The organism is Streptomyces sp. NPDC052064 (genome assembly GCF_055585925.1).
In genome coordinates this window covers 286,278-343,025 of record NZ_JBVJJE010000008.1, presented here as the reverse complement: position 1 = coordinate 343,025, position 56,748 = coordinate 286,278, and the positions used below count along the sequence as shown (strand labels likewise).

Genomic DNA, 56,748 nt, shown 5'->3' with positions numbered 1-56,748 from the left:
GTCCGACCCGTTCTCCCCGAACCCCTCCGGCCGCTCAGTGGTCTGGCCCGCAATCTGCGCTGGTCGTGGCATGTGGAGACCCGTGACCTGTTCGAGTCCGTCGACCCCGAGCGCTGGGCCGCCTCGGGCGGCGACCCGGTCCGGCTGCTGGGCAGCGTGCCGCCCGCGCGGCTCGCGGACCTGGCCGGAGACCGCCGCTTCCTGCGCCGCCTCGCCGCGGTCGCGGGCGATCTGAACGACTACATGACCGGCGAGCGCTGGTACCAGGCCCAGCCCGACGAACTCCCCGCCGCGATCGCCTACTTCTCACCCGAGTTCGGCATCACGGCCGCCCTGCCGCAGTACTCCGGCGGCCTCGGCATCCTGGCAGGCGACCACCTGAAGGCGGCCAGCGACCTCGGCGTCCCGCTGATCGGCGTCGGTCTGCTCTACCGGCACGGCTACTTCCGCCAGACCCTGTCCCGGGACGGCTGGCAGCAGGAGCACTACCCCGTCCTCGACCCCAACGAGCTGCCCGTGGCCCTCCTGGAGGAGGCCGACGGCTCCCCCGCCCAGGTCGCCCTCGCCCTGCCCGGTGGCAAGCAGCTGCACGCCCGGATCTGGCTGGCGCAGGTCGGCCGGGTCCCGCTGCTGATGCTGGACTCGGACGTCGAGGAGAACGACCTCGGCGAGCGCGGCGTGACCGACCGCCTCTACGGCGGCGGCAGCGAGCACCGGCTGCTCCAGGAGATGCTGCTCGGCATAGGAGGGGTCCGGGCGGTGCGCACGTACTGCCGGCTGACCAGGCACCCCGAGCCGGAGGTGTTCCACACGAACGAGGGACACGCCGGGTTCCTCGGCCTGGAGCGGATCGCCGAGCTCTGCGCCGAGGGCCTGGACTTCGACTCGGCGCTGGAGGCGGTCCGCGCCGGGACCGTCTTCACCACGCACACCCCCGTCCCGGCCGGCATCGACCGCTTCGACCGCGAGCTGGTCGCCCGCCACTTCGGCCCCGACGCCGAGCTGCCCCGCATCGACGTCGAGCGCGTCCTCAGGCTCGGCATGGAGACCTACCCCGGCGGGGAGCCCAACCTGTTCAACATGGCCGTGATGGGCCTGCGCCTCGCCCAGCGCGCCAACGGCGTCTCCCTGCTGCACGGCAACGTCAGCCGCGAGATGTTCTCCGGCCTGTGGCCCGGATTCGACCCCGACGAGGTGCCGATCACGTCCGTGACCAACGGGGTGCACGCGCCGACCTGGGTCGCCCCGGAGGTGTTCCGGCTCGGCGCCCGGCAGATCGGCGTCCACCGCGCCGAGGACGCGCTGACCGTCGGCGGCCCGGACCGCTGGGACGCGGTGGCGGACATCTCCGACCAGGACATCTGGGAGCTGCGGCGGGGGCTGCGCGAGCAGCTCGTGACGGAGGTGCGGGAGCGGCTGCGGGCATCCTGGCGGCAGCGCGGGGCCGGCACGGCCGAGCTGGGGTGGATCGACGGCGTGCTCGACCCGGACGTCCTCACCATCGGCTTCGCCCGGCGCGTCCCGTCGTACAAGCGCCTGACGCTGATGCTGCGCGACCGCGACCGGCTGATGGAGCTGCTGCTGCATCCCGAGCGGCCGATCCAGATCGTCGTGGCGGGCAAGGCGCATCCCGCGGACGACGGCGGGAAGCGGCTGGTGCAGGAGCTGGTGCGGTTCGCGGACGATCCGCGGGTACGGCACCGGATCGTGTTCCTGCCGGACTACGGCATGGGCATGGCGCAGAAGCTGTACCCGGGGTGCGACATCTGGCTGAACAACCCTCTGCGCCCGCTGGAGGCCTGCGGCACGTCCGGGATGAAGGCGGCGCTCAACGGCTGTCTGAATCTGTCCGTCCTGGACGGCTGGTGGGACGAGTGGTTCCAGTCCGACTTCGGCTGGGCCATCCCCACGGCCGACGGTGTGGGGACCGATCCGGACCACCGCGACGACATAGAGGCCGCGGCGCTGTACGACCTGCTGGAGCAGCGGGTGACGCCGCGCTTCTACGAGCGCGGCGGGCAGAGCGGGCTGCCCGACCGCTGGATCGAGATGGTCCGCCAGACCTTGAGCCTGCTCGGGCCCAAGGTGCTGGCCGGGCGCATGGTCCGCGAGTACGTCGAGCGGCTCTACACGCCGGCGGCGCTCGCCCACCGGTCCATGGATCCGGACGCGGCGCGGGAGCTCGCCGAGTGGAAGGGCCGGGTGCGGGCGGCGTGGCCGGGGGTCACCGTCGACCATGTGGAGACGTCTGCGTCGGCGGCGCTGGCGGAGCTCGGTACGACGCTGGGGTTGCGGGTGCGGGTGGGGCTCGGTGCGCTCGGGCCTGATGACGTCGAGGTTCAGGTGGTTGCGGGGCGGGTGGACGAGGAGGATCGCATTGCCGACGCGTCGGCTGTGCCGCTGAAGCCGGTGGGGTCTCCCGACCAGGACGGGCGCTGGGTGTATGAGGGGCCCTTGTCTCTGGATCGCACCGGGCCTTTTGGGTATACGGTGCGGATCCTTCCCGCGCATCGGCTTTTGGCCTCTGGTGCGGAGCTGGGTCTGGTGGCCGGGCCCTCTGAGGAACTGGTGGAGGCTGCGGGGTTGTTGATGCGGTGAGCTGCCGTCTGGGGGTGCGCGGGGGCTGGTCGCGCCCACGCGGCGGAGCCGCAGATCGACACAGCCCCGCGTCCCTCAGGCGAACTCACCACCCTGCGTTGCCAGGTTCCGTAGGACGGTGCCGCACCTGCGTGCGTACGCGTGCTGGAACCCCCTGGTCGCCGGCCCGCCCGCCTTCGCGTACCACTTGGCTGCGCGGCTGAACGCGTTCACCGTCAGCCAGACCGTGCCGTCCCCCGTACGGTCGACCACGAAGGACTCCTCGCCGCACTCGGGGTGGCCGGCCAACGTGCCGTAGGCCCAGCCGGCGCGGCGGGGTTCCTCGACCGTCCACACCACACGGCAGGGGGCCTTGATCCCGGCGAGGGTGACGGTGACGTCGATGCCGGGGGCGGCCCGGTCCGCGCCGGCGTCTATGCCGACGCCCAGGGTCCGGTGCATCTCCCAGGTGAGCACCGCCTCCGAGGCCCGGCGGAAGACCTCCTCGCCCTCCCCGAGGCGGGTGCGCACGTTCATGGGGTGGAAGCCCGGCGGGCAGAAGCCCTCGTCGCGCGTGGCGCCGACGTCGGCGTAGGTGAAGTCTTTCGGATCCGGATGAGACACGGTCACCAAGAGTAGGGCGGTACCCGGATGTGCCTTCGCTCCGGGTACCGCCCTCTGCCGTGCTGAAGGTCAGCCCACGTTGACGGCGGACCAGGCGGCCGCGACCGCCTTGTACTCGGTGCTGGACGCGCCGTACAGCGCCGAGGCCGCGTTCAGGGTCGCCGTGCGGGCGCCCGCGTACTTGGTCGTCGACGTCATGTAGGTCGTCAGCGCCTTGTACCAGACCTGGAGCGCCTTGGTGCGGCCGATGCCGGTGACCGTGGAGCCGTTGGACGTCGGCGAGTTGTAGGTCACGCCGTTGATGGTCTTCGAGCCGCTGCCCTCGGACAGCAGGTAGAAGAAGTGGTTGGCGGGACCGGAGGAGTAGTGGACGTCCATGCTGCCGAGGCTGGAGGACCACGCGTCCGCGGAGTCGCCGTCCTTGCTGGGCTTGTCCATGTAGCGCAGCGGGGTGCCGTCGCCGTTGATGTCGATCTTCTCGCCGACGAGGTAGTCACCGACGTCGGAGGAGTTGTTGGCGTAGAACTCCGCGCCCGCGGCGAAGATGTCGCTGGTCGCCTCGTTCAGGCCGCCGGACTCGCCGCTGTAGTTGAGGCGCGCCGTGGCCGACGTCAGGCCGTGGCTCATCTCGTGGGCGGCCACGTCGAGCGAGGTCAGCGGGTGGGTGTTGCCCGAGCCGTCGCCGTAGGTCATGCAGAAGCAGCTGTCCGACCAGAAGGCGTTGTTGAAGTTGTTGCCGTAGTGGACGCGCGAGTAGGCGGCCTTGCCGTCGTTGCGGATGCCGTTGCGGCCGAAGGTGTTCTTGTAGAAGTCCCAGGTGATCTGGGCGCCGTAGTGGGCGTCGGCGGCGGCGGTCTCCAGGTTGGAGGGGTTGCCGTTGCCCCAGATGTCGTCGGAGCCGGAGAAGAGCGTGCCGGTGCCGGAGGTGCCGCGGTTGAGGTTGTACGTCTTGTTGCCGCCGCGCGTGCCGTCCGACAGGGTGTACGACGACCCGGACTTCGTGGTGCCGAGGGTGACCTTGCCGCTGTAGGTGGTGTTGCCCGTGCCGGTCTCGATGCCCTGGTACTCGTAGAGCTTCTTGCCGGTGGCGGCGTCGGTGATGACGTGCAGCTCGTTCGGGGTGCCGTCCTCCTGGAGGCCGCCGACGACCGTCTCGTAGGCGAGGGTGGGCTTGCCGTCGGCCGCCCAGATCACCTTCCGGGGCGTGGAGTTCGCCTCGGTCTTCTCCGAGCCGGCCGCCTTGGCGAGCGTCACGGCCTGCTTCTCGGCCTTGGCGGCGGTGACCGCGGGCTTGAGCGAGTCGACCTTCAGGGCGGCCTTCGTCGCTCTGGTGACGCCCTTGGTCTCGCCGGATTTCGACTCGTGCACGACGAGGTCGCCGCCGAGGACCGGCAGGCCCGCGTAGGTGCGCTCGTAGCGGGTGTGGACCGTGCCGTCGGCGTCCTTCACGACGTCCCTGACGACCAGCTTCTCCTGTGCGCCGAGGCCTATCTCGTCGGCGGTCCCGGTGGCGTCCGCCTGCTGCTCCTTGATGAGGGCCGTGCGGGCGGGCGCGGTCAGCAGGACGGGTGCGGCGGCGAGGGCCGGCTTGCCGGCGGCGGAGGAGTCGGCGGCGACGCTGCTGCCGGAGGTCAGACCGGTGGTCAGCAGGGCCCCGGCCGCGACGGCGGTGGCGATGGCGAGCGTGGTGCGCTTGTGACGCGCGTAGAGAGGGGTGGACACACAAGCTCCTAGATGTGGGGGAAGTGCTGGGGTGCTGTGCGGCGGGTGGGGGAAGAGTGGCATCTGAGGCGCGTACATGTCAGAGGCACGCGTGATGTTGGCCGGAAATCGACGACGAGGTGTACGCCCGGACACACGAAGCGGGCGCCGCCCCGGGGGAGTCGAACCCACCGGGGCGGCGCCCTGCCCTGGGCAGACCGCGAACGGGCCTACGGGAAGGTGAGCTTCCAGCTGTTGATGTGTCCGGTGTCGCGGGCCGCGTTGTCCTGGACCCGCAGCTGCCAGACGCCGTTGGCGGGCTCGGAGGAAGCGTTCACCGTGTACGTGGTGTCGATGTCGTCCGCGCTGCCGCCGGTGCCGTAGCCCTTCAGCGTGTACGCCGTGCCGTCGGGGGCGACGAGCTGCACCTGGAGGTCGCCGATGTAGGTGTGGACGATGTCCACGGCGACCTGGAGGTTGGAGGGCGCGTTGCCCGTCCGGCCGGAGACGGTGACCGACGACGTGACCGCGGCGCCCCGGTCCGGGATCGCCACGTCGGCGGTGTTCTCGAAGGACGTACCGCCCCCGCCTCCGCCACCGGAGCGGGCGCCGACGTTCACGCCCGCCCACGCGTCCTGGACCGCCTTGTACTCGGCGCTGTCGGTGCCGTAGAGCTCACCGGTCGCCGCGAGGGTGCCGGTACGGGCGCCCGCGTAGTTGGTGGTCGAGGTGAACTTGGTGGTCAGCGCGCGGAACCAGATCTTCTCCGCCTTGTCCCGGCCGATGCCGGTGACCGGAAGCCCGTCCGAGGTGGGCGAGTCGTAGGTGACACCGTTGATGGTCTTGGTGCCGCTGCCCTCGCTCAGCAGGTAGAAGAAGTGGTTCGCGGGGCCCGAGGAGTAGTGCACGTCGATCGAGCCGATGCCGGAGTACCAGGCGTCCTTGGACGAACCGTCCTGGCTGGGCTTGTCCATGTAGCGCAGCGGGGTGCCGTCGCCGTTGATGTCGATCTCCTCGCCGATGAGGTAGTCACCGACGTCGGAGGAGTTCTTCGCGTAGAACTCGACGGTCGAGCCGAAGATGTCGGAGGTCGCCTCGTTCAGGCCGCCGGACTCGCCGCTGTAGTTGAGACCCGCGGTGTTGGAGGTGAGCCCGTGGGTCATCTCGTGCGCGGCCACGTCGATCGACGTCAGCGGGTTCGCGTTGCCCGAGCCGTCGCCGTACGTCATGCAGAAGCAGCTGTCCGACCAGAACGCGTTGACGTAGTTGTTGCCGTAGTGGACGCGCGAGTAGGCGCCCACGCCGTCGCCGCGGATGCCGCTGCGGCCGTGCACGTTCTTGTAGTAGTCCCACGTCAGGGCGGCGCCGTAGTGGGCATCGGCGGCGGCCGACTCCAGGTTGGAGGGGGTGCCGTTGCCCCAGATGTCGTCGGAGCCGGAGAAGAGCGTGCCGGTGCCGGAGGTGCCGCGGTTCAGGTTGTACGTCTTGTGGTTGCCGCGGGCGCCGTCGGTGAGGCTGTACGTCGAACCGGACTGCGTGGTGGTGAGGTCGACCGTGCCGGAGTACACCGTGTTGCCGGTGCCGGTCTCGATGGCCTCCCACTCGTAGAGCTTCTCGCCGGTGGTGGCGTCGGTGACGACGTGCAGCTCCTGCGGGGTGCCGTCGTGCTGGAAACCGCCGACGACCGTCTCGTACGCCACGACCGGTTTGCCGTTCGCGGCCCAGATCACCTTCCGGGGCTCCCGGTTGACGGCCGGGCTCTTGGCGTTCTCGGCCTTCCCCGCGGCCAGGGCCTGCTGCCGGGCCTTCGCGGTGGATACCGAGGCCTTCGTCGTGGCCGGCTTGATCGCGGGGCGGCTTGCCTTCACGACGGCCGCGGTGGCGTCCGCCTTCGTGCTCTCCACGACCAGGTCGCCGCCGAGGACCGGCAGGCCGTCGTAGGTGCGCTCGTAGCGCGTGTGCACGGTGCCGTCGCGGTCCTTGAGGACGTCGCGTACGACCAGCTTCTCCTTGGCGCCGAGGCCGAGGTCCTTCGCCGTCTCGGCCCTGCCGGCGTCGGCCTCGCGGATCAGCGCGGCGCGCTGGGCGGGGGTGAGCTCGACCGACTCCGAGCCGGGGTTCGCCTTGCTCGCGGCCGACGGTGCCTTCTCCGGGGCAGCGGTGGCGGTGCCGCTCTGCACGGCGGCGGCGATCAGCGCGGCGACGCCGGCGAGGGCCACGGCCGCGGTGCGGCGGGGGGTGTGGGGAGTGCGTCTGTGAGAGGTGCTTCTTCGCGAGGAACTGCTTCTCAACACTGACTCCTTCTGCGGGACCGGGGGTCGCCCGGCCTGGGGAGGTGGAGGTGTTGCTGTGGGGTTGCTGTGGAGCAGTCGTGGGAAGCGTGGCAGGGGAGTGCGCTTTCTGTCAGGAGCGCGTCAACAGTATGGCCGGAAACGGTTCGTTGACCGGAAGTTCATGTTCGCTATACGGACGCTTCGCGGTCGTCCGGCAGGTCCCCGTGCCAGGAGTGCCACAGCGCCGCGTAGGCCCCGCCGGCCGCCACCAGCTCGTCGTGCGTGCCGAGTTCGGTCAGCCTGCCGTCCTCCATCACCGCCACCCGGTCGGCGTCGTGCGCGGTGTGCAGCCGGTGCGCGACGGCGATGACGGTGCGCCCTTCGAGCACGGCGGCCAGGGCGCGCTCGGTGTGCCGGGCCGCACCGCCTGGCCGACGACGACCTTCACCGTGCGGAAGTTGGCGTCCTTGACGTGCTCCCTGGCCTAAAGTCCAGGGATTCCGGCCTGGGTCGGCTGACCCTTCCGGGGGCTTCCTGCTTCACCGCGCTGTGCGGGCACGTATGCCCGTCTCACCGGCGCTCCACAGGCGTTCAGCGTCTCCGCCCGTCCGGCGGCGACGATACGGCGTCCTTCGAAGAGGACGTTGCGAACTGCGTTGTGGTCACGGTCATGCACCGTTCCGCATGCCCTGCGCGTCCAATGCCGAACGTGCAGGGGCTTGGGACCGTCCCTGAATCCGCAGGCCGAGCAGATCTGAGAAGACGGGAAGGCGCGGTCCACCTTGGCGAAGGTGCGGCCGTGCTTGACCGCCTCGTATCCCAGCATGCCGACGAACGAGGACCAGCCCGCGTCGTGCACGGACTTGGCGAGCCGGGTGCGGCCGAGGCCGGACACCGCGAGGTCTTCCACGTACACCGCTTGGTTGTCGCGAATGATCTGGGTGGAAGCCTTGTGGTGGAAGTCCCGGCGCCGGTTGGCCACCTTGGCGTGTTGGCGTGCGACCTTGATGCGGGCCTTGGCCCGGTTCTTCGACCCTTTCTGCTTGCGGGACAGCTCCTGCTGAAGGCTGTTGATCTGCGTCCCGTCTGAAAGGACCGCGAAGGCGGACAGGCCGAGGTCGATACCAGCATCGGTCCCCACCTGGGGGAGGATGTCCGGCTCGGTGTCCACGGCGAAGCTGAGGAAGTAACGGCCGGAGCTGTCCTTGGTGACGGTCAGGGACGTGGGTGCGGCTGGAAGCCGACGGGACCACTTGACCCTGAGGTTGCCGACCCTGGCCACGGACACCGTGCCGTCGTCCTGGAGGGAAAAGGCGTTGGTGGTCAGGCGGATCGACTGCCGGGTGTCCTTCTTCGACTTGTAGCGGGGCGGCCCTGCTTTCCGGCCCTGCCGCTTGCCCGTGAGCGAGTCGAAGAAGTTCTTGTAGGCGGTGTCCAGGTCCCGCAGGGACTGTTGCAGGACGACTGCTGACACGTCGGCGAGCCAGGCGCGTTCCTCGGTGCGCTTGGCCTGGGTGATGCGAAGCCGGGACAACTCCGCCGACTTCACATACGGCAGCCCGGCCGCATGCGCTTCCCTGCGGTCGCGTAGGCAGTCGTTCCACACCACACGGGCGCACCCGAACGCCCTGGCCAGCGCACGGCGCTGGGTGGCATCCGGATAGGCCCGGTAGTTGTAGCGGAGCCGCATGCCGATCACCGTATGGACGCTTCATGGCCGCTTGCGGCGAAAGATCACATTTAACTGGAATTGCACGCGATGTGAGCAAGTGTGTTCGAGTCGACGGTCGCGCCGGCGCGGAGCCTCAAGAATGAGATGCCGAGACGCCGCGAAGGGATCACTCGCTGCGAGGACTTCGAAGCGGTCCGCTCCAGGCTGCTGGTCAGAGCAGTCCTGAGATGCGTTTCATCCCCGGCGTGAGCTCCGGGCTTTCAGGCAAGGCCACAGGTAACGGCCGCCGCTCCGGGAGTTGGTGTGCCGGGGTCCTCGTACGCGTCGATCATCCGCCCGCCTCCGCCGCCCTCCGCCACCGTCCTACGCCAGGCTGTCCCGCCAGGCCCGGTGCAGATCCGCGAACCTGCCCGTGCCCGCGATGAGTTCGGCCGGTTCGCCGTCCTCGACGATCTTCCCGTGTTCCATGACCAGGACACGGTCCGCGATCTCGACGGTCGACAGCCGGTGCGCGATGACCACGGCCGTACGGCCCTTCAGCACCGTCGCCATCGCCCGCTGCACCGCGCGCTCGCCCGGGATGTCCAGTGAGCTGGTCGCCTCGTCGAGGATCAGCACCGCCGGGTCGGCCAGCAACGCCCGTGCGAACGCGACCAGTTGCCGCTGACCGGCCGAAATACGGCCACCCCGCTTGCGTACGTCGGTGTCGTAGCCGTCTGGCAGGGAGCTGATGAAGTCGTGCGCGCCGATCTCCTTCGCCGCCCGCTCCATCTCCTCGCGCGAGGCGTCCGGGCGGCCGATCGCGATGTTCTCCGCGACCGTGCCGGAGAACAGGAACGCCTCCTGCGTCACCATGACCACCCCGCGCCGCAGTTCGGGCACGGCGAGATCGCGCAGGTCGACGCCGTCCAGCAGCACCCGGCCGTCGGAAGGGTCGTAGAACCGGGCCAGCAGCTTGGCCAGCGTCGACTTGCCGGCGCCCGTGGAGCCGACGACCGCGACCGTCTGTCCGGCCGGGATCGTGAGGTCGAAGCGGGGCAGCACCTCGCCGCCGGTGCGGTAGCCGAAGCGGACGCCGTCGAAGACGACCTCGCGGCCCGGGTGTTCGCTCGCCGGCGGGGGGAGCTGTCGCGGACTCGACGGCTCGGGCACGGACGGGGTCTGGGCGAGCAGCCCGGCGATCTTCTCCAGCGAGGCCGCCGCCGACTGGTAGGAGTTGAGGAACATCCCGAGCCGGTCGATGGGGTCGTACAGCCGCCGCAGGTACAGCACGGCTGCCGCCAGCACACCGAGGGCGAGCGTGCCGTCCGCGACCCGGTAGGCGCCCCACAGCACGATCGCGGAGACCGCCGTGTTGGCGACCAGCCGTGAACCGGTGACGTACCGGGCCATCTCCAGCGTCGCGTCACCGTTGGTCCGCTCGTGCCGCTGGTTGAGCACGCCGAAGTCCGCGTCGTTGACGGCCTCGCGGCGGAAGGCGTGTACCGGGCGGATGCCGTTCATGGTCTCGACGAACTTGACGATGACTCCGGCGATGGCGGTCGACCGTGCCCGGTACACCCGCCCGGCGCGCCGCTGGTACAGCCGCACCAGGGCGTAGAGCGGCACCAGGGACGCCACCGCCACGCCACCGAGGCCCAGATCGAGCCAGAGCAGCATCGCCGAGATGTAGACGAAGGACAGGATGACCGTCACGAGTTCCTGAAGGCCCTCGTCCAGCAGCTCGCGCAGCGACTCCACGTCCGTGGTGGAGCGGGAGATGAGCCGGCCCGAGGTGTAGCGCTCGTGGAAGTCGACGCTCAGCGTCTGTGCGTGGCGGAAGATCCGGCCGCGCAGGTCGAGCAGCACGTCCTGGCTGACGTGGGCCGCGGCGGCGACGAACGCGAACTGGAGCCCGCCCGCGGCCAGCGCGCACGCCAGATAGCCGACGGCCACCGCGGTCAGCGGCCCGTGGTCCTGCGCCCGGAACGCCGGCACGGCACGGTCGATGGCGTACGCCACGAGCAGCGGGCCCGCCTGCACGACCGCCTGCTGGAGCAGCAGCAGGAGCGTGGTGACCGTGACGCGGGCCTTCATGGGCGCGAGCAGGGAGCGCAGCAGGGCGGCGGTGGCGCCCGGGGGAGTGGGCAGGACGTCGCGGTCGAAGGGGTCGCCGATGGCGGGGGTCCGAGCGGCGGCTTTCTCGTCGTCGGGTTCGTCGTCGTCGGGTGTCCCGTCGGCCGGTGCGGTGGTGGCCGCCGTCATCGTGCGTCCTCCTGTTCGCCTGAGTGTTCGGCGGGCGGTTCGCCCGACTGTTCCCCTGACATCAAGTGCGCGTACTCGGCGTTCGTATGCAGCAGTTCGTGGTGAGTGCCGACCGCGGCGATCCGGCCGCCGGACAGCAGCGCGACCCGGTCGGCGAGCAGCACGGTGGACGGGCGGTGCGCCACGATCAGGGCGGTGGTGTCCGCGAGGACCTGCCGCAGGGCGGCCTCCACGGCGGCCTCGGTGTGCACGTCCAGGGCCGACAGCGGGTCGTCCAGGACGAGGAACTCCGGCTGTCCGACGACAGCTCTGGCCAGCGCCAGGCGCTGCCGCTGCCCGCCGGAGAGGCTGAGGCCCTGCTCGCCCACCTGGGTGTCCGTCCCCTGCGGCAGGGCGTACACGAAGCCGGCCTGTGCGACCGACAGGGCGCGCTCCAACTCCGCCGGGCCGGCCGTGTCGTCGGCCCCCATGAGAACGTTGTCGCCGACCGCGGCCGAGAACAGCGTGGGCTCCTCGAAGGCGACCGCGACCTTGGCGCGCAGCGCCTCTCTGGACAGGGCCGTGATGTCGGCGCCGTCGAGGGTGATGCGGCCCGAGGCCACCTCGTAGAAGCGGGGGATGAGCGCGGTGAGGGTCGTCTTGCCGCTGCCTGTCGCTCCGACCAGGGCCATGGATTCACCGGGGCGGATGTGGAGGTCGACCCCGTCCAGCACGGGAGGGGAGTGTGGTGGGGCGTCCGGGTAGCGGAAGGTGACGTCGTGGAACCGGAGACCGGACCCGGCTGCGGGCAGCGACGCCGAGTCACCCGGTGCCTCCCGCTCCTCGACGCTCTCGTCCATCACCTCGAAGTACCGCTCCGTCGCCGTCGCCGCCTCCTGGCTCATCGCCAGCAGGAAACCGATCGACTCCACCGGCCACCGCAACGCCAGGGCCGTGGACAGGAACGCCACCAACGTCCCCGCCGACAATCCACCGTCGGCCACCTGCACGACACCCACCACCAGTGCCGCCCCGATCGCGACCTCCGGCAACGTCACGATGACGCCCCAGATCGTCGCCAGCAGCCGTGCCTTGCGCAGCTCCGTGCCGCGCAGGGTCTCCGACGACTCCCGGAACGCACGGGCCTGGCTCCGGTGCCGGCCGAAGCCCTTGATGATGCGGACGCCGAGCACGCTCTCCTCGACGACCGTGGTCAGGTCGCCGACCTGGTCCTGGGCGAGCCGGGCCACCTTGGCGTACCGCTTCTCGAAGATCACGCAGGTGACCATGACGGGCACGGCGGGCCCGAGGATCACCAGCCCCAAGGTCCAGTCCTGGAGCAGCATGATGACCACGCCGACGAGGATGGTCACCCCGTTGACCAGCAGGAACGTCAGCGGGAAGGCGAGGAACATGCGCAGCAGACTCAGGTCCGTCGTCCCCCTGGACAGCAACTGCCCCGAGGCCCACCGGTCGTGGAAGGCCACCGGCAGCCGCTGGAGGTGCCGGTACAGATCCGCCCGCATGGACGCCTCGACGTGGGACAGCGGCCGGGCCACCAGCCACCGCCGCAGCCCGAACAGCAGGGCCTCCGCGAAGCCGAGCAGCAGCAGGTACAGCGCGCCGAGCCAGACCCCGCCCGGGTCCCGGTCGGCGACGGGTCCGTCCACCATCCACTTCAGCACGAGCGGGATGACCAGCCCCACGCAGGAGGCGAGTATCGCGACGAACGCGGCGGTGAACAGCCGCACCCGCACGGGCCGCACGTACGGCCACAGGCGCAGCAGAGTACGCACGGCGGAACGGTCCTGGGCGGGGGCGGGTGTCGTGGCCATCAGCAGCGAGCCTACGGATCGCCACTGACACCGCCCACCGAGTTTTCGCCGTACCGGCGTCGGCCGTTGGTCCTACGACCTGCGCGTTCAAGGGGTCGTAGGGCGGCATCAGCCGATCGGATGATGCCCGTTCGAGCGCGACGGCCGATGCGCCGGTGCCCGCCCTGCCGCGACTCTCGTCGCATGCCGACCGCACCTGTCATCGAAGTCACCGAGTTGCGCAAGAGTTACGCCGGACGCCCCGCCGTCGACGGTGTCTCCTTCGCCGTGGAGGAGGGGGAGATCTTCGGGATCCTCGGGCCGAACGGCGCCGGCAAGACCACCACCGTGGAGTGTGTCGAGGGGCTGCGCGTGCCCGACGCCGGCCGGGTCCGCGTCACCGGCCTCGACCCCGTCACCGAACACGAGGCCACCCGCCGCGTGCTCGGCGCGCAGCTCCAGGAGAGCGAGCTGCAGGCCAAGCTCACCGTCCGCGAGGCGCTGGAGCTGTACAGCGCCTTCTACCCGAGCCCGCTCGACTGGCGGCCCCTCGCCGAACGCCTCGGCCTCACGGCCAAGTTGACGACCCGCTTCGCCAAGCTCTCCGGCGGCCAGAAGCAGCGGCTGTTCATCGCGCTCGCCCTGGTGGGCAACCCCCGGGCGGTCGTCCTGGACGAGCTGACCACCGGCCTGGACCCGCGCGCCCGCCGGGACACCTGGGAGCTGATCGAGGACATCCGCGCGAACGGCGTGACCGTCCTCCTCGTCACCCACTTCATGGAGGAGGCGCAGCGGCTGTGCGACCGGATCGCCGTGATCGACAAGGGCCGGGTGGCCGCCCTGGACACCCCGGCCGGTCTGATCCGGCGCTCGGCGGGCGCCACCGTCATCAGCTTCACGCCGTCCGCCCCGCTGGAGGCGGCCGACCTGAACGCGCTGCCCGGGCTCGCGTCGGTCGGGCACAAGGACGGCCACGTCACCCTGTCCGGCACCGACGAGACCGTCAACGCCGTCATCACCCTCCTCGCCCGCACCCACGTCACGGCCCACCAGCTCCGGGTCACCGACGCCACCCTGGACGACGCGTTCCTCGACCTCACGAAGGAGGCGGCGGCATGATCACGGCCCTCGTCAACACCGCCCTACTGAAGAGTGAGGTCCGCCTCTTCCGCCGGGAGCCCGGCAGCCTCTTCTGGATCCTGGTGTTCCCGACCCTGCTGCTGGTGATCCTCGGATCGATCCCGTCCTTCCGCGAGGCCGACCCGTCCTTCGGCGGGCTGCGCCCCGTCGACGGTTACGTCCCGGTCGGCGTGCTGCTCGGCCTGATCATGGCCGGGATGCAGGCGATGCCGTACACCCTCACCAGCTACCGCGAGCACGGCATCCTGCGCCGGATGTCCACGACGCCGGTCCGGCCCGCCGCCCTGCTGTCCGCGCAGATGCTGCTGTACGGAGGGGCCGCCCTGGTGTCGGCGTTGCTCGTCCTCGCGGTCGGCCGGCTCGCCTTCGACGTACGGCTGCCGCGGCAGGGCTTCGGATACGCCCTCGCCCTGCTCCTGGCTGTGCTGGCCGCCCTCGCGTTGGGTGCGGTGACCTCCGCGCTGTCCCGGTCCACGAAGATCGCCGGCGGCATCGGGTCGGCCGTGGCCTTCCCGGCGATGTTCTGCGCGGGCGTGTGGATGCCGGTGCAGACCATGCCGGACGCACTGGCCACGTCCGTCGGCTTCACGCCGTCCGGTGCGGCGGCCGAGGCCCTGAACCAGGCCGCGGCGGGGGACTGGCCGGGCTGGGACCACCTCGGGGTGCTCGCGGCCTGGACCGTGCTGCTGACGGCCGGTGCCTCGCGCTGGTTCCGCTGGGAGTAGGCGAAAAGCCGTGCAGACTGGGGAGATGACCGCGGCGGACGAGCAGATCGAGCACCGTCAGAACCAGTTCCAGACCTGGGGCGTCTACGGACTGCTCGCCGTCTCCGCCCTCCTCTCGGTCGCCGCGCACGAGCTGATGACGAGCCCCGCCGAGTGGTATGCGGGCGGGGCGCTGGTCGTCGCCGCGGTACTGCTCCAGCTGTGGCACGGGCCCCGCCGCGGCCGCCGGACCCCGTCCCGCCGCGGGACCGTCTACTACGTCCTGCGCTGGGCGATCTCCTTCGCCCTCACATGGCTGACCCCGTTCTTCGGGTTCTACGCGTCCGCCGGCTACTTCGACAGCGAAGAACTGATCGCCGGAAGGCGCCGGCAGTGGCTCGGTCTCCTCGCCACCGTCGTCGTGGTGGCGGGCTCGCAGTGCGGCGGGATGCCGATCAGCAGCCCCATCCAGTGGCTGCTGTTCGGCGTGCTGCTGGTCACGAACTTCGGCCTGGTGATGGTGGTCGGCCGCATCACCCAGCAGGAGGAACAGCGCTCCCGCGAGCGGGCCGTCACCATCACCGAACTCGAACGCACCAACGCCGCCCTGCAACAGGCCCTCGACGAGAACGCCGCCCTGCACGCCCAACTCCTCGTCCAGGCACGGGAGGCGGGCGTCGCCGACGAACGCCGGCGGCTCGCCGCCGAGATCCACGACACCATCGCCCAGGGCCTGACCGGCATCATCGCCCAGCTCCAGGTCGTCGCGAACGCCCCCGACCTGGCCGTGGCCCGCACGCATCTCGAACGCGCCTCGGACCTGGCCCGGCACAGCCTCGGCGAGGCCCGCCGCTCCGTGCACAACCTCGCGCCCGTGGCGCTGGCCGACGCGGGCCTGCCGGAGGCTCTGAAGAAGACGGTCGCCGAGTGGGGGGAACGGACGGGCGTGCGCGCCGAGTTCACGGTCGCCGGTACCGCCGAGCAACTCCACGACGAAGTCGCGGCCACCCTTCTGCGGATCGCCCAGGAGGCCCTCTCCAACACCTCCCGGCACGCGGCCGCCGACCGCGTCGGCGTGACCCTCACCTTCCTCGGCGACGAGGTCATCCTCGACATCCGCGACGACGGCCGGGGCTTCGACCCCCTCGCCGTCCCCGAACGCACCGGCTCCGGCGGCTTCGGCCTCGACGGCATGCGCGCCCGCGCCGAACGCGTCGCCGGTGCCCTCACCATCGAGTCCGAGCCGGGCCACGGTACGGCGGTCTCCGCTCGCGTACCGTTGGTCCGCCATGACTGACGACGCCGCGATCACCCTGCTCATCGTCGACGACCACCCCGTCGTACGGGACGGCCTGCGCGGCATGTTCGAGTCCGCCCCGGGGTTCACGGTCCTGGCAGAGGCGTCGAACGGCGTCGAGGCGCTCGCGCTCGCCACCGGCCTGGACCCGGACGTGATCCTGATGGACCTGCGCATGCCCGGCGGCGGGGGAGTGGACGCCATCCGTGAACTGACGCGCACCGGCGCCCGCGCCAAGGTCCTCGTCCTCACCACCTACGACACCGACTCCGACACCCTCCCCGCGATCGAGGCGGGCGCCACCGGCTACCTGCTGAAGGACGCGCCCCGCGAGGAGCTGTTCACCGCCGTACGGGCGGCGGCGCAGGGCCGTACGGTCCTCTCCCCGGCCGTGGCCTCCCGACTGGTCTCCGCGGTCCGGACTCCCAGGTCCCCCGGCAACGAGCCGCTCTCCGCGCGCGAACGCGAGGTGCTGGCCCTGGTCGCCAGGGGCACGCCCAACCGCGAGATCGCCCGTGAACTGTTCATCAGCGAGGCGACCGTGAAGACCCACCTCACCCACCTCTACGCCAAGCTCGGCGTCAAGGACCGCGCGGCGGCGGTGGCGGTGGCGTACGACCGGGGGATCCTCGGCTAGTCCGGGTAGGGCAGCAGAGTGCCGTCGGTCTTCTCCCAGGCGGCCTTGAGCTCGGCCAGCAACTCCGGCCGGTCGGGGGCGAGATCGGCCTGTTCGCGTGCGTCGGCGGCGAGGTCGTACAGATGGTCCTCGCCGTGGGCGTCCCGGTAGTACTTCCAGTTGCCGCGCCTGAGCGCCCGGTTGTCCCGCACCCGCCAGAAGAGGTCGCGCTCGGGCAGCCGTTCGCCCCGCAGCAGGTATCCGGTGAGGCTCGTGCCGTCCAGCGGGTACGCCGGGTCGGGGCGGGCGCCGCCCAGCTCCAGCAGCGTCGCGGTCCAGTCGGGGGAGAAGTTCGGTTCGTGGCTGACCTGACGGCCGTCGATCCGGGCGGGCCAGCGCAGGATCGTCGGCACGCGGATGCCGCCCTCCAGCAGCACGAACTTCTCGCCGCTGAGCGGCCAGTTGTAGGAGAACCGCTCACCGCCGTTGTCGCTGGCGAACAGCACGACGGTGTTCTCCTCCTGCCCGGAGCGGCGCAGGGCGGCGAGCACCTCGCCGACCGCCGCGTCCAGGCTCTCCACCATCCGCGTGTACGTCGCGACCGAGCCGCCGTCGTAGTGGTTCAGGGCCTTGCTCACCTCGGCCTGGGACGTGGCCGCCCTGATCTTCGCCGCGATCCCGGCACCGGTCTCCGCGTCGTCCTCCGCGAGCCAGGGCCAGTGCGGGGTGGTGAAGTTGAGGTTGAGCAGCCAGGGCCGCTCGTGCTCCCGGCGCACGTACTCGACGGCCCGCTCGGTGAGGACCGTCGTGTAGTAGCGCAGGTCCTTGTACTCGGCGTCCCCCTCGTACAGGTCGTGGTCGCCGAGCTGGCCGAGCTTGGAGAAGTACTCCAGCACGCCCCCGAAGTTCCCGAAGAACTCGTCCCAGCCCGACTTGGTGGGACTGTGGTCGGGCAGCCAGCCGCAGTGCCACTTGCCGATGAGCGCGGTGGCGTATCCCGCCCGCGTCAGCAGGGAGGCCAGGGTCGGGTGGTTCGGGTCCAGGCCCTGCGACCTGTCGGCGATCGGCTCGGCCAGCCCGCCCTTCGTACGGCCCGGATAACGCCCGGTGTAGAGGCTGAACCGGGTCGGGGAGCAGGTCGAGGAGCCGGAGTAGGCGTTGGTGAAGCGCACGCCCTGGCGGGCCAGCCGGTCCAGGTTCGGCGTGCTGATGTGCGGGGCGCCGTAGGAGGACAGGTCGGCCCAGCCGAGGTCGTCGCCGAGAATGACGAGGAAGTTGGGGCGACGGCCGGACGTGGCACCGGGGCGGGCCTCGAACGGGCGCTCCGCGAGGGCGGCTTCGGCGGCGGTGGGCGTACCGGCGACGGCGGTGACGGCACCACCGCCGACGAGAGCACCGAGGGCACGGCGGGATATGTCGGGCATGCGGGGTCCTGGGAATCAGAGGCAGCAGGGAGGGACGCGGTCGCGGTTCAGCGACAGACCGCGCTCGACTGACGGCACAGGTCGACATGGCGCCGCTCGACGAGCGCGACACGTGCGCACCGGAGATCAGCGGTCGGCCTCATGACCATGGACGGTGCCAGCGGGGCGGCGGCGAGGTCAAGAAGATCCCCGCCGAGTTCACGGAGCCGAAACGAGCCCCCGGGACGAACCGCCGCCCTGCCCGGCGAAACGATGCCTCAGCCCGCCACCCGCAGCAGCAGCACCGCCCGCGCCGGCATCGTGATCTCCGTCCCCGCCCGGTGCTCCACCCCCGGCGCCTCCCTCTGCTCCTCCAGGCTCGTGTCGACGACGACCTCGTACCGCTCCGCCCAGGGCGGCCCCGGCAGCACGAAGCTCACCGGCTCCTCGCCCGCGTGCAGGACCGCGAGGAAGCTGTCGTCGAGGATCTGGTCACCGTGCTCGTCCCGGCCCGGGATGTCCCGGCCGGAGAGGTACATGCCCAGCGTCGCGGCGGGCGCGTACCAGTCCTGCTCCGTCATCTCGGTGCCCCGGGACGTGAACCAGGCCAGGTCGCGCAGGCCGTCCGCGGTCTGGGCCCGGCCCGAGAAGAAGGCCCGGCGCCGGAGCACCGGGTGCCGGTGGCGCAGCTCGATCAGCCGGGAGGTCAGCTCGAACAGCGCCTTCCAGCCCGGGTCCTCCAGCAGGCCCCAGTCCACCCAGCTGATCTCGTTGTCCTGGCAGTACGCGTTGTTGTTGCCGCCCTGCGTACGGCCCAGTTCGTCACCCGCGAGCAGCATCGGCACACCGGTGGACAGCAGCAGCGTGGTCAGCAGGTTCCTGAGCTGGCGCCGCCTGAGCGCCCGTACGCCCTCGTCGTCCGTCTCGCCCTCGGCGCCGTGGTTCCAGGCCCGGTTGTCGTCCGTGCCGTCGCGGTTGCCCTCGCCGTTGGCCTCGTTGTGCTTGCGCTCGTAACTCACCAGGTCGCGCAGGGTGAAGCCGTCGTGCGCGGTGATGAAGTTGACGGACGCGTACGGCCTGCGCCCGCCCCAGGCGTACAGGTCGCTGGAGCCCGACAGGCGGTAGCCCATCTCCCGTACGTCCGGCAGCGCGTGCCGCCAGAAGTCCCGTACGGCGTTGCGGTACCGGTCGTTCCACTCCGTCCACAGCGGCGGGAACGCCCCCACCTGGTAGCCGCCCGACCCGACGTCCCACGGCTCGGCGATCAGCTTCACCCGGCGCAGCACCGGGTCCTGGGCGATGACCGCCAGGAACGGGGAGAGCATGTCGACGTCGTGCATGGAGCGGGCCAGCGCGGCGGCGAGGTCGAAGCGGAAGCCGTCCACGCCCATCTCGGTCACCCAGTAGCGCAGTGAGTCCGTTATCAGGCGCAGGACGTGCGGCTGGACGACGTGCAGGGTGTTGCCGCAGCCGGTGTAGTCGGCGTAGCGGCGGGCGTCGTCCTGGAGGCGGTAGTAGCCGCGGTTGTCGATGCCCTTCAGGGACAGCGTCGGGCCGAGTTCGCCCGCCTCCGCCGTGTGGTTGTAGACCACGTCGAGGATGACCTCGATCCCGGCCGCGTGCAGGGCGCGCACCATGCGCTTGAACTCGCCGACCTGCTGGCCTGTCGTCCCGGAGGCCGCGTAGGCCGCGTGCGGGGCGAAGTAACCGATGGAGTTGTAGCCCCAGTAGTTCCTGAGGCCTCTGCGCAGCAGATGGTCCTCGTGCGCGAACTGGTGTACCGGCAGCAGCTCCACCGCCGTCACGCCAAGCTTCACCAGGTGCTCGATCGCCGCCGGGTGCGCGAGGCCGGCGTAGGTGCCGCGCAGCTCCTCGGGGATGCCCGGGTGCAGCCGGGTGAAGCCCTTGACGTGCAGCTCGTAGATCACCGAGTCCGCCCACGGCGTCTTCGGGCGGCGGTCGTACGTCCATTCGTCCTCGGTTCCGCCATCGTGGACGACGACCCCCTTGGGGACGTACGGCGCCGAGTCCCGGTCGTCGCGCACGGTGTCGGCGACGTGCTGCTGCGGCCAGTCGCGCACGTGCCCGTACACCTCCGGCGGCAGGCTGCTGTAGTCGTTTCCCCGGGCGGCGTCGACCGCGCGCGCGTACGGGTCGAGCAGCAGCTTCGCCGGGTTCCAGCGAGCGCCGGTCCACGGGTCCCAGCGGCCGTGCACCCGATAGCCGTAGCGCTGGCCGGGCAGCACGCCCGGGACGAAGCCGTGCCAGATCTCGTGGGTCAGCTCGGCGAGCCGGACCCGCGACTCCTTGCCGGCCTCGTCGAAGAGGCACAGCTCGACCCCTTCGGCCCCGCGCGCCCACAGGGCGAAGTTGGTCCCCGCCACCCCGTCCGGGCCGACCCGGAACCGGGCGCCCAGCGGCGTCGGCGCGCCCGGCCGGGCGGGCACCGTGGGTGGTGGCACGGCCCGCCGTGCGCCGTTCGCGGCTGCGGCCTGGCGCCCGTTCTCGGTGGCCTGATGACCGGCCACCGCCTCCTGCTCGGCTGCGCTGGACACCTGTCAGCCTCCCGCGGCTCGTGGAACGACGGGGGACAGAGGGGTGCGGTCCTGTGCTCCGGCCCGGGTCGCGGCTCCCCTGCGCGTCGTCCTCCCCACTGTTCTGCCCAGAGCGTGGGTCGCACTCACGTTTCCCCGGGGGCGGGCATGGTCGTTTCCCGGGGACGCGGCCGGTCGTTGGGCACCTCGTGAGGCACGTACAAGGGCGCGCGCGGCGCGCGAGGGCCGCGCTGGCCGCCGTAGTGACATGGGCAGGGCTCCTGACCGGGGCCACCGGCTGTACCTCGGACGACGCGGGCGGGCTCGCCGGTGCGTTCGGCGCGCCCCCGGCGCCCGAGGACGTCATCCGGGTCTCGCCCGACGACGGCAGCAAGGGCGTGCGCCCCGGGAAGAAGCTGCGGGTGCATGTGCCCGACGGCAGGCTGGAGTCGGTGAAGGTCGTCCGGTCGCAGGACGCGCAGGAGTCCCCGGTGCCCGGCCGGCTCTCCGCCGACGGACTGACCTGGGAACCCGACGAGAAGCGGCTCGCGCTGGCCGCCAAGTACACGATCGACGCGGTGGCCGTGGACGGCGACGGACGCCGCTCCGCCCGGCACACCTCTTTCACGACGTACGTCCCGGAGGAACGCTTCATCGGCTACGTCAGCCCCGAGAACCGGGCCACGGTCGGCACCGGCATGATCGTCTCGCTGGAGTTCAGCCGCGAGATCGCCAACCGCGCCGCCGTCGAACGCGCGGTGCGGGTCACCGCCCGCCCGGCCGTGGAGATCCGCCCGCACTGGTTCGGCGGGACCCGCCTCGACTTCCGCCCCGAGCACTACTGGAAACCCGGCACCCGGGTCACCGTCGACCTGCGCCTGCGGGACGTCGAGGGGGCGCCCGGGGTCTACGGCCTCCAGCACAAGACGTTCTCCTTCACCGTCGGCCGCAGCCAGGTCTCCCTGGTCGACGCCGCCCGGCACACCATGGAGGTGCGGCGCGACGGCGAGGTGCTCGCCACCGTGCCGGTCACGGCAGGCGCCCCCAGGACCGCCACGTACAACGGCAAGATGGTGGTGACCGAGATGCTCGAGGTCACCCGGATGAACGGCGCCACGGTCGGCTTCAAGAAGCGCGACGGCAAGGGCGAGTACGACATCCCGGACGTCCCGCACGCCATGCGCCTGACCGAATCCGGCACCTTCCTGCACGGCAACTACTGGGCGCACCACACCGTCTTCGGACATACCAACGTCAGCCACGGCTGCGTCGGACTGCGCGATGTGAAGGGCGGCGGTTCCCACACCCCGGCCGGCTGGTTCTTCGACCGCAGCCTCATCGGGGACGTCGTCGAGGTCGTCCACAGCAATGACAAACAGGTCGCTCCCGACAACGGTCTCGGAGGCTGGAATATGGGCTGGAACGCCTGGAAGGCGGGCGGTGCGGTGAAGTAGCACGACAGGGGGGCGGGTTGCATCGACTTTCCGTCGAAGTTGGGACTGAACAGTGACAATCGCAGGCCGCCGGGGTCCGGCGCCTTGTGGTTAATATTCGCCGGTGCGCGGGGGACGCGCAGGGGTGCGGGCCTGACCAGGCCCGGGGAGGGGAGAACAACTTGAACGGGCGACCGATATCGGGGGCGTCGGTTGGCGGCAGGCACGGACTGCTCGCGCTGATACTGGGCGTGCTGCTGCTCGCCGTCACGGCGTGCGGCGGCGGGGGGACCGGCTCCGGTTCCGGTGCGGGCGCCGGCAAGGACGGGGACGCCGCGCAGAGCAAGCAGTCCGAGGCCGTCGTCGGCATCACCCCCAAGGACGGCGCCAAGTCCGTCGACACCAGCGGGGCGCTGAAGGTGACCGCCGCCAAGGGCAAGCTGACCGAGGTCGAGGTCAAGGACGCCAAGGGCAAGAAGGTCGACGGCGAGATATCCGGGGACGGCGCCACCTGGACACCGTCCACCCACCTGGCCGCCGCCACCAAGTACACGGTCCACGCGGTCGCCAAGGACTCCGAGGGCCGCACGGCCGCGGAGGACGCGGGCTTCACGACCCTGACGCCGAAGAACACCTTCATCGGCACCTTCACCCCCGAGGACGGCGCCAAGGTCGGCGTGGGCATGCCGTTCTCCATCCGCTTCAGCCGGGGCATCACCAGTCCCGACGACGTCGAGAAGGCCATCCGCATCAAGACGGAACCGGCCGTGGACGTCGAGGGCCACTGGTTCGGCAACGACCGTCTCGACTTCCGCCCCGAGAAGTACTGGAAGCCCGGCACCAAGGTGACCGTCGACCTCGACCTCGACGGCGTCGAAGGCCGTCCCGGCGTCTACGGCGAGCAGAACAAGACCGTCTCCTTCACCATCGGCCGCAACCAGGTCTCCGTCGTCGACGCCAAGAAGCTCACGATGAAGGTCATGCGCGACGGGAAGGTGATCAAGACGATCCCCGTCACCACCGGCAAGCCCGGCATGGCGACCTGGAACGGCCAGATGGTCATCAGCGAGATGCTCACGGTGACCCGGATGAACGGCGAGACGGTCGGCTACGGCGGCGAGTACGACATCAAGGACGTCCCGCACGCCGTGCGCCTCACCACCTCCGGCACCTTCCTGCACGGCAACTACTGGGCGAGCGGCGCCTTCGGCAACTACAACGCCAGCCACGGCTGCATCGGCCTGCGCGACGTGCGCGGCGGCTGGGACAAGAAGGTGCCGGCCGCGTGGTTCTTCAACCACTCGATGGTCGGCGACGTCGTGATCGTCAAGAAGTCCGAGGACCGCATCGTCGACCCGGACAACGGGCTCAACGGCTGGAACATGTCGTGGGAGAAGTGGAAGAAGTAGCTCTGACCTGACGGCCACGGGCCCCGGTGTGACGGACAGCACCGGGGCCCATGGCCGTTGGTCCCCGTGCTGTGCCTGCCTGGGGGCCGCCCCCCAGAGCCCCGGCCGGATGTGACCCACCGCACCGGCCCGACAGCCGTTAGCCCCCGTTAACCTGCTGCGTATGACCGTCTCTCTCGAAGTCGCTGAAGGCGTCGGCACGCTTCGTCTCGACCGCCCGCCCATGAACGCGCTGGACATCGCCACGCAGGACCGGCTGAAGGAACTCGCCGAGGAGGCCACGCGCCGTGAGGACGTGCGGGCCGTGGTGGTCTACGGCGGTGAGAAGGTGTTCGCGGCCGGTGCGGACATCAAGGAGATGCAGGCGATGGACCACACCGCGATGGTCCTGCGCGCCCGCGCCCTGCAGGACTCGTTCACGGCGGTGGCCCGGATCCCAAAGCCGGTCGTCGCGGCCGTGACCGGCTACGCGCTCGGCGGCGGCTGTGAACTCGCGCTGTGCGCGGACTACCGCATCGCCGGCGAGAACGCCAAGCTCGGCCAGCCGGAGATCCTGCTCGGGCTGATCCCCGGCGCGGGCGGCACCCAGCGCCTGGCCCGCCTGATCGGCCCCTCCAAGGCCAAGGACATGATCTTCACCGGCCGGATGGTGAAGGCCGACGAGGCGAAGGAGATCGGCCTGGTGGACCGGGTCGTGCCCGCCGACGAGGTGTACACGCAGGCGCACGCCTGGGCGGCGAAGCTGGCGCAGGGCCCGGCCCTCGCGCTGCGTGCCGCGAAGGAGTCGATCGACACGGGCCTGGAGGCGGACATCGACACGGGCCTGGCGATCGAACGGAACTGGTTCGCGGGCCTGTTCGCCACCGAGGACCGCGAGCGCGGCATGCGGAGCTTCGTGGAGGAGGGGCCGGGCAAGGCCAAGTTCCTCTGAATCCCCCTTCCGGGGCTTGCAATTGACGCGGTGTCTGATTGGGGTCCCTCGATGGGGCGGTTTATGGCAGCCTTAAGGCAGCCTTGAGCGTGTCCGGTCGAGGGAGCCCGTCGATTGCCGCGAAACGGGCCATCACCGCAGGTCATGCGGGCTACGGGTGGCTTCGGAGCGCCTTTGGCATATGCCTTCGGCTCGCCGGTCCAGGCCCCGTTCCCGGGGGCGTATTCCCCGGGAAGGACCTCCAAGGGCGTTCCGGGCGGCCATGATGGGGGCATGGCGGGGCTGGAGGGTATGGAACAGCCGCGGGGACACGCGCATGCGGCCGCGGCACGCTGGTCGCCGACCGTCGAGGACGAACGTGCGCTGAAGGCAATGGAGTTGTACGGCAACCCGGCGGAGGCAGAGGTTCCACTGCCGTCCCGGCCCGAGTCCGCGGCCACCGCCAGACGGCTGACCCAGGTCGTCGTCCTGCGTCACTGGGGACTCACCCCCAAGACCACCGAGGACGCGGTCCTGCTCGTCTCCGAGCTGGTGGGCAACGCCGTACGCCACACCGGCGCCCGTGTCTTCGGGCTGCGCCTGCACCGGCGTCGCGGCTGGATCCGCGTCGAGGTCCGTGACCCGTCCCGGGGTCTGCCCTGTCTGATGCCGGTCCAGGCGATGGACATCAGCGGCCGGGGCCTGTTCCTCGTCGACAAGCTGGCCGACCGCTGGGGGGTCGATCTGCTGCCCCGCGGGAAGACCACGTGGTTCGAGATGCGGGTCACCGACCGCTGAGGACCATCGCCGGCGGCCGGGCTCGACGAAGGGCGTGACCTGCGACAGCTCGCCTGGCCGCCGAACGGGCGAATCGCCGGTTTCCCCGCGAAGCGGACCTTAAATGGTGGAATGCACCGCCACCCTGTCAAAAGCGCCCTCGTCGTGGGCGCCGCCCTCGCCTGCCTCGCCGCCTGCGGCACCCAGGGCGGGGAACGTGCCTCCGAAGCACGCGGCACCAAGGCCGCCGTGCCCGCGCCGCGCGAGAAGAAGCCGGTTCAGGGGCTGCCCGGGATGCCGCCCGTCCTCGACCCGGAGGACGTGTACGCGGCCGACCGCCCGAACAAACTGTCGCCCGTGGTCAAGGACTTCCCGTCCCGGGTCTACGTCCCCAACACCGAGTCCGACACCGTCTCCGTCATCGACCCGAAGACGTACGAGATCATCGAGACGATCCCCGTGGGCCGGCAGCCCCAGCACGTCGTCCCCTCCTGGGACCTGAAGACGCTCTGGGTCAACAACAACCGCGGCCACACGCTCACCCCGATCGACCCGAAGACCGGCAAGGCGGGCAAGGAGGTCGAGGTCCACGACCCCTACAACCTCTACTTCACACCGCACGGCAAGTACGCCGTCGTCATGGCCTCCCTCGACCGCGAACTGGTCTTCCGCGACCCGCACACCATGGAGATCGAGAAGACGGTCCCGGTCTCCTGCTACGGTGTCAACCACGCCGACTTCTCCCTCGACGGCCGCTACTTCATCGTCTCCTGCGAGTTCAGCGGCGAACTGCTCAAGGTGGACACCGAGAAGATGAAGGTCGTCGGACAGCAGAGGCTGCCGTTCGAGGGCGCCATGCCGCAGGACGTGAAGGTCTCGCCCGACGGCAAGAAGTTCTACATCGCCGACATGATGGCCCACGGCATGTGGGTCCTGGACGGCGACAAGTTCACCGAGCCCACCCTGCTGCCCACCGGCAAGGGCTGCCACGGCCTGTACGTCAGCCGCGACTCCCGCGAGATGTGCGTGACCAACCGCGGCGAGGGCACGATCTCCGTCTTCGACTTCACACAGGACAAGCTGACCAAGAAGTGGCGGCTGCCCGACGGCGGCAGCCCCGACATGGGCGGTGTATCCGCCGACGGCAAGGTGCTGTGGCTGTCCGGCCGCTACGATGCCGAGGTCTACGCCATCGACACCCGCACCGGCACCCAGCTCGCCCGCATCCCCGTCGGCAGCGGCCCGCACGGCCTCGCGGTCTACCCGCAGCCCGGCCGCTACTCGCTCGGCCACACGGGCATCTTCCGGTGATCGCCGTCCACCCAGGGGCAGTTGACACGCCCTGGATCGGGCTGCCGTCGCCCTCTCCCTCGCGGCCGTCCTCACGACCACGGCCGGCACGCCCGGCCAGGCACCCGCGGCTTCTGCGGCTTCCGCGACGACGGCCGCCAAGGCCGCCGCCCCCGGACCGGCAGCCTGTCCCGTCCAGTTCGACGACAAGATCAAGGCCGCCGCCGACCGCCGGGTCCAGGTCGACCGCATCACCCCCGACCCGTCCTGGCGCACCAGCTGCGGCACCCTCTACCGCGCCGACGGCCGCGGCCCGTCCGTGATCTTCGAGGAGGGCTTCCACCCCCGGGACGTGGCCGACGGCCAGTACGACCTGGAGAAGTACGTCCTGGTCAACCAGCCGTCCCCGTATGTGTCGACCACGTACGACCTCGACCTGTTCAAGAAGTGGAAGTCCGCTTTCAACTACTACGTCGACGCCCCCGGCGGAGTCGACGTCAACAAGACCATCGGCGACACCCACAAGTGGGCCGACCAGCAGGAGGTCGCCTTCCCCGGCGGCATCGCCCGCGAGTACATCGTCGGGGTCTGCCCGGTCGACAAGCAGACCAAGACCGAGATCATGAGCGAGTGCGAGAGCAACCCGCACTACGAGCCCTGGCACTGAGCAGCACCTCCGAGCCCACGGGCCGGTAACCGGCCGCCTGGAACGCCCGCAGACTGCGGGCGTTCCCTGGCGACACCTGGGCCCACACCGGCGCACCTCCGGCCAGCTGCCGCGCCGCCGTCACCAGCCGCCGCCCCAGCCCCCGGTGCCGCGCCCCCTCGGTCACCTCGACGGCGACCTCCCACCGCCCGGCCACGCCCCGGCCCAGCACGAGCACCCCGCCGTCCGCCGCCCACACCCGCACGTCGTTACGCCGCCGGCGTGCGGACACCACCCGTGGATGGCCGGGATCGTCGATCTCAGTCAGCGCGAGCGGAGGCTCCCCGGGCAGCGCCGCACCGGTCAGCAGCACGTCGACCGTGTCGGACGCACGGCCCGTCCGGTCCATCAGTGCCGTCAGGAAGCGGGCGTTCATCGTGGCCGCGAGCCGGTCGCAGTCGGTCCCGGCCAGCGTCCGGCGCACCCAGTCCGGATCCTCGTCCGTGAAGACGACCGAGTGAGCCGTGAAGGCGATGACCCCGGCGTCCCGGGCGGAGGGCTGGCTCACGATCGTCGTCCCGCCGTCCGCCGGCGGGAAGACGTTCCGTGCCGCCGCGTCGAGAATGTCCCGCAGAGCTGCCGCCACGGACGCCTCCTTGAGTCTCCACCCACTGGAAGGCCCAGACTCCCAGACATGATCGACGACGGCACCGGACTGCTCACCATCGGCGAACTGGCCCGGGTCACCGGACTGACCGTGCGCACCATCCGGTACTGGTCCGACGAGGGCGCGCTGCCCCCGGTGGCCCGGTCCGCGGGCGGTTACCGGCTGTACGACGCCGCGTCCGTGGCCCGCCTGGAGCTGATTCGTACCCTGCGCGAACTCGGCCTCGGGCTGGCGGACGTCCGCCGGGTGCTGGCCGGTGAGGCGACGGTCGCGCAGGTCGCGGCCGCGCACGTGGTCGCGCTGGACGCGCGGATCCGGTCGCTCAAGGTGACCCGTGCGGTGCTGTCGACAGTGGCGAAACGTGGTTCCGGCGCGGAGGAGATGACGCTCATGAACAGACTGGCACGCCTGTCGGCGGCCGAACGGCGGCGCATCGTGGAGGAGTTCGTGGACGAGGTGTTCCGCGGGCTGGACACCGCGGACCCGGTGATCCGTGAACGCATGCGGAGCACCGCCGCCGACCTGCCCGAGGAACCGACACCCGAGCAGGTGGACGCCTGGCTGGAGCTGGCCGAGATGCTCCAGGACCCGGGCTTCCGGGCCGAGATGCGCAAGGTCGCCGAGTTCAACGCGGCTGACCGGGGGCATGACACGCCCGCCGGGGCGTCCCTGTGGTTCTCCCGGCGGCTCGTACAACTGGGAGCCCGGGCCCGCGAGCGCGGCATCGCCCCCGACTCCCCGGAGGCCGCGGAGGTGCTGCGCGAACTGCTCGGCGACGCCGACCCCGGCACCGTGCTGGACCGGTTGCGGTCGCACGCCACCAACCGGGTCGCCCGCTACCGAGAGTTGCTCGCCGTCGTGAAGGGAACCGGGCCCGACGCGGCATACCGCGAGGAGTTCGCCTGGGTGGTCGCCGCACTGGAGGCGCATACGGGCAGTTAATCTGACCTGCGTCAGTAAGACGCAGAACACGAGAGTAGGGGCGAATCGGTGGCGGACATCGAGGAAGCACGCAAGCAGTTCGAGCAGATCGATACGGACGGTGACGGATTCATCACCGCTGCCGAGTTCAAGTCCGCCCTGGCCCGGTCGGGCGACTGGAACGTCACCGAGTCGGTCGCCGAGGTCGTCATCAAGGCCCGCGACCTCGACGGCGACAAGAAGCTGAGCTTCGACGAGTTCTGGGGCTACCTGAACAAGTGACGCCGGCGCTGTGAGGAGGGGCCCGGTCCGTCCTCGGACGGACCGGGCCCCTCCTCCTCACACCCGCCGTGCCGTGCGTACGCTCCAGCGGCCGTCGTGCCGTTCCAGCGTCAGCGACAGGTCGAAGCACTTGCCGAGCTGGTCGGCGGTCAGCACCCCGGCCACCGGGCCGCCCGCGAGCGGACGCCCCTCGCGCAGCAGCAGGGCGTGCGTCGTGTGGGCCGGCAGCTCCTCCAAGTGGTGGGTGACCAGGACCGTCGCCAGGTGCGGATGCTCCCGGCTCAGATCCTCCAGCGCCCGGAGCAGCTGCTCACGGCCCGGCAGATCCAGTCCGGTCGCCGGCTCGTCCAGGAGCAGCAGCCGCGGCTCGGGCATCAGCGCCCGGGCGATCAGGGCCCGGCCGCGCTGCCCCTGGGAGAGCGTGGGCCAGCGCGCCTCACGGTGCCCGGCCAGCCCCAGCGTCCGGATCAGCCGCTCCGCCCGCTCCCGCTGCTCCTGCGCCGGACGCCACCGGGGCAGCGGCTCCACCGAGTTGGTCAGGCCGGTCAGGACGACGTCCCGTACCCGCAGCGGTGAGGTGAGCGGATGCCGCGGGTCGACATGCCCGACGTGCGCCCGCAGCTCCCGCATGTCGACCCGGCCCAGCCGGTGGCCCAGCACCTCCACGGAGCCCCGGGTCGGGTGGACGAGCGCGCCGAGCAGGCCGAGCAGGGTCGACTTGCCCGCGCCGTTCGCGCCGAGCAACGCCCAGTGCTCACCGGCCCGGACGGTCAGCGACACCTCCGCCAGGATCGGCCGGCCGTCGCGTACGACGTGGACGTCCTCGGCGCGCAGGACGACCGGCGTCACCCCAGCGCCCTGTTCACCGCGGACAGCACCGCCTGGACCGAGGCGCCCAGGGCCGAGGAGTCCCGGCCCGCGCCCCAGCACGTCCTGCCGCCGACACGGCACTCGGCGAAGGCGTTCGTGCCCTCGTCGCCGCTCTGTTCGCAGAAGTCGAGCACGTCGACGCCGATCCCGGCCCCGGCCAGCGCGTCGACGAACGCGGAGACCGGGCCGCTGCCGGTGCCCTCGTAGTCGCCGGTGCGCTCGCCGGTCCGCAGCGTGCACACGAAGCGATGGCCGCCGGCCTCGTCCCGGTGCACGGACCAGGCCTCCAGCCCCACCTCCCCGTCCTCCACGACGTACGTCGCCCGGAACAGCGCGTACAGCTCCTTCGCCGTCATCTCCCGCCCGCTGTCGTCCGTCGCCTCCTGCACGGCCCGGGAGAAGTCCGGGCGCATGCGCGCGGGGATGTCGACGCCGTGGTGGGTGTGCAGCAGGTAGGCCATGCCGCCCTTGCCCGACTGCGAGTTCACGCGGATCACCGCCTCGTAGGAGCGGCCCACGTCGGCCGGGTCGATCGGCAGGTACGGCACCGACCAGGGGGCCTGCCGCTCGGGCACGCCCAGCTCCCGGGCCCGTTCGGCATGCCGGGCCAGTCCCTTGCTGATCGCGTCCTGGTGGGTGCCCGAGAAGGCGGTGTGGACGAGGTCCCCGGCGTACGGGTGGCGTGGGTGCACGGGCAGCCGGTTGCAGTGCTCGACCGTCTCCCTGACCGTGTCGATGTCCCTGAAGTCGATCATCGGGTCGACGCCTTGGGCGTACAGGTTGAGCGCCAGGGTCACCAGGTCGACGTTGCCGGTGCGCTCCCCGTTGCCGAACAGGCAGCCCTCGATGCGCTGGGCACCGGCCAGCACGGCCAGTTCGGCGCAGGCGACGCCGGTGCCCCGGTCGTTGTGCGGGTGCACGGAGAGGATCACGCTGTCGCGGCGGGCCAGATGTCGGTGCACGTACTCGATCTGGTCGGCGTAGACGTTCGGTGTCGCGATCTCCACGGTCGCCGGGAGGTTGTGGGTGACCGGTCGGTCCGGGCTCGCGTCCCACAGCTCGGTCAGCCCGTCGCACAGCTCCAGGACGAAGTCCGGCTCGGTCAGGTTGAAGGTCTCCGGGGAGAACTGGAAGCGGACGTACGAGGCCCGGTCCGCCCGGCGGGCCATGTGCTCGGCGGCCTCCCGAACGGTCCGCCACACCTCGGCCCGGTCCCGCCCCAGGACGACGTCCCGCCACACCGGCGAGGTCGCCATGTACAGATGCACGACAGCCCTGGGCAGCCCCTCGATCGCCTCGAAGGTGCGGTCGATCAGGTCCCGGCGGGCCGCGGTGAACACGACGGGCGTGACATCGTCCGGGACGGCGCCGGAGGTCACCAGGTGGCGTACGAAGTCGAAGTCGGTGCGGCTCGCCGAGGGGTAGCCGACCTCGATCTCCTTGAAGCCCATGCCGGTCAGCAGGTCGAAGAAACGGCGTTTGCGGGGCGTGTCCATCGGCTCGGCGAGGGCCTGGTTGCCGTCGCGCAGGTCGACGGGGACCCAAAGGGGGGCGCGCTCGACGCGGGCGGCGGGCCAGTCGCGGTCCGCGGCGGGCACGGGCACGCGCTCCTGAAAGGGACGGTAGCGGTGGAAGGGCATGGGGCCCGGGCGCTGGGGGTTCCAGGCCGGGGCAGGGGTGGTGGTCATCGTCGGCTGTCGCCTTCGGCTCGGTCGGACGCTGACCGGCAGCACGGCGCCCCGCGGCGGGGTGCCGGTCGCGTCAGGCCCCGCCGCGGCAGCCGAGAAGAAGGAGACCACGGAACGTCATGCGCAGTACGCTATCCACCACTCAGGTCCTCAGACAAGTCGAATCCCCTCCACTTCTCAGACAAGTTGGTGAACCACATGCCGCTCGGCGCCGTCCGCCCCAGCCCCCTGGTCGAGCAGGCCGCCGCCCGGCTGCGCGAGCAGATCGCCGGCGGCGACTGGCCGGTCGGCACCCGGCTGCCGGGCGAGACCACACTGGCGAAGGAACTGGGCGTGGGCCGCTCCACCGTTCGTGAGGCGCTGCGCGCGCTCGCCGGAGCCGGACTGGTCCGGCCCCGCCAGGGCGCCGGCGTCTTCGTCATCGCGACCGAGCCGGTCGAGGACTGGCCGACCCGTCTGCGCCGGGCCGCCGTGACCGACGTCTACGAGGTCCGGATGGCCGTCGAGGTGCACGCGGCCCGGCTCGCCGCGCGCCGCCGCACCCCCGAGGACGTCACGGCGCTCCGGGCCGCGCTGGAGGGCCGCCGCGCCGCCGGTACGGCCGACGACGCCGCCTTCGTCGACGCGGACATCGCCTTCCACGCCGCCGTGGTCGCCGCCGCCCACAACCCGGTGCTCGCCGACCTGTTCGCCGAGTTCACCCCCGTCCTGCGCGAGGGCCTGATCGAGCTCCTGTCCCTGACCGGCCTGCGCGCCGACGACCCGGACACCGGCGACGAGGCGCACGAGGCCCTCGTCCGGGCGGTGGCGGACGGGAACGCGGAGGGGGCGGCGGAGGTGCTGCGCGGGGAACTGGAGGATCCGTTCGCGCCGGCCCCGACCCGGGACCCGGAGTAGCCCCCGGAGGCCCGTCCGCGCCCGCCCGGGACCCGGAATAGCCCGCCTGCCCCGGAGGTTGGCCTGGTCACGAGGGCCCCGCCAGGAGGCCCAGGCGTCACCGACTCCCGGAAGGGCGAGGCGAGGACATGAAGATCGGCATCATCGGAGCGGGCAACATCGGCGGCAATCTGACCCGGCGGCTCACCGCCCTCGGTCACGACGTGTACGTCGCCAACTCCCGAGGCCCGCACACGCTCACGGCCCTGGCGGAGGAGACCGGCGCGACACCCGTGACGGTCGAGGAGGCACCGCGGGGTGCCGAGATCGTCGTCGTCACCGTTCCGCTGAAGGCGGTCCCGGACCTGCCGTCCGGCCTGTTCGACGAGGTGGCGGATGGCGTGGCGGTCATCGACACCGGCAACTACTATCCCCGGCACCGGGACGGCAGGATCGCCGCGATCGAGGACGAGGGTCTCACCGAGAGCCGCTGGACGGAACGCCAGATCGGCCACCCCGTGATCAAGGCCTTCAACGGCACGTACGCCCAGGACATCCTGGACCGCCCGCTCCCGGCCGGCGACCCCGACCGCATCGCCCTCCCGGTCGCGGGCGACGACGAGGCGGCCAAGCGCAAGGTACGGGACCTGGTCGACGAACTCGGCTTCGACACCGTCGACGCGGGAGGCATCGACGACTCCTGGCGCCAGCAGCCCGACACCCCGGTCTACGGCCTGCGCGGCGGTGTCGAGGTGGTCACGAAGGCCCTGGCGGAGGCGTCCCCGGAACGCACGCCGGAGTTCAGCGGCTAGGACCTGCACTCAGGCATCCGCCGCCCACTTCCGCAGTGCCGCCTTGCTCTCGAAGTCCGCCACGTTCTTGTCCAGCGGATCGTCGGTGTACTGGTGGAATCGCCACTTGGCCTTGATGCGCGGCTTCCCGGCACTGACGTAGTCGGCGATCCACAGGCCGTCGCCCGCGTAGGAGGTTTTGTCAATGGTCAGCCAAAAGTGCCTGTTCGCATAGAGAATGACCTGGTTGTCCGGCCGAAGGTCCTTCAGTTTCCGGATGAACAGGTCCTTCTCCGCGTTGCTCGCGTGCGTCCCGTTGCTGGTCGTCTCCCAGTCGACGGCGAGGATGTCGCCCGGCCGGTCCGGGGCCTTGGCGACGAAGTACTCGGCCTGGGCGGTGAGGTTGCCGGGCCACAGGAAGTGGTAGAAGCCGACGACCAGACCGGCGTCGCGGGCCCGCTTCGTCTGGGCGGCGAGTCTGGGGTTGACGTAGGAACGCCCCTCGGTCGCCTTGACGAAGACGAAGGAGAGGCCGTCGGTGTCGTAGGAGGAGGACTGGTAGGCGCTCACGTCGATGCCGCGCAGCATGGGGTCTCCCTGAAGTGCTGGTGAGGGGAGGGGAGTTGGATGGTGCCTACCACCATGGCACGGGCTGCCGTGGGCTGCCGTGGAAATGCCGACTCGGGTGGGCCCGCCGTACCGCCGCCACGACATCGGTGTTTTCCGGTCCGTCTCGCCACAGTGCCCACCGCCTGGTGCTCGGAGGGCCCAGACTGTGCGGAAGGCGGTGGTCCGGGTGAGCGTAGCGCAGGCCACGACGACGAACGAGAACGGTGTCTGACCAGATGACGACAGCACACACCCCCGCGGTGAACCCGACGGCAGCGGACGACGGCGGCGAGGCCGGGAGCAGCACGGTGCTCTACCTCGGCCTGCGGAGCTCCCCCCTCGAATGGCGCGCGGAACTCGACGCCGCCGCCGCACGGGGACTCGGCGTCCACGTCGCGTCCGACACCGACGTCTCCCACACCGGGCTGCCCGACCACCGGATCGGCTCCTTCGACTGCGGCTCCTCGCTCCCGGAGCAGGCCGCTCAGGCCTCCCCGGACCAGGCCCCCGCCGCTGTCGCCTGCTGGGGCGACAAGTACGTCGGCCTCACCGCGCTGCTCGCCGAGCGGTTCGGAGTGCGCGGCATCGGTACCGACGCCGCGGCCGTCACCACGGACAAGGCGGCCCAGCGCCGGGCCATGGAGCCGTACGGGCTCAACCCGCCCTGGCGGGCGGGCCGCACGCTCGACGACCTGCGCGCCGCCACCTCGGAGCTCGGCGCCGCGGGCCGGCCCCTGGTGTTCAAGCCCGCCCACTGCTCCGGCGGTCGCGGCATGGCGCTGATCACCCAGGACACCGGCCTGGACGAGGTGTTCACGCTCACGGCCGCCAACTACTCCAAGACCAGCGACTTCCTGGTCGAGGAGTACGTCGACGGCTCCGAGCACTCCGTCTCCGGCGTCGTCTCCGACGGCACGGTGCGGATCCTCGGTGTCACCGACAAGAGCGTCGACGGGCCGTTGTCCCCGTCGTGGGCCACGGCTGTCCCCTCCGCCCTGGCGGACACTCAGGTCAAGGACCTGATGCGGGCCGCCGAACAGGCCGTGCTCGCCGTCGGCCTCGGGAGCGGGGGGTTCCACGTCGACCTGCGGCTCGGCTCCGCGGGCCCCGTCGTCCTGGAGGTCGGCGGACGGCTCGGCGGCGACCTGATCAACTCCCACCTCATCCCGTACGCGCACCAGGGGGCCGTCCGGCCGTACGAGGCGCTGCTCGCCCTGCTCACCGACGGAGAGCTGCCCGGCGAGACCCCCGAGCCGGGCCGCGGCGCGGCCATGGTGCTGCTGTCCAAGGACGGGCGCCCGGCGGCCGAGGTGGCCGTGGCGGCGCTCGCCCACCCGCGGGTCGTCCTCGCCGAGGACTGGCCCGATACGGACACCGTGGTGGCGGTCGTGGTCACCGAGGACCCGGCCGATCTGCCCGCGGCCGTCGCGGACGTCCGCGAGTCGGCCGGGGACCGCCGGCCCCGCAACCGCGTCCGGCCTTCGAGGAGCTGACGCGCCTCACCGGCACGGGCGGGGACCGCGTCTTCCACCACGACCGCGACGACCGCTGCCCTGCGTCGTGCGGGCCGTCAGCACTCGATGATGTTGACCGCCAGCCCGCCCCGCGCCGTCTCCTTGTACTTCACCGACATGTCCGCGCCGGTGTCCTTCATCGTCTTGATGACCTTGTCCAGGGACACCTTGTGGGAGCCGTCGCCGCGCATCGCCATGCGCGCGGCCGTGACGGCCTTCACCGCGGCCATGCCGTTGCGCTCGATGCACGGGATCTGGACGAGGCCGCCGACCGGGTCGCAGGTCAGGCCGAGGTTGTGCTCCATGCCGATCTCGGCGGCGTTCTCGACCTGCTCCGGGGAGCCGCCGAGCACCTCGGCCAGCGCGCCCGCCGCCATCGAACAGGCGGAGCCGACCTCGCCCTGGCAGCCGACCTCGGCGCCGGAGATGGAGGCGTTCTCCTTGAACAGCATGCCGATCGCGCCCGCGGCGAGCAGGAAGCGGACCACGCCCTCCTCGTCCGCGCCGGGCACGAAGTTGACGTAGTAGTGCAGGACCGCCGGGATGATGCCGGCCGCGCCGTTCGTCGGGGCGGTGACGACCCGGCCGCCGGCCGCGTTCTCCTCGTTGACCGCCATCGCGTAGAGCGTGATCCACTCCATGGCGAGGGCCTTCGGGTCGCCCTCGGAGCGCAGCTTGCGCGCGGTGTTGGCGGCCCGGCGGCGCACCTTCAGACCGCCCGGCAGGATTCCCTCGCGGGACATGCCGCGCGCCACGCACGCCTCCATCACCCGCCAGATCTCCAGCAGGCCGGCGCGGATCTCCTCCTCGGTGCGCCAGGCCCGCTCGTTCTCCAGCATCAGCGCGGAGATCGACAGGCCCGTCTCCTCGGTGAGGCGCAGGAGCTCGTCGCCCGTGCGGAAGGGGTACTTCAGCACGGTGTCGTCGAGCTTGATGCGGTCCGCGCCGACCGCCTCCTCGTCGACGACGAAGCCGCCGCCGACCGAGTAGTACGTCTTCGTCAGCAGCTCCGCGCCCGAGGCGTCGTACGCCCACAGGGTCATGCCGTTCGCGTGGTACGGCAGGGCCTTGCGGCGGTGCAGGACCATGTCGTCGTCGTAGGAGAACGCGATCTCGTGTTCGCCCAGCAGCCTCATCCGGCCGTCGGCCTTGATCGTCTCCACCCGTTCTTCGGCCGTCTCCACGTCCACCGTGCGCGGCGAGTCGCCCTCCAGGCCGAGCAGCACCGCCTTGGGCGTGCCGTGGCCGTGCCCGGTGGCGCCGAGCGAGCCGTAGAGCTCGGCGCGGACTTTCGCGGTCGGGGCCAGCAGTTCCTCGTTGCGCAGCCGCCTGGCGAACATCCGGGCGGCGCGCATGGGGCCGACCGTGTGGGAGCTGGACGGGCCGATGCCGATCGAGAACAGGTCGAAGACCGAGATGGCCACGGGGACTCCTGACTACGGGGGTGGTGCGAGGGGGCAGGGCGCCCCGCCCACGCGGGACGGGGCGCCCTGAAAGGTTTCTTCGTTATGTGTTCAGACCCGGGTACAGCGGGTGCTTGTCGGCCAGGGCCTTCACCCGGGCCTTGAGGGCCTCGGCGTCGTGGGACGGCTTCAGCGCCTCGGCGATGACGTCCGCGACCTCCGCGAAGTCCTCGGCCTGGAACCCGCGGGTGGCCAGGGCCGGCGTGCCGATCCGAAGGCCCGACGTCACCATCGGCGGGCGCGGGTCGTTCGGGATCGCGTTGCGGTTGACCGTGATGCCCACCTCGTGGAGGCGGTCCTCGGCCTGCCGCCCGTCCAGCTCCGAGTGACGCAGGTCCACCAGGACCAGGTGCACGTCCGTGCCGCCGGACAGAACGTCCACGCCCACGGCCCGGACGTCGTCCTTCACCAGACGCTCGGCCAGGATGCGGGCACCCTCCAGCGTACGGCGCTGGCGCTCCTTGAAGTCCTCCGAGGCCGCGACCTTGAAGGCGACCGCCTTGGCCGCGATCACGTGCTCCAGCGGACCGCCCTGCTGACCGGGGAAGACAGCGGAGTTGATCTTCTTGGCGAGCTCGGCCGTGGAGAGGATCACACCGCCGCGCGGGCCGCCCAGCGTCTTGTGGGTGGTCGTGGTCACCACGTGCGCGTGCGGGACCGGGTTCGGGTGCAGCCCGGCCGCGACGAGCCCCGCGAAGTGCGCCATGTCGACCATCAGGTACGCGCCGACCTCGTCCGCGATCCGGCGGAACGCGGCGAAGTCCAGCTGCCGCGGGTAGGCCGACCAGCCCGCGACGATCAGCTTCGGCTTCGACTCCTTCGCCAGCCGTTCCACCTCGGCCATGTCGACCCGGCCGTCTTCGCCGACGTGGTAGGCGACGACGTCGTAGAGCTTGCCGGAGAAGTTGATCTTCATGCCGTGGGTCAGGTGCCCGCCGTGCGCGAGGTTCAGACCCATGATGGTGTCGCCCGGCTTGAGCAGCGCGAACATCGCGGCCGCGTTGGCCTGGGCGCCCGAGTGCGGCTGCACGTTGGCGTGCTCGGCGCCGAACAGCTCCTTGACGCGGTCGATCGCGATCTGCTCGACCACGTCGACGTGCTCGCAGCCACCGTAGTAGCGGCGGCCCGGGTAGCCCTCGGCGTACTTGTTGGTGAGGACCGAGCCCTGCGCCTCCATGACCGCGACCGGGGCGAAGTTCTCCGAGGCGATCATCTCGAGCGTGGACTGCTGGCGGTGCAGCTCGGCGTCGACCGCGGCGGCCACGGCCGGGTCGAGCTCGTGCAGGGGTGTGTTCAGGACGGACATACGGCTACGACTCCTCAGCCGGCGGAGAACGCGGTGTACTCGTCGGCGGAGAGCAGGTCGCCCGGCTCCTCCGCGACCCGCACCTTGAACAGCCAGCCGCCCTCGAAGGGCGCCGAGTTCACCAGCGACGGGTCGTTCACGACGTCCTCGTTGACCTCGGTGACCTCACCGGAGACGGGGGAGTAGAGGTCGGACACCGACTTGGTCGACTCCAGCTCACCGCAGGTCTCGCCCGCGGACACCGAGTCACCGACCTCGGGGAGCTGGACGAAGACCACGTCGCCGAGCGCGTTGGCCGCGTGCTCCGTGATGCCGACCGTCGAGACGCCGTCCTCGGCGGCCGACAGCCACTCGTGCTCCTTGCTGTAACGCAGCTGCTGGGGGTTGCTCATGGCCTGGATTCTCCTGTACGCGCGGGAGTGCTGTTGACGGGGGACTGCTGGTGAGCTGGGACGAAGGGCGACGGGGGCGCTTGCCGCGGCCCCCGGCCAGTGTCTACTTCTGCCGCTTGTAGAACGGCAGCGCCACGACCTCGTACGGCTCGTGACTGCCCCGGATGTCCACGGCCACGCCTGGCGTCCCGGGCGCGGCGTGCGCGGCGTCGACGTACGCCATGGCGATGGGCTTGCCGAGGGTGGGGGAGGGGGCGCCGGAGGTGACCTCGCCGATCACCTCGCCGCCGGCGACGACGGCGTACCCGGCGCGCGGGACCCGGCGGCCCTCGGCGACGAGCCCGACGAGCACGCGCGGCGGGTTCTGCTCGGCCCGGGCGGCGGCCTCGCGCAGGGCCTCGCGCCCCACGAAGTCGCCCTCCTTCTCGAACTTCACCACCCGGCCGAGACCGGCGTCGAAAGGCGTCAGGGAGGTGCTCAGCTCGTGCCCGTACAGCGGCATGCCCGCCTCCAGGCGCAGCGTGTCGCGGCAGGACAGCCCGCACGGGACCAGTCCGGCGCCCTCGCCCGCCTTGGTCAGGGCCTGCCACACCTCGACCGCGTGCTCCGGCTTCACGAACAGCTCGAAGCCGTCCTCGCCGGTGTAACCGGTGCGGGCGATCAGGGCCGGGACCCCGGCGACGGTGCCGGGCAGGCCGGCGTAGTACTTCAGCCCGTCGAGGTCGGCGTCGGTGAGGGACTTCAGGATCCCGGGGGACTCCGGGCCCTGTACGGCGATCAGCGCGTAGGCGTCCCGGTCGTCGCGCACCTCGGCGTCGAAGCCGGCGGCTCGCTCGGTCAGCGCGTCCAGGACCACCTGGGCGTTGGAGGCGTTGGCGACGACCATGTACTCGGGGGCCTCGGTCTCGCCCAGCCGGTAGACGATCAGGTCGTCGAGGATGCCGCCGTCGGCCCGGCAGATCATGGTGTAGCGGGCGCGGCCCGGCTTGACGCCGCCGATGTTGCCGACGAGCGCGAAGTCGAGCAGGGCGGCGGCCTGCGGACCGGTGACGGTGATCTCGCCCATGTGGGAGAGGTCGAAGAGCCCGGCCTTCGTGCGCACGGCGGTGTGCTCGTCGCGCTCGGAGCCGTAGCGCAGGGGCATGTCCCAGCCGGCGAAGTCGGTCATCGTCGCGCCGAGCGAACGATGCAGGGCATCGAGCGCGGTGTGGCGGAGTTCTCCTGTACTGCTCATCGGTCGCGTCTCCCAGGGGCATGACGGGCGAGGTCGTTCCTCCCCATCTGTCATCGGAACCTGAGAGGTTCGCCATGACCACGGGGGACACGGCTTGCACCTTGGGTGGAGCCACGCCCGTCGCCTCGACGACAGGAGATGGCCCGCTTTTCAGATGTGCCTCGCCCGCGCGGTAACGGGGCCTGAGAGATTCAAGGGAGGGACTTGCTCCTTCGGCGCCCCAGCGTCAGACGGTGCTGGGGACTCTCCCGCGCGGATTCAAACGGCCGGTATGCAGTTGGCGCGCACATCATTGCACGCATCGTCGCGGGGTGGCAGGGCACCACCCTGTAGCAGGCCTGTTGCAGGAAGAGGACTAAAACCAGAGACATCGGGCATTACCTTCTCTTTACGCTCAGCGGGGATGGGACTCCATACCTGGCCCCAGGGGAGGACGATCACGGTGAACAGGACCACCGCGTACGCCACGACATCGGGCGTCGCGCTGCCCGAGCAGCCGGCCGTTCCGGCACGCGCGGCCTGTGGCCCGCTGCCGGTGCCGGTCGTCCGCGACCTGCGCGAGCGCGCAGGCCGCAGCCCGCACGCGCTGCTCTTCGGCGCCCGCGACCTCGTCGTGGTCACGGGCCTGCCCGGCAGCGGCAAGTCCACGCTGATGCGGCGCACCGTGCCCGGCCGGCGCATCGACTCCCAGGACACCCGAGACCGCTGGGACGGCCGCATGTCGCGCTTCCTGCCGTACGCGGTCTACCGCCCGCTCGTCCGCCTCGCCCACTACACCGGGTTGCGGCGCGCCCTGCGCACCGGGGAGGGCGTCGTGGTGCACGACTGCGGCACCCAGGCCTGGGTCCGCCGCTGGCTGGCCCGCGAGGCCCGCCGCCGGGGCGGCACCCTGCATCTGCTCATGCTCGACGTCACCCCCGAGGAGGCCCTGGCCGGCCAGCGCGACCGCGGCCGCGGTGTCTCGCGGTACGCGTTCCTGCGCCACCGCGCGGCGACCACCCGCCTGTTGCGCTCCGTGGAGCGGGGCGAACTGCCCGCGGGCTGCGGCTCGGCGATCCTCGTCGACCGGGACGCGGCGGACACCCTGCGCCGGATCGGGTTCATGGGCTGACCGCCGGCGGCCGGCGAGCCGCTAGCCTTTTGAGTCACAGCAGTGGTTCCAGGCAGGCGGTAGGCAGATGGACTTCCCGGCGGACTTCTCCGCGGACTTCCCGGCGCACACGCAGACCCACCCGCACGGCGGATGGCCCGGCAACGAACTGGAGGAGGTGCTCTCGGCCTCCCTCGGCGCCGGGCCGTCGGCCGGCGGGCGGATCGTCGAGGTGCTCGGCCGGAGTTTCGTCTGGGTCCCCCTGCCGAGTGGCGGCGGCCCCCAGAGCGGCCCTCTCGACCTGCCCGGGATAGAGATCGAGGGCCAGGCGTACGTACCGGTGTTCAGCTCCGAGGAGCAGTTCCGCCAGGTCGTCGGCTCCCATATGTCGTACACCATCGCGCCCGCCGTGGAGTTCGCCCGCGGCCTGCCCCCGCACGCCGGGATAGCCGTCAATCCGGGCGGGGTGGTCGGCATACCGCTCCCGCCGCCCGCCGTGGCCGAGCTCTGCAGGGCCGGCCGGACACCCTTGGACGGCCCCGCGAGCGGCGGCCGGGTCCGCCTCTTCGAGCCCGACTGGCAGGACGACCCGGTGGACTTCCTCGCCGCCGCCTCCGCCGAGTTCGAGGCGATCGGCGTCGTCGTCACGGCCCGCCGCTGCCTCGCCGCGATCGAGACCGCCGACCCGGTGATGTTCGTGGGCGTCGAACTCTCCCAGTGGGAAGGTGACCTGCGAGCCCTCCCGCTGGAGGCCCTGTCCCGAGCCGTGACCAAGTCCCCGGCCCCCTGGCCGGTCAACCTGGTCCTCCTGGACGTGGCGGAGGACCCGGTGGGCACCTGGATGAAGGACAGGGTCCGGCCCTTCTACCAGCGGTAGGGCAACCGGCCGAGGGGTGCGGGGCTGTAGCATCATGCGGCTCCGCCGCGTGGGCGCGATCGACCACGAACAACCCGCGGCCGCGAGACGACACCAAGCTCCGAGCTCATGGGCGGGCTTAAGCTAGGTCACGGTCGAGGCGTTGTACGAAGGGGCGGTAAAGGTGAGCGCGAGCGGCACGGCCGCGGCCGGACAGGTCGAGCACATGCTGCGCCAGGTCACGCCCGGGCGTTACGACGCCTACGAGGCACTCCTGCGCGCGCTCGCCACCCCGCACACCGGCCAGATCTGGATGCTTCTCTGGCACGGCCAGGCGGGCTCCCCCGACGCCCAGTACGGGAACATGGAGGTCGACGGCTACGGCTACGCCCCCTGCGTGACCTCGGCCCAGGAGCTCTCGGCCAGCGGCTGGAACCGCTCGTACGAGGTGGTCGACGGAATCGACGTCGCCCGCGCCCTCTACCCCGACCACTACGGCCTCTGGCTCAACCCGCACGCCCCCGGCGGCGGCGTCGGCATCCCGTGGCTCGACCTGCGCCGCGTCGCCACGGGCCTGGACCGCCAGCCCGCCGGACCGCTGCGGCTGTCCGAACCGGCCATCGAGATCCCGCAGTTCTACGCCCTGCTCGCGCAGAACGCCCACCGCACCCCGGCCGTCCGCTCACTGCGCCGGGCCTGGGTGCAGCCCGCGCTCGGGGCGCCGTATCTCGCCATCGGACTGGATGTGTACGACACCTCGCCGCCGGCGGTGGATTCCGTGCGCGCGATGATGCAGCAGTCCCTCGGTGCCGTACCGGACGGGCTGCCCGTCTCGACCGTAGCCATGTCCGACGAACACGACCCGGTCGCCATGTGGCTGCGTGCGAGCGCCCGCCCCTTCTACGACCGCGAGGCCCACGCCACCGCCCCTGTCCAGGCCCCGGCCTCGGGCTACGGCTTCCCCCCGGCTCAGGGCAGGTACTGACCCGCCCCGCGGCCGACCCGCGGGCCCCCGATTCCCACTCTCAAAACGAGACAGGCTCTCAGCTCTTCGCGCGTAGATAAGGGTGAAAAATGAGAGTATGCCCTAAAGTGCCCCTATTGCAGTGCGTCCGACCCCCGTTACCCGTTGTCCGGATAACGGAACCCCGCAGACAGCATCACGTTTACGCATCCTTTCACCGCCAAGTCTGGCAACAGATCGCCAAAGCGTTGAAGACTCCCCGCAAGACACGGGCCGGGTCGGTCTCGTGTACGAGACAAACAAAACCGCTACAGCGGCAGCCAGGGGCTCGGCGATCGCCGGCCCGAGAGGGGTCAATCGCACCGTGACCGCACCGATCGAGACCACCGGGGCGGAAGCCGGAGCACAGCCCGAGGCCGTGCTCTCCGGGGTCAAGAAGAGCCAGATCGAAGGGCGTTCTCTCACCCAGATCGCCTGGATGCGCTTCAAGCGGGACAAGGTGGCGATGGCGGGAGGCGTCGTCGTCATTCTGCTCGTGACGATGGCGGTGTTCTCCAAGCCGATCCAGTGGATCTTCAACCTCGATCCCAACAAGTTCAACCAGGACCTCATCGACCCCGCCCTGCTCGCCCCCAAGGGCGGCTGGGGAGGCATGAGTTGGGACCACCCGCTCGGCGTGGACCCCCAGTACGGCCGGGACATGCTCGCCCGCATCATCGACGGCTCCTGGGTCTCCCTCCTGGTCGCGGGCGGCGCCACGCTGCTGTCCGTGTGCCTCGGCACCGTGCTCGGGGTCGTCGCCGGCTACTACGGCGGCTGGATCGACAGCGTCATCAGCAGGCTGATGGACACCTTCCTCGCGTTCCCGCTGCTGCTGTTCGCCATCTCGATCTCGGCCTCGGTGCAGGACGGTTTCTTCGGTCTCGACGGGCTGTCCCTGCGCATCTGCGTGCTGATCTTCGTGATCGGCTTCTTCAGCTGGCCGTACATCGGCCGCATCGTGCGGGCGCAGACCATGACCCTGCGCAAGCGGGAGTTCATCGAGGCCGCCACGAGCCTCGGGGCACGCGGCCCGTACGTCCTGTTCCGGGAACTGCTCCCGAACCTCGTCGCGCCGATCCTCGTCTACTCGACGCTGATCATCCCGACGAACATCCTGTTCGAGGCCGCGCTGAGCTTCCTCGGTGTCGGTATCGCTCCGCCGCAGGCCTCCTGGGGCGGCATGCTCAGCAACGCTGTGGACCTCTACACGGCTGATCCGCAGTACATGTTCGTGCCCGGACTGGCGATCTTCATCACTGTCCTGGCCTTCAACCTGCTGGGTGACGGGCTGCGTGACGCCCTCGACCCTCGCAGCAAGTGATCCATCGAATGAGGGGGCTTCCTCAGGTGAAGACGAGAAGGGTGACCGCCGGCGTTGCGTCGGTCCTGGCGCTGTCGCTGGGTGCTGCCGCGTGCGGCGGCGGAGGTGACGACAACGACGGGGGAGGCAACGGCAAGAAGGACGCCGCGCTGAACTCGATCGTCAACGCGTCGAGCAAGAAGGGCGGTACGGTCTCGTACGAGCACTCGGACGTGCCGGACTCCCTCGACCCGGGCAACACGTACTACGGCTGGGTGCAGAACTTCTCCCGCCTCTACGGCAGAACGCTCACCACGTTCAAACCGGCGGCGGGCAAGGAAGGCCTGGAGGTCGTGCCGGACCTCGCCGAGGGCCTCGGCAAGTCCAGCCCGGACGCCAAGACCTGGACGTACAAGCTGCGTGCGGGTGTGAAGTTCCAGGACGGCACCCCGGTGACGTCCAAGGACGTGAAGTACGCCGTCGAGCGCTCCAACTTCGCGCCTGAGGCGCTGTCCAACGGCCCGACGTATTTCAAGGCGTACCTCGAGGGCGCCGACAAGTACAAGGGCCCGTACAAGGACAAGTCCGCCGAGGGCATCAAGTCCATCGAGACGCCGGACGACCGGACGATCGTCTTCAAGCTGAAGCAGCCGTTCGCCGACTTCGACTACCTGGCGACGTTCTCGCAGACGGCGCCGGTGCCGAAGGCGAAGGACAACGGTGCGAAGTACGTGCAGAACATCGTGTCCTCCGGCCCGTACCAGTTCCAGTCCTACGAGGAGGGCCGCGGCGCCACCCTCGTGCGCAACCCGCAGTGGGACGCCAAGACGGACCCGGTCCGTAAGGCCCTGCCGGACAAGGTCACGATCAAGTTCAAGGTCAACCCGGTCACGGTCGACAACAACCTGCTCTCCGACAAGATCACGGTTGACGCGGCCGGCACGGGTGTGCAGCCGCAGACCCAGCCGAAGGTGCTGCGGGGCAAGTACGTCAACCAGACGGACAGCTCGTACGCCGGTGCGACGCAGTACATCGCGCTGAACCTGAAGGTGGCACCGTTCGACAACATCCACTGCCGCAAGGCTGTGCAGTGGGGCCTCGACAAGCAGTCGGTGCTCGACGCCATGGGCGGCTCGCCGAAGGGTGACGTGGCGACCACGATGCTGCCGCCGTCGGTCAACGGCTACGCCAAGTTCGACACCTACGCGACCGAGGGTCACAAGGGTGACGTGGCCAAGGCCAAGGCGGAGCTGAAGGCGTGCGGCAAGCCGAACGGGTTCAGCACGATCATGACCGCCCGCTCCGACCGCCCCGCCGAGGTGGCGCAGGCCACGGCCGTCCAGGCGTCGCTGAAGAAGATCGGCATCAACATCGAGATCAAGCAGTTCCCGGCCGGTAAGTACTTCTCCAACTTCGCCGGTGTCCCGAGCTACGTTCACAAGAACAAGCTCGGCATGCTGTCGATGGCGTGGGGCGCGGACTGGCCGACCGGCTACGGCTTCCTCGACCAGGTCGTCAACGGTGCCGCCATCAAGCCCTCGGGCGGCAACAACCTGATGGAGCTGGACGACCCGAAGATCAACAAGGCCCTGACGGACGCGATCGCCAACACCGACGACGCGGCCCGCACCAAGGCCTGGGGCGAGATCGACAAGATGGTCCTCGACAACGCCTCGGTCGTGCCGGTCATCTACCGCAAGAACCTGCTGCTCCGGCCCAAGTCCGCGACGAACGTCACGGTCACGCAGGCCTACCTCGGCATGTACGACTACCTGCTGATGGGCTCCTCGAAGTAACCAGCAGGCCGGATCCTTTCGAAAGGCAGGTGAAGGCACCGGGTGGCCGCGGCGGACGATCCCGCCGCGGCCACCCGGGGCCGTACAGCTGTGGCTGCGTACATCCTCCGACGCGTCATGGGCGCGGTGCTGTTGCTGCTGGTGGTCAGCGCAGTCACCTTCGCCATCTTCTTCCTGGTGCCCCGCCTCGGGGGCCAGACGGCCGACCAGTTGGCCACCCAGTACGTCGGCAAGGACGCGAACCCCGAGTCCGTCGCCGCCATCAAGCAGAACCTGGGTCTGGACCAGCCGGTCTACGTCCAGTTCTGGGAGTTCATCAAGGGCCTCGTAGTGGGCGCCGACTACAAGTTCGGCCCCGACGCGACGCACTGCGGCGCACCCTGCTTCGGGTACTCCTTCAAGAGCCACATCGAGGTGTGGCCCCAGTTGGAGCAGCGGATCCCGGTCTCCTTCTCGCTGGCCGTCGGTGCGGCGGTGATCTGGCTGATCTCCGGTGTGACCACCGGCGTGATCTCGGCATTGCGCAAGGGCAAGCCGATCGACCGCATCTCGATGTTCATCGCGCTCGCCGGCGTCTCGCTCCCGATCTTCTTCACCGGCCAGATCCTGCTCGCGCTCTTCGTCTACGAGATCCCCGTCTGGGAGAGCATCGACTACGTCCCGTTCACCGAGAACCCGGCCGAATGGGCATGGCACATGGTGCTTCCCTGGATCAGCCTCGCCTTCCTCTTCTCCGCGCTCTACGCCAGGCTCACCCGGGCGGGCATGCTGGAGACGATGAGCGAGGACTACATCAGAACGGCCAGGGCCAAGGGACTGAAGGAGACCACGGTCGTGACCAAGCACGGCCTGCGCTCCGCGCTCACTCCGATCGTCACCATCTTCGGCATGGACTTCGGCACCCTCGTCGGCACCGCGGTGCTCACCGAGACCGTGTTCTCGCTCCAGGGCATCGGCGCATACTCGGTCCAGGCCATCAAGGACAACGACCTGCCCATCGTGATGGGCGTGACCCTGGTCGCCGCGTTCTTCATCGTCTTCTGCAATCTCGTCGTCGACCTGGTGTACGCCGCCATCGACCCCCGGGTGAGGTACTCGTGAGCAAGCTCGACAAAGCCGCGCTCGGCGAGCCGGACACCACCGCCCCGTCCGTCCCGGACGACGTGTTCCTGTCCGTCCGCGACCTGCGCATCCACTTCGACACCGACGACGGTCTGGTCAAGTCCGTGGACGGCGTCAGCTTCGACGTGCGCAAGGGCAAGACCCTGGGCATCGTGGGCGAGTCCGGTTCCGGCAAGTCCGTCACCTCGCTCGGTGTGATGGGCCTGCACCGCTCGGCGCGCGCCCACGTGTCCGGCGAGGTGTGGCTGGACGGCCAGGAGCTGATCGCGGCCGACCCCGACGACGTACGGCGGCTGCGCGGCCGGAAGATGGCCATGATCTTCCAGGACCCGCTGTCGGCGATGCACCCCTACTACTCGGTCGGGCAGCAGATCGTCGAGGCGTACCGGGTCCACAACGACGTCAGCAAGAAGGTCGCCAAGCAGCGGGCGATCGAGATGCTCGACCGGGTCGGCATCCCCGAGCCCGCCAAGCGCGTGGACGGCTACCCGCACGAGTTCTCCGGCGGTATGCGCCAGCGCGCCATGATCGCCATGGCGCTGGTGAACAACCCCGAGCTGCTCATCGCCGACGAGCCGACCACCGCCCTGGACGTCACCGTGCAGGCGCAGATCCTCGACCTGATCCACGATCTCCAGAAGGAGTTCGGCTCCGCGGTCATCATGATCACCCACGATCTGGGCGTGGTCGCCGAGATGGCCGACGACCTGCTGGTCATGTACGGCGGCCGGTGCGTGGAGCGCGGTCCCGCCGAGGACGTGTTCTCCGAGCCCCGGCACCCCTACACCTGGGGCCTGCTCGGCTCGATGCCGCGTATGGACCGGGAGGAGACGGACCGGCTCATCCCGATCAAGGGCGCGCCGCCCTCCCTCATCAACCTCCCGTCCGGCTGCGCCTTCAACCCGCGCTGCCCGTACGCGGACATCCCGAAGGACAACGTCACCCGCACGGTCCGCCCCGAGCTGACCGAGGTCGGCGGCTCGCACTGGGCCGCCTGCCATATGACGCAGGAGCAGCGGGAGCGTATCTGGACCGAAGAGATTGCGCCGAAGCTGTGAGCGACGACAAAGCGGTGAGCAAACCGGACACGAGCGGGAGCACCCTCACCCAGGACACCGCCGCCGACGGCGAGATCCTGCTGAAGGTGACCGGCCTGCAGAAGCACTTCCCGATCCGCAAGGGTCTGCTCCAGCGGCAGACCGGCGCGGTGCGCGCGGTCGACGGCATCGACTTCGAGGTCCGCAAGGGCGAGACGCTCGGCGTGGTCGGTGAGTCGGGCTGCGGCAAATCCACCATGGGCCGGCTGATCACGCGGCTGCTCGAACCGACCGGCGGCACGGTCGAGTTCCAGGGCAAGGACATCACGCACCTGAAGGCCGGCGAGCTGCGCCCCATGCGCCGCGACGTGCAGATGATCTTCCAGGACCCGTACTCCTCGCTGAACCCCCGGCACACGATCGGCACGATCGTCGGGGCCCCCTTCCGGCTCCAGGGCGTCGAGCCCGAGGGCGGTGTGAAGAAGGAGGTCCAGCGGCTGCTGTCGGTGGTCGGCCTCAACCCCGAGCACTACAACCGCTATCCGCACGAGTTCTCCGGCGGCCAGCGTCAGCGCATCGGCATCGCCCGCGCGCTCGCGCTCAACCCCAAGCTGGTCGTGGCGGACGAGCCGGTCTCCGCGCTGGACGTGTCGATCCAGGCGCAGGTGGTGAACCTGCTGGACGACCTCCAGGAGGAGCTCGGCCTGACGTACGTGATCATCGCGCACGACCTGTCGGTCGTCCGGCACGTCTCGGACCGGATCGCGGTGATGTACCTCGGCAAGATCGTCGAGCTGGCCGACCGCGACAAGCTGTACAAGTCGCCGATGCACCCGTACTCCAAGGCCCTGCTGTCGGCCGTGCCGATACCGGACCCGAAGCGACGAGGTGTCAAGAGCGAGCGCATCCTGCTCAAGGGCGACGTGCCCTCGCCGATCGCCCCGCCGAGCGGCTGCCGCTTCCACACCCGGTGCTGGAAGGCGACGGAGATGTGCAAGACCACGGAGCCGCCGCTGGTGGAGCTGCGTGCCGGGCAGCGCGTCGCCTGCCACCACCCGGAGAACTTCGACGACCAGCAGCCGCAGGACACCAAGCTGCTGTCCTCGGCGAAGGAGGCGGCGGGCGGTTCGACCGCCGGGAAGGCGCCCGCCGAGGAGCCCGTGGAGAAGTGAACCCGCCGGAGCCCCCGCCCTCGCACATCGGGGCGGGGGCTCGGCCGTGGGTAAAAATGTTCGGGTGCTCCTGCAACTCTTCAGTCCGTCCGTCCAGCACACGCTCGACCTGATCGGCATCTTCGTCTTCGCGATCTCCGGCGCCCTGCTGGCCGTGCGCAAGAACTTCGACGTGTTCGGCATCGCCGTGCTCGCCGAGGTCACCGCGCTGGGCGGCGGGCTCTTCCGAGACCTGGTCATCGGGGCCGTACCGCCCGCCGCCTTCACGGACCTGGGGTACTTCCTCACCCCGCTGCTCGCCACGCTCCTCGTCTTCTTCCTGCACCCCCAGGTGGAGCGCATCCAGGTCGCGGTGAACGTCTTCGACGCGGCCGGTCTCGGCCTGTTCTGCGTCGCCGGCACGATCAAGGCGTACGAGTACGGGCTCGGCCTGACGGCCTCCGCAGGTCTGGGGCTGACCACCGCCGTGGGCGGCGGTGTGCTGCGGGACGTGCTCGCCAACGAGGTGCCCTCGCTGCTGCGCTGGGACCGCGACCTGTACGCGGTCCCGGCGATCGTCGGTTCCGCCCTGGTCGCCCTGTGCATCCGCTACGACGCCCTGAACCCGCTCACCAGTGGTGTCGCGGTGATCACCGCCTTCGTACTGCGCCTGCTCGCGATGCGGTTCCACTGGCGAGCTCCGCGGGCGTGGCACCGGCGGTCGACGGTGAGCGAGGAGGAGCAGCCCGTCCTGCCGTGACGTGGCCGCGGCCCGTCACCTCCGTCAGCCAGCGGAACGCCGGGACCACCTGCGGCCGCCACAGCGCCATGGTGTGACCGCCCGCGCTCCTCGGGATGTACACCACGTGCACGGTCGTCGGCGCCTTCGCGGCCTGCTCCAGGGCGACGGCTGCCTCGTAGCCGTCGTGCGGCTGGCCGGAGAGGTAGAGCGAGACGCGCGGCGGGACGGGCGCCCTGCGCAGCAGCAGGTAGGGGTTGTTCCCGGCCCGCAGGGTGGGGTTCTGCGCGGCGAGTGAGTCGCGTTCGCCGATCGGGTCGTTGTAGCCGGACAGGCTGACGGCGGCCCGGTAGCGGTCGGGGTGGGCGAGGGCGAGCTTGGCCGCGCAGTGCGCCCCGGCCGAGTAGCCGGCCACCGCCCAGCCCTGCGGGGCGGACTCGGCGCGGAAGTTGTCCATGACCATCATCGGCACGTCGACGCTCAGCCAGGTGTCGGCGTTGACCGTGCCCGGGATGTTGGCGCAGCCGGTGTCCACACCGGCCAGCAGATTGGTGCGCGGCGCGACCAGGATGAACGGGGCGACCTGCCCGTCCCGCATCAGCGGCTCCAACTGCTCGTGCGCGTGCAGCGAGCCGAACCAGGCCTTCGCCGAGCCGGGGTAGCCGGGCAGCAGCTCCACGACCGGGAACCTGTGGTGCCGGTAGGCCGGTTCGTCGTACTGCGGCGGGAGCCAGACGTAGACCTCGGCGTTCACGCCTGACACCCGGCCCTTGAGCTGGGTGACGCGCACCCCGCCGGCCGCGCGCATGCCGGGCCCGGTGGCCGGCCGGAAGGTCTGGCGCAGCTTCGGCAGCCGCTTCAGCGCGATGCCTCCGGTGCCGTCGGCCCCGAGGTCGGCCGCCTGTTGCACGTGGTCGCCGGTGCCGAGCAGGTCGGCCCAGTTGTCGTACAGGTTGTTGGCGTTGTTGACCAGCGTGAAGACCAGCGCCACGGCGGTTCCCTGGGCGAACAGCAGCATCAGCGCGCGCGTCGCGGTGCGCAGGGCGCGGGGGCCGCGGACGCGCGACCACAGGACCAGCGGCAGAGCGAGCGCGGCGACCGACAGCGCGATCAGCGTGTAGAGGAACGGAGTCCCGGTGAGGCTCATGTCTCTTCAGAGGGACGGACGGCCTTCCGGGTTTACGGACGAGTGCGGACACTTACCGAGAAATTGCCCGGTCCTCACCTGAGTCCGAACCGACCAAAGCTACCGCTTAGTAGTTAGTTCTTGTACTGTTCAGCCATGCCAGAGTCAGCCTCCGCCCAGGCCGTCCGGGCCACGATCGGCGACAGCGAGTTCGACCGCGACACCGCGCTCACCCGACGCGCGCCCGGCGTCTACGACATCGACCTCTCCGCCGGCTGGACGATCATCAGTGCCGTCAACGGCGGCTATCTGCTGGCCGTCCTGGGTCGCGCGCTCGCGGACACCCTGCCGCACGCCGACCCCTTCACCATCTCGGCGCACTACCTCACCGCGTCGCAGCCCGGCCCGGCGGTCGTCCGCACGGACGTCGTCCGCACCGGCCGGACCCTGTCGACCGGCCAGGCCTCCCTCTGCCAGTACGACGATCAGGGCCGCGAGGTGGAACGCATCCGCGTCCTCGCCTCCTACGGCGACCTGGACGCCCTGCCCGACGACGTCCGTACGACGGCCGGGCCGCCCGCGATCCCGCCGATGGAGCACTGCTTCGGCCCGGAAGACGGTCCCGCCCCCGTCTCCGGCAGCTCGGCCATCGCCGACCGGCTGATGCTCAAGCTCGACCCGTCGACCCTGGGCTGGGCCCTCGGCAAGCCCTCCGGCAAGGGCGAGATGCGGGCCTGGTTCGGGCTCGCGGACGGCCGGGACCACGACCCGCTCTCCCTGCTGCTGGCGGTGGACGCCCTGCCGCCCACCGCCTTCGAACTCGGGCTGAAGGGCTGGGTGCCCACCGTCGAGCTGACCGTGCACGTCCGCTGCCGCCCGGCGCCGGGCCCGCTGCGCGTGTCGATCACCACGCGCAACCTCGCCGGCGGCTTCCTGGAGGAGGACGCCGAGGTGTGGGACAGCGCCGACCGGCTGGTGGCGCAGTCCCGTCAGCTCGCCCGGGTCAGGCTCGGCTGAGCGGCTCGCGCCCCAGCCAGGCCGCCAGCCTGCCGTAGACGTCGGCGTCCTCGGGGGCCGGCCGGGCCGTGGCGAACGGCGTGTTCTCGTCCCGCTGTTCGTCCGGCAGCATGCGCTGGGCGACGGTCAGCGCGAACTCGGCGAGCTCCGGGTCGAGTGCGCGTGGATGCCCCAGGGACTCGGACAGGTCCCAGGTGTGGGTCACCGTCTCCAGGACGTAGGCCGACAGGGCGGCCCGGCCGGGCATCTCGCCGAACGGCAGGCGCACCACCGCGTCCAGCAGGTCGTCGCCCGCCCAGGCCTTCACGGCCCGGGTCCTGGCCTCGTCGTACGCGGCCGTCCAGCCGTCGTCCGGCACACCCTCGGCGAACGGCCGTACCGCGACCGCGTCACCGCCCTCGGCGACGACGGCCCCTCGGTGGGTCGCGCCGGTGAGATGGCTCAGCAGGGTGCGCACGTCGAACTCGGTACACGGCGTGGGGCCGTCGAGCTGCTCGGCGCGGACGGACCGGATGAGCTCGGCAGCCTGCTCCGTGGCGCGGCCGAACAGCGGACGGGGATCGTTGGTCATGAAACTCCTCCTGAGTGCGTGGGCAGGAGGAGCATCGCCGGAAAACCTGACAACTGCCGTCAACATTTGCACGGCCCCTCGCCCGCCACGATGCTGATGCCGTGAAGTCCGACCGCCTGCTGTCGATCCTGCTGCTCCTCCAGACCCGCGGCCGGGTCCCCGCCCGCGAACTCGCCGAGCGGTTGGAGGTGTCGGTCCGCACCGTCTACCGCGATGTCGAGGCCCTGTCGGCCGCCGGCGTCCCGGTCTACGCCGAACGCGGCCGGCACGGCGGCATCGAACTGCTCGCCGGGTTCCGTACGGACGTCACGGGGCTGACCGCCGACGAGTCCCGCGCGCTGTTCGTCCTGGCCGCGCAGGGCGCGCACACCGCGCTCGGCCTGGACGCGGCGTTCGGCTCGGCCCTGCGCAAGGTGATGGCCGCACTGCCGGCTCCGCACCGCCCGGCCGCCGAGACGGCCTCCCGCCGCATCCTCGTCGACGCCACCCGCTGGCGTGGCGGGCCGCAACCGGCCGTCGACCTGGAGGTGCTGCGGGACGCGGTCTTCGCCGACCGCAGGCTGCGGCTGCGCTACCGGCACAGCGGAGAGCGCCAGGTGCGGACATACACCGTCGACCCCTACGGCCTCGTCGCCAAGGCGGGCGTCTGGTACCTGGTCGCCGACCGGCGGGCCGAACCCCGGCTCTTCCGGGCGGACCGGGTGCGCTCCGCGCGGCTCCTCGACGATCCCGTACGGCGGCGCCCGGGCGTCGAACTCGCCGACGCCTGGGAGGGCCTGCGACGCCAGGTCGAGGAACGGCCCGGCGGGCTGGACGTCACCGTCCGGGTGCGGCGGGACCGGCTCGACATGTTCCTGCGGCTGACGGCCTTCCTGCCGGCGGAACTCCTCGACGACGACGGCGAGAGCGAGTGGGCGACCGTGCGGCTGACGTACGGACTCCTCCCCGAGACCCGCCAACTGCTCCTGTTCGCCGACCAGGTGGAAGTCCTCTCGCCCCCTCGGGTGCGCGAGGAGCTGGCCCGTGCGGCCGGTTCCGTCACGGAGCTGTACCAGCGCTCCGATGACACACCGGGGTGAACGTCCTGGTCCGCGGGGTGTTTTGAGGCGCGTTTTGCCCTGCTCGCAGGGCGGTCACAGGACGGTCCCAAGGGAGCCCTGAGCGGCGTTGGTTGAGTGCCCGACTCAGGAATCCCCCATCTTCCCTGGAGTTGTCTCTCATGAAGCGTGTGCGTCTCGTTCCTGCCGTGGCCCTGCTGGCGCTCTCGCCCCTGGCCCTGGTGGCCTGCGGCTCCGGCGACTCCTCGACGTCTTCGGACAGCGGCGGCGGTTCCGGCCAGCAGCAGGCCTGCCGGGCGCCTTCGGGGGCGCCGAGCGGGGCGCCTTCGGGTGCGCCTTGGGGGCCCCGTCCGGTGCGCCGTCGGGTGCTGCTTCCGGCGGTGCCGAGCCGACGGGGACTCCGTCCGGGGCGCCTTCGGGGATGCCCAGCGGGGCGCCGGGTGGCGGCCAGGGCGGCCAGGGCGGTTCTGGGGGCGGCCAGGGCGGCGGCTGTGGGGCTCCGGGCGGTGGGGGCCAGGCCGCGGGCGGGCAGGGGCAGCAGGCCCGGTAGGCGTACGCGGACGGGCCCGGCCCGTCCGGGACACGACAGGGGCGGCGCGCTCGGCGAACGGGCGCGCCGCCCCTGTCCTCGTTCCCGCCGTGCGGTCAGTCCAGCCAGTGATGGCGGCCCAGGCCGATCAGCCGCATCTGCCGGGTCGCCATCTGCGCGACATGCCGGGTCCGCTCCTCGCGCTCCTGCTCCGGCCCCTCCAGCGCCTCCAGGAAGAGCGACGCGGTGATCAGCATCTGGTCGACGTAGAGATGCGCGAGCATCAGCAGGTCGTCCTCGGTCCAGCCCGCGGACACCGGGTCCTTGGCCAGTTCGTCCTTGACCTCCTGGGCGAAACGAGCCAGTTGGTCCCGTATGGCCTCCCGTACCGGCTGGACTCCGCCATGTCGCTCACGGGCGATGAACCGGACATGTGCGGGGTACCCGTCGACGTGACGGGCGATCAGCTCGATGGTGCGTGTGATGCGCTCCTCGCTGTCGCCCGTCGTGGACACCGTCGTCCGGATCATCGGGTGCAGGCTGCCCAGCGCCTCCTCGACCAGGGCCACGCCCAGATCCGCCGTGGAGCGGAAGTGGCGGTAGAAGGCCGTCGGGGCGACACCGACGGCGCGGGTGACCTCGCGCAGCCCCAGGCTGCTCAGACTCTGCTCCTCCAGCAGCCCGAGGGCCGCGTCCAGGAGTGCCTGCCGGGTCTTCTGCTTCTGGGCCTGCCGGATGCCGAGGGTGTGACTCATACCATGCAGTTAACAACTGTTCTCTGTGATTGGGAAGTCATGGGGCGCGCTAGACTGGGAAGTCAGTGAACAACTGTAACTACAACCGTTCACCGAAACCCTGGGGGTTGTTTCCCGTGCTGTTCATCGTCGCCGCACTCCTGCTGCTGGGTGCCGTGCTGGGCACCGTGGCCCACGCGCCGCTCACCTTCTCCGTCGCCGCGGGCGCCGTCATCGCCGTCTGGCTCGGCGTCTTCGCGCTCCGCGAGCGCCACGGCCGCCGGCGCCACACCCAGGCCCACTGACGCCGCACGCGCACGCCGACCATCACCGACCCGACACCGGGAGTCGATCATCATGCAGCTCACCGCTCCGGCCACGCGCCGCACCGGTATCCGCGACACCGACGGCATGGCCGTCGCGTCCTTCATCCTCGGCCTGCTCGGCCTCCTCGTCCTGAACGTCTTCCTCGGCCCGATCGCCATCGTGCTGGCGAGCATCGCCCTGTGGCGCGGCACCCAGCGCCGTGGCCGCGCGTTCCTGGGCCTGGGTCTCGGCGTCGCCGACCTGGTGGTCCTGGTGGCGTTCATGCAGGCCGACAGCACGATCTCGTGGAGCTTCTGAGCCGTCGTCGGACAGCCTTTCGCCGACAAGTCGCGGCCGGCCCGGGGGCGACGGGTCGCAGCCGCGCGGGAAAGCGGTTCACTTCCCTTCAGGTTCGGCCAACCTTGATCTGAGGACGGTCGAGGGGGAGCCGTAGAATCGGGCTCACCATGGCTTACCTCGACCACGCCGCGACCACCCCGATGCTCCCGGAGGCGGCAGAGGCTCTCACCGCCCACCTGGGTGCCACCGGCAACGCCTCCTCCCTCCACGCATCCGGCCGGCAGGCCCGCCGCACCGTCGAGGAGGCCCGCGAGACCCTCGCCGAAGCCCTCGGCGCCCGCCCCAGCGAGGTCGTCTTCACCTCGGGCGGCACGGAGGCCGACAACCTCGCCGTCAAGGGCCTTTACTGGTCACGCCGCGACGCCGACCCGGCCCGCACCCGCGTCCTCGCCAGCCCCGTCGAGCATCACGCGGTCCTCGACGCCGTGCACTGGCTCGGCGAACACGAGGGCGCCACCATCGAGTACCTGCCGGTCGACGCCCACGGCCGCGTCCACCCGGAAGCCCTGCGCGAGGCGATCGCCCGCAACCCCGACGACGTGGCCCTCGCCACCGTCATGTGGGCGAACAACGAGATCGGGACGATTCTGCCGATCCGCGAACTCGCCGACGTGGCCGCCGAGTCCGGTGTCCCGCTGCACTCCGACGCCGTTCAGGCCTTCGGCCAGATCCCCGTGGACTTCGCCGCCTCCGGCCTCGCCGCGATGGCGGTGTCGGGCCACAAGATCGGCGGACCCTACGGCATCGGCGCCCTGATCCTCGGCCGCGAACACACCCCCGTACCCGTCCTGCACGGCGGCGGCCAGGAGCGGCATGTGCGCTCCGGCACCCTCGACGTGCCCGCCATCGCCTCCTTCGCGGTCGCCGGGCGGCTGGCCGCCGAGCAGCGCGAGTGGTTCGCCCGCGAGATCGGCGCCCTGCGCGACGCCCTCGTCACCGCGGTCCGTACGGCGGTGCCGGACGCGATCCTGGGCGGCGACCCGGACCCGGAGGGACGGCTCCCGGCCAACGCGCACTTCACGTTCCCCGGCTGTGAGGGCGACTCCCTGCTGCTCCTGCTCGACGCCCAGGGCATCGAGTGCTCCACCGGCTCCGCCTGCACCGCCGGCGTCGCCCAGCCCAGCCACGTCCTCCTCGCCACCGGCACCGACCCCGACCTCGCCCGCGGCACCCTCCGCTTCTCCCTCGGCCACACCTCCACGGAGGCCGACATCGAGGCCCTGGCGAAGGCCATCGGCCCGGCGGTGGAACGGGCGCGGGCGGCGGGGCTGACCTGAGGGCAGGTCAGTCGGAC

At 70.9% G+C, this 56,748-nt stretch carries 50 protein-coding genes, 2 pseudogenes and 2 riboswitches (2 of these 54 running past the window's edge); of the genes and pseudogenes, 30 read left to right on the top strand and 22 right to left on the bottom strand.

All coding sequences use genetic code 11. The features are described 5' to 3' along the window. Window positions 1–2,598, top strand: partial view of a glycosyltransferase family 1 protein gene (locus ACZ6TU_RS23495; RefSeq protein WP_469550772.1) — the 3' portion only. 24 nt of this gene lie to the left of the window's left edge; only the last 2,598 of its 2,622 coding nucleotides appear in the window; the start codon falls outside the window, past its left edge; the stop codon is at window positions 2,596–2,598. 75 nt (window positions 2,599–2,673) lie between these two features. On the opposite strand, the gene ACZ6TU_RS23490 is transcribed toward ACZ6TU_RS23495, so the two are convergent. From ACZ6TU_RS23490 to ACZ6TU_RS23460, 7 genes and pseudogenes are all read right to left on the bottom strand, one after another. Beyond that, a complete protein-coding gene (locus ACZ6TU_RS23490) occupies window positions 2,674–3,207 on the bottom strand; it encodes a DUF1990 family protein (protein WP_467676709.1) in 534 nt (177 codons plus the stop codon). Between the two features lie 63 nt (window positions 3,208–3,270). Further along, entirely contained in the window at window positions 3,271–4,923 is a 1,653-nt protein-coding gene (locus ACZ6TU_RS23485) for a M4 family metallopeptidase (RefSeq protein WP_467676711.1), read from the bottom strand. 209 nt (window positions 4,924–5,132) lie between these two features. Continuing rightward, entirely contained in the window at window positions 5,133–7,193 is a 2,061-nt protein-coding gene (locus tag ACZ6TU_RS23480) for a M4 family metallopeptidase (protein WP_467676712.1), read from the bottom strand. A gap of 170 nt (window positions 7,194–7,363) precedes the next feature. Beyond that, window positions 7,364–7,594, bottom strand: a pseudogene (locus ACZ6TU_RS23475) (ABC transporter ATP-binding protein); the annotation flags it as partial. A gap of 65 nt (window positions 7,595–7,659) precedes the next feature. Next, window positions 7,660–8,865 carry an RNA-guided endonuclease InsQ/TnpB family protein gene (locus tag ACZ6TU_RS23470; protein ID WP_469550766.1) on the bottom strand — a complete coding sequence of 402 codons (1,206 nt, stop codon included), beginning with the start codon at window positions 8,863–8,865 and terminating at the stop codon, window positions 7,660–7,662. 345 nt (window positions 8,866–9,210) lie between these two features. Then, the gene (locus tag ACZ6TU_RS23465; protein WP_467676716.1) at window positions 9,211–11,091 is read right to left on the bottom strand and encodes an ABC transporter ATP-binding protein; all 1,881 of its coding nucleotides are present in this window, start codon (window positions 11,089–11,091) and stop codon (window positions 9,211–9,213) included. Continuing rightward, window positions 11,088–12,905 carry an ABC transporter ATP-binding protein gene (locus ACZ6TU_RS23460; RefSeq protein WP_469550762.1) on the bottom strand — a complete coding sequence of 606 codons (1,818 nt, stop codon included), beginning with the start codon at window positions 12,903–12,905 and terminating at the stop codon, window positions 11,088–11,090. Before ACZ6TU_RS23460 ends, ACZ6TU_RS23465 begins: the two co-directional genes overlap by 4 nt. Window positions 12,906–13,088: 183 nt before the next feature. Between ACZ6TU_RS23460 and ACZ6TU_RS23455 the strand changes: the two genes are divergently transcribed. From ACZ6TU_RS23455 to ACZ6TU_RS23440, 4 genes are read left to right on the top strand one after another with little or no spacing between them, the layout of a single operon-like run. Then, window positions 13,089–14,003, top strand: a complete 915-nt coding sequence (locus ACZ6TU_RS23455) for an ABC transporter ATP-binding protein (RefSeq protein WP_469550759.1) — start codon at window positions 13,089–13,091, stop codon at window positions 14,001–14,003. Continuing rightward, the gene (locus ACZ6TU_RS23450; protein ID WP_469550756.1) at window positions 14,000–14,749 is read left to right on the top strand and encodes an ABC transporter permease; all 750 of its coding nucleotides are present in this window, start codon (window positions 14,000–14,002) and stop codon (window positions 14,747–14,749) included. Before ACZ6TU_RS23455 ends, ACZ6TU_RS23450 begins: the two co-directional genes overlap by 4 nt. A 25-nt stretch (window positions 14,750–14,774) precedes the next feature. Continuing rightward, window positions 14,775–16,025, top strand: a complete 1,251-nt coding sequence (locus ACZ6TU_RS23445) for a sensor histidine kinase (RefSeq protein ID WP_469550755.1) — start codon at window positions 14,775–14,777, stop codon at window positions 16,023–16,025. Beyond that, a complete protein-coding gene (locus tag ACZ6TU_RS23440; protein ID WP_467676726.1) occupies window positions 16,018–16,662 on the top strand; it encodes a response regulator in 645 nt (214 codons plus the stop codon). The genes ACZ6TU_RS23445 and ACZ6TU_RS23440 overlap by 8 nt, the downstream gene beginning before the upstream one ends. On the opposite strand, the gene ACZ6TU_RS23435 is transcribed toward ACZ6TU_RS23440, so the two are convergent. The 3 genes from ACZ6TU_RS23435 to glgX all read right to left on the bottom strand — a co-directional run bounded on the left by ACZ6TU_RS23435 (window position 16,659) and on the right by glgX (window position 20,599). After that, the gene (locus tag ACZ6TU_RS23435) at window positions 16,659–18,065 is read right to left on the bottom strand and encodes a sulfatase family protein (protein ID WP_469550750.1); all 1,407 of its coding nucleotides are present in this window, start codon (window positions 18,063–18,065) and stop codon (window positions 16,659–16,661) included. The genes ACZ6TU_RS23440 and ACZ6TU_RS23435 overlap by 4 nt on opposite strands. A 47-nt stretch (window positions 18,066–18,112) precedes the next feature. After that, window positions 18,113–18,208 carry a putative leader peptide gene (locus ACZ6TU_RS23430; RefSeq protein WP_469550747.1) on the bottom strand — a complete coding sequence of 32 codons (96 nt, stop codon included), beginning with the start codon at window positions 18,206–18,208 and terminating at the stop codon, window positions 18,113–18,115. Window positions 18,209–18,322: 114 nt separating this feature from the next. Continuing rightward, window positions 18,323–20,599: a glycogen debranching protein GlgX gene (gene glgX, locus ACZ6TU_RS23425; RefSeq protein ID WP_467676732.1), complete on the bottom strand. Its 2,277-nt coding sequence runs from the start codon at window positions 20,597–20,599 to the stop codon at window positions 18,323–18,325. A 188-nt stretch (window positions 20,600–20,787) separates the two neighbouring features. Between glgX and ACZ6TU_RS23420 the strand changes: the two genes are divergently transcribed. From ACZ6TU_RS23420 to ACZ6TU_RS23395, 6 genes are all read left to right on the top strand, one after another. Next, the gene (locus ACZ6TU_RS23420) at window positions 20,788–22,032 is read left to right on the top strand and encodes a L,D-transpeptidase (protein WP_467676734.1); all 1,245 of its coding nucleotides are present in this window, start codon (window positions 20,788–20,790) and stop codon (window positions 22,030–22,032) included. Window positions 22,033–22,193: 161 nt separating this feature from the next. Then, window positions 22,194–23,420, top strand: a complete 1,227-nt coding sequence (locus ACZ6TU_RS23415; RefSeq protein ID WP_467676736.1) for a L,D-transpeptidase — start codon at window positions 22,194–22,196, stop codon at window positions 23,418–23,420. Between the two features lie 163 nt (window positions 23,421–23,583). Beyond that, window positions 23,584–24,351 (top strand): enoyl-CoA hydratase/isomerase family protein, encoded by a 768-nt coding sequence (locus tag ACZ6TU_RS23410; protein ID WP_467676738.1) that lies wholly within the window; start codon window positions 23,584–23,586, stop codon window positions 24,349–24,351. Window positions 24,352–24,495: 144 nt separating this feature from the next. Beyond that, window positions 24,496–25,128 (top strand): ATP-binding protein, encoded by a 633-nt coding sequence (locus ACZ6TU_RS23405; protein ID WP_467676740.1) that lies wholly within the window; start codon window positions 24,496–24,498, stop codon window positions 25,126–25,128. Window positions 25,129–25,239: 111 nt separating this feature from the next. Continuing rightward, complete coding sequence (locus ACZ6TU_RS23400) at window positions 25,240–26,418, top strand: YncE family protein (protein WP_469550741.1); 1,179 nt, start codon at window positions 25,240–25,242, stop codon at window positions 26,416–26,418. A 31-nt stretch (window positions 26,419–26,449) separates the two neighbouring features. Beyond that, window positions 26,450–27,064 (top strand): ADP-ribosyltransferase, encoded by a 615-nt coding sequence (locus ACZ6TU_RS23395; RefSeq protein WP_469550911.1) that lies wholly within the window; start codon window positions 26,450–26,452, stop codon window positions 27,062–27,064. Here ACZ6TU_RS23395 and ACZ6TU_RS23390 read toward each other — a convergent pair. After that, complete coding sequence (locus tag ACZ6TU_RS23390) at window positions 27,018–27,689, bottom strand: GNAT family N-acetyltransferase (protein ID WP_469550738.1); 672 nt, start codon at window positions 27,687–27,689, stop codon at window positions 27,018–27,020. The genes ACZ6TU_RS23395 and ACZ6TU_RS23390 overlap by 47 nt on opposite strands. Before the next feature lie 48 nt (window positions 27,690–27,737). Here ACZ6TU_RS23390 and ACZ6TU_RS23385 point away from each other — a divergent pair, with 48 nt between their 5' ends. Continuing rightward, a complete protein-coding gene (locus tag ACZ6TU_RS23385) occupies window positions 27,738–28,652 on the top strand; it encodes a helix-turn-helix domain-containing protein (protein ID WP_467676746.1) in 915 nt (304 codons plus the stop codon). Between the two features lie 48 nt (window positions 28,653–28,700). Continuing rightward, the gene (locus tag ACZ6TU_RS23380; RefSeq protein WP_467676748.1) at window positions 28,701–28,913 is read left to right on the top strand and encodes an EF-hand domain-containing protein; all 213 of its coding nucleotides are present in this window, start codon (window positions 28,701–28,703) and stop codon (window positions 28,911–28,913) included. 57 nt (window positions 28,914–28,970) lie between these two features. Here the strand turns inward: ACZ6TU_RS23380 and ACZ6TU_RS23375 are convergent, their stop codons facing one another. After that, the gene (locus ACZ6TU_RS23375; RefSeq protein ID WP_467676750.1) at window positions 28,971–29,762 is read right to left on the bottom strand and encodes an ABC transporter ATP-binding protein; all 792 of its coding nucleotides are present in this window, start codon (window positions 29,760–29,762) and stop codon (window positions 28,971–28,973) included. After that, window positions 29,759–31,471: a 2-isopropylmalate synthase gene (locus ACZ6TU_RS23370; protein WP_469550732.1), complete on the bottom strand. Its 1,713-nt coding sequence runs from the start codon at window positions 31,469–31,471 to the stop codon at window positions 29,759–29,761. Before ACZ6TU_RS23370 ends, ACZ6TU_RS23375 begins: the two co-directional genes overlap by 4 nt. A 198-nt stretch (window positions 31,472–31,669) precedes the next feature. Between ACZ6TU_RS23370 and ACZ6TU_RS23365 the strand changes: the two genes are divergently transcribed. Beyond that, window positions 31,670–32,368 (top strand): FadR/GntR family transcriptional regulator, encoded by a 699-nt coding sequence (locus ACZ6TU_RS23365; RefSeq protein WP_467676754.1) that lies wholly within the window; start codon window positions 31,670–31,672, stop codon window positions 32,366–32,368. 119 nt (window positions 32,369–32,487) lie between these two features. Then, a pseudogene (locus tag ACZ6TU_RS23360) lies at window positions 32,488–33,159 on the top strand (NADPH-dependent F420 reductase); the annotation flags it as partial. A gap of 9 nt (window positions 33,160–33,168) precedes the next feature. Here ACZ6TU_RS23360 and ACZ6TU_RS23355 read toward each other — a convergent pair. After that, window positions 33,169–33,726 (bottom strand): GH25 family lysozyme, encoded by a 558-nt coding sequence (locus ACZ6TU_RS23355; protein WP_467676756.1) that lies wholly within the window; start codon window positions 33,724–33,726, stop codon window positions 33,169–33,171. Window positions 33,727–33,983: 257 nt separating this feature from the next. Here ACZ6TU_RS23355 and ACZ6TU_RS23350 point away from each other — a divergent pair, with 257 nt between their 5' ends. Beyond that, window positions 33,984–35,240 carry an ATP-grasp domain-containing protein gene (locus ACZ6TU_RS23350; RefSeq protein ID WP_469550729.1) on the top strand — a complete coding sequence of 419 codons (1,257 nt, stop codon included), beginning with the start codon at window positions 33,984–33,986 and terminating at the stop codon, window positions 35,238–35,240. A 77-nt stretch (window positions 35,241–35,317) separates the two neighbouring features. On the opposite strand, the gene ACZ6TU_RS23345 is transcribed toward ACZ6TU_RS23350, so the two are convergent. From ACZ6TU_RS23345 to gcvT, 4 genes are all read right to left on the bottom strand, one after another. Continuing rightward, entirely contained in the window at window positions 35,318–36,685 is a 1,368-nt protein-coding gene (locus ACZ6TU_RS23345) for an L-serine ammonia-lyase (protein WP_467676760.1), read from the bottom strand. An 82-nt stretch (window positions 36,686–36,767) separates the two neighbouring features. Further along, a complete protein-coding gene (gene glyA, locus ACZ6TU_RS23340; protein ID WP_467676762.1) occupies window positions 36,768–38,030 on the bottom strand; it encodes a serine hydroxymethyltransferase in 1,263 nt (420 codons plus the stop codon). A 14-nt stretch (window positions 38,031–38,044) separates the two neighbouring features. Continuing rightward, window positions 38,045–38,422 carry a glycine cleavage system protein GcvH gene (gene gcvH / locus ACZ6TU_RS23335; protein WP_466099102.1) on the bottom strand — a complete coding sequence of 126 codons (378 nt, stop codon included), beginning with the start codon at window positions 38,420–38,422 and terminating at the stop codon, window positions 38,045–38,047. A gap of 103 nt (window positions 38,423–38,525) precedes the next feature. Beyond that, window positions 38,526–39,656, bottom strand: coding sequence for a glycine cleavage system aminomethyltransferase GcvT (gene gcvT / locus ACZ6TU_RS23330; protein WP_469550724.1), 1,131 nt, complete (start codon window positions 39,654–39,656; stop codon window positions 38,526–38,528). A gap of 37 nt (window positions 39,657–39,693) precedes the next feature. Continuing rightward, window positions 39,694–39,816, bottom strand: a riboswitch (glycine riboswitch). Beyond that, a riboswitch (glycine riboswitch) is annotated at window positions 39,817–39,917 on the bottom strand. 181 nt (window positions 39,918–40,098) lie between these two features. Here gcvT and ACZ6TU_RS23325 point away from each other — a divergent pair. The 9 genes from ACZ6TU_RS23325 (at window position 40,099) to ACZ6TU_RS23285 (ending at window position 49,774) form a co-directional block, all read left to right on the top strand. Beyond that, window positions 40,099–40,767: an AAA family ATPase gene (locus ACZ6TU_RS23325; RefSeq protein WP_469550722.1), complete on the top strand. Its 669-nt coding sequence runs from the start codon at window positions 40,099–40,101 to the stop codon at window positions 40,765–40,767. Window positions 40,768–40,834: 67 nt separating this feature from the next. Continuing rightward, window positions 40,835–41,623, top strand: coding sequence for an enhanced serine sensitivity protein SseB (locus ACZ6TU_RS23320; RefSeq protein WP_467676768.1), 789 nt, complete (start codon window positions 40,835–40,837; stop codon window positions 41,621–41,623). Between the two features lie 163 nt (window positions 41,624–41,786). Beyond that, window positions 41,787–42,587, top strand: coding sequence for an enhanced serine sensitivity protein SseB C-terminal domain-containing protein (locus ACZ6TU_RS23315; protein WP_467676770.1), 801 nt, complete (start codon window positions 41,787–41,789; stop codon window positions 42,585–42,587). Window positions 42,588–42,930: 343 nt separating this feature from the next. Further along, complete coding sequence (locus ACZ6TU_RS23310) at window positions 42,931–43,929, top strand: ABC transporter permease (RefSeq protein ID WP_467676772.1); 999 nt, start codon at window positions 42,931–42,933, stop codon at window positions 43,927–43,929. Between the two features lie 8 nt (window positions 43,930–43,937). Beyond that, window positions 43,938–45,704, top strand: a complete 1,767-nt coding sequence (locus ACZ6TU_RS23305; RefSeq protein WP_467676774.1) for an ABC transporter substrate-binding protein — start codon at window positions 43,938–43,940, stop codon at window positions 45,702–45,704. A gap of 90 nt (window positions 45,705–45,794) precedes the next feature. Continuing rightward, window positions 45,795–46,805 carry an ABC transporter permease gene (locus ACZ6TU_RS23300; RefSeq protein ID WP_467676776.1) on the top strand — a complete coding sequence of 337 codons (1,011 nt, stop codon included), beginning with the start codon at window positions 45,795–45,797 and terminating at the stop codon, window positions 46,803–46,805. After that, window positions 46,802–47,884, top strand: a complete 1,083-nt coding sequence (locus ACZ6TU_RS23295) for an ABC transporter ATP-binding protein (RefSeq protein WP_467676778.1) — start codon at window positions 46,802–46,804, stop codon at window positions 47,882–47,884. The genes ACZ6TU_RS23300 and ACZ6TU_RS23295 overlap by 4 nt, the downstream gene beginning before the upstream one ends. After that, entirely contained in the window at window positions 47,881–49,035 is a 1,155-nt protein-coding gene (locus tag ACZ6TU_RS23290) for an ABC transporter ATP-binding protein (protein ID WP_469550715.1), read from the top strand. The genes ACZ6TU_RS23295 and ACZ6TU_RS23290 overlap by 4 nt, the downstream gene beginning before the upstream one ends. 64 nt (window positions 49,036–49,099) lie before the next feature. Continuing rightward, a complete protein-coding gene (locus ACZ6TU_RS23285) occupies window positions 49,100–49,774 on the top strand; it encodes a trimeric intracellular cation channel family protein (RefSeq protein WP_467676782.1) in 675 nt (224 codons plus the stop codon). On the opposite strand, the gene ACZ6TU_RS23280 is transcribed toward ACZ6TU_RS23285, so the two are convergent. Beyond that, window positions 49,665–50,900 (bottom strand): alpha/beta hydrolase, encoded by a 1,236-nt coding sequence (locus ACZ6TU_RS23280; protein ID WP_467676784.1) that lies wholly within the window; start codon window positions 50,898–50,900, stop codon window positions 49,665–49,667. The genes ACZ6TU_RS23285 and ACZ6TU_RS23280 overlap by 110 nt on opposite strands. Window positions 50,901–51,035: 135 nt before the next feature. Between ACZ6TU_RS23280 and ACZ6TU_RS23275 the strand changes: the two genes are divergently transcribed. Beyond that, complete coding sequence (locus ACZ6TU_RS23275; RefSeq protein WP_467676786.1) at window positions 51,036–51,896, top strand: thioesterase family protein; 861 nt, start codon at window positions 51,036–51,038, stop codon at window positions 51,894–51,896. Here the strand turns inward: ACZ6TU_RS23275 and ACZ6TU_RS23270 are convergent. Continuing rightward, a complete protein-coding gene (locus ACZ6TU_RS23270) occupies window positions 51,883–52,467 on the bottom strand; it encodes a TIGR03086 family metal-binding protein (RefSeq protein ID WP_467676788.1) in 585 nt (194 codons plus the stop codon). The genes ACZ6TU_RS23275 and ACZ6TU_RS23270 overlap by 14 nt on opposite strands. 101 nt (window positions 52,468–52,568) lie before the next feature. Between ACZ6TU_RS23270 and ACZ6TU_RS23265 the strand changes: the two genes are divergently transcribed. After that, on the top strand, window positions 52,569–53,546 hold the full coding sequence (locus ACZ6TU_RS23265; protein WP_467676790.1) for a helix-turn-helix transcriptional regulator: 978 nt from the start codon (window positions 52,569–52,571) through the stop codon (window positions 53,544–53,546). 624 nt (window positions 53,547–54,170) lie between these two features. Here ACZ6TU_RS23265 and ACZ6TU_RS23260 read toward each other — a convergent pair. Beyond that, window positions 54,171–54,809 (bottom strand): TetR family transcriptional regulator, encoded by a 639-nt coding sequence (locus ACZ6TU_RS23260; protein WP_467676792.1) that lies wholly within the window; start codon window positions 54,807–54,809, stop codon window positions 54,171–54,173. Window positions 54,810–54,925: 116 nt separating this feature from the next. On the opposite strand from ACZ6TU_RS23260, the gene ACZ6TU_RS23255 reads away from it, so the two are divergent. From ACZ6TU_RS23255 to ACZ6TU_RS23245, 3 genes are all read left to right on the top strand, one after another. After that, a complete protein-coding gene (locus tag ACZ6TU_RS23255) occupies window positions 54,926–55,093 on the top strand; it encodes a hypothetical protein (protein WP_467676794.1) in 168 nt (55 codons plus the stop codon). A gap of 52 nt (window positions 55,094–55,145) precedes the next feature. Then, entirely contained in the window at window positions 55,146–55,412 is a 267-nt protein-coding gene (locus ACZ6TU_RS23250; RefSeq protein WP_467676796.1) for a DUF4190 domain-containing protein, read from the top strand. A gap of 149 nt (window positions 55,413–55,561) precedes the next feature. Continuing rightward, window positions 55,562–56,731, top strand: a complete 1,170-nt coding sequence (locus tag ACZ6TU_RS23245; protein WP_467676798.1) for a cysteine desulfurase family protein — start codon at window positions 55,562–55,564, stop codon at window positions 56,729–56,731. Window positions 56,732–56,738: 7 nt separating this feature from the next. Here the strand turns inward: ACZ6TU_RS23245 and ACZ6TU_RS23240 are convergent, their stop codons facing one another. Then, window positions 56,739–56,748 carry the 3' portion of a helix-turn-helix transcriptional regulator gene (locus ACZ6TU_RS23240; protein ID WP_469550707.1) on the bottom strand. It continues 368 nt past the right edge of the window, so only the last 10 of its 378 coding nucleotides appear in the window; its start codon lies off the right edge, out of view; it ends in the stop codon at window positions 56,739–56,741.

Coding starts and splice junctions, on each gene's coding strand:
- ACZ6TU_RS23470 (WP_469550766.1), bottom strand. CDS start 8,865: ATGCGGCTCCGCTACAACTACCGGGCCTATCCGGATGCCACCCAGCGC.
- ACZ6TU_RS23465 (WP_467676716.1), bottom strand. CDS start 11,091: ATGACGGCGGCCACCACCGCACCGGCCGACGGGACACCCGACGACGAC.
- ACZ6TU_RS23460 (WP_469550762.1), bottom strand. CDS start 12,905: ATGGCCACGACACCCGCCCCCGCCCAGGACCGTTCCGCCGTGCGTACT.
- ACZ6TU_RS23455 (WP_469550759.1), top strand. CDS start 13,089: ATGCCGACCGCACCTGTCATCGAAGTCACCGAGTTGCGCAAGAGTTAC.
- ACZ6TU_RS23450 (WP_469550756.1), top strand. CDS start 14,000: ATGATCACGGCCCTCGTCAACACCGCCCTACTGAAGAGTGAGGTCCGC.
- ACZ6TU_RS23445 (WP_469550755.1), top strand. CDS start 14,775: ATGACCGCGGCGGACGAGCAGATCGAGCACCGTCAGAACCAGTTCCAG.
- ACZ6TU_RS23440 (WP_467676726.1), top strand. CDS start 16,018: ATGACTGACGACGCCGCGATCACCCTGCTCATCGTCGACGACCACCCC.
- ACZ6TU_RS23435 (WP_469550750.1), bottom strand. CDS start 18,065: ATGCCCGACATATCCCGCCGTGCCCTCGGTGCTCTCGTCGGCGGTGGT.
- ACZ6TU_RS23430 (WP_469550747.1), bottom strand. CDS start 18,208: ATGAGGCCGACCGCTGATCTCCGGTGCGCACGTGTCGCGCTCGTCGAG.
- ACZ6TU_RS23410 (WP_467676738.1), top strand. CDS start 23,584: ATGACCGTCTCTCTCGAAGTCGCTGAAGGCGTCGGCACGCTTCGTCTC.
- ACZ6TU_RS23405 (WP_467676740.1), top strand. CDS start 24,496: ATGCGGGCTACGGGTGGCTTCGGAGCGCCTTTGGCATATGCCTTCGGC.
- ACZ6TU_RS23400 (WP_469550741.1), top strand. CDS start 25,240: ATGCACCGCCACCCTGTCAAAAGCGCCCTCGTCGTGGGCGCCGCCCTC.
- ACZ6TU_RS23385 (WP_467676746.1), top strand. CDS start 27,738: ATGATCGACGACGGCACCGGACTGCTCACCATCGGCGAACTGGCCCGG.
- ACZ6TU_RS23370 (WP_469550732.1), bottom strand. CDS start 31,471: ATGACCACCACCCCTGCCCCGGCCTGGAACCCCCAGCGCCCGGGCCCC.
- ACZ6TU_RS23365 (WP_467676754.1), top strand. CDS start 31,670: ATGCCGCTCGGCGCCGTCCGCCCCAGCCCCCTGGTCGAGCAGGCCGCC.
- ACZ6TU_RS23355 (WP_467676756.1), bottom strand. CDS start 33,726: ATGCTGCGCGGCATCGACGTGAGCGCCTACCAGTCCTCCTCCTACGAC.
- ACZ6TU_RS23350 (WP_469550729.1), top strand. CDS start 33,984: ATGACGACAGCACACACCCCCGCGGTGAACCCGACGGCAGCGGACGAC.
- glyA (WP_467676762.1), bottom strand. CDS start 38,030: ATGTCCGTCCTGAACACACCCCTGCACGAGCTCGACCCGGCCGTGGCC.
- gcvH (WP_466099102.1), bottom strand. CDS start 38,422: ATGAGCAACCCCCAGCAGCTGCGTTACAGCAAGGAGCACGAGTGGCTG.
- gcvT (WP_469550724.1), bottom strand. CDS start 39,656: ATGAGCAGTACAGGAGAACTCCGCCACACCGCGCTCGATGCCCTGCAT.
- ACZ6TU_RS23320 (WP_467676768.1), top strand. CDS start 40,835: ATGGACTTCCCGGCGGACTTCTCCGCGGACTTCCCGGCGCACACGCAG.
- ACZ6TU_RS23305 (WP_467676774.1), top strand. CDS start 43,938: ATGAGGGGGCTTCCTCAGGTGAAGACGAGAAGGGTGACCGCCGGCGTT.
- ACZ6TU_RS23280 (WP_467676784.1), bottom strand. CDS start 50,900: ATGAGCCTCACCGGGACTCCGTTCCTCTACACGCTGATCGCGCTGTCG.
- ACZ6TU_RS23275 (WP_467676786.1), top strand. CDS start 51,036: ATGCCAGAGTCAGCCTCCGCCCAGGCCGTCCGGGCCACGATCGGCGAC.
- ACZ6TU_RS23270 (WP_467676788.1), bottom strand. CDS start 52,467: ATGACCAACGATCCCCGTCCGCTGTTCGGCCGCGCCACGGAGCAGGCT.
- ACZ6TU_RS23260 (WP_467676792.1), bottom strand. CDS start 54,809: ATGAGTCACACCCTCGGCATCCGGCAGGCCCAGAAGCAGAAGACCCGG.
- ACZ6TU_RS23250 (WP_467676796.1), top strand. CDS start 55,146: ATGCAGCTCACCGCTCCGGCCACGCGCCGCACCGGTATCCGCGACACC.
- ACZ6TU_RS23245 (WP_467676798.1), top strand. CDS start 55,562: ATGGCTTACCTCGACCACGCCGCGACCACCCCGATGCTCCCGGAGGCG.